The organism is Gemella sp. 27098_8_92, assembly GCF_041433685.1.
Lineage (GTDB): Bacteria > Bacillota > Bacilli > Staphylococcales > Gemellaceae > Gemella.
The window spans coordinates 1-57,671 of record NZ_JAPWBZ010000010.1 but is presented as its reverse complement, the minus strand read 5'-3'; the positions used below and the strand labels follow the sequence as shown (position 1 = coordinate 57,671).

The 57,671-nt window shown below is 31.4% G+C and carries 46 protein-coding genes and 2 other annotated features; of the genes, 36 read left to right on the top strand and 10 right to left on the bottom strand.

All coding sequences use genetic code 11. From position 1 onward, the window contains the following. Positions 1 to 98: 98 nt before the first annotated feature. The 4 genes from O3802_RS07205 to O3802_RS07190 all read left to right on the top strand — a co-directional run bounded on the left by O3802_RS07205 (position 99) and on the right by O3802_RS07190 (position 3,332). Complete coding sequence (locus O3802_RS07205) at positions 99 to 1,082, top strand: mannose/fructose/sorbose PTS transporter subunit IIA (RefSeq protein ID WP_004632815.1); 984 nt, start codon at positions 99 to 101, stop codon at positions 1,080 to 1,082. 29 nt (positions 1,083 to 1,111) lie between these two features. Further along, positions 1,112 to 1,921: a mannose/fructose/sorbose family PTS transporter subunit IIC gene (locus O3802_RS07200; protein WP_371458925.1), complete on the top strand. Its 810-nt coding sequence runs from the start codon at positions 1,112 to 1,114 to the stop codon at positions 1,919 to 1,921. Between the two features lie 16 nt (positions 1,922 to 1,937). Further along, positions 1,938 to 2,861, top strand: coding sequence for a PTS system mannose/fructose/sorbose family transporter subunit IID (locus O3802_RS07195; RefSeq protein ID WP_004632811.1), 924 nt, complete (start codon positions 1,938 to 1,940; stop codon positions 2,859 to 2,861). Between the two features lie 102 nt (positions 2,862 to 2,963). After that, positions 2,964 to 3,332 carry a DUF956 family protein gene (locus tag O3802_RS07190; protein WP_371458924.1) on the top strand — a complete coding sequence of 123 codons (369 nt, stop codon included), beginning with the start codon at positions 2,964 to 2,966 and terminating at the stop codon, positions 3,330 to 3,332. Between the two features lie 46 nt (positions 3,333 to 3,378). On the opposite strand, the gene O3802_RS07185 is transcribed toward O3802_RS07190, so the two are convergent. The 3 genes from O3802_RS07185 to recU all read right to left on the bottom strand — a co-directional run bounded on the left by O3802_RS07185 (position 3,379) and on the right by recU (position 8,403). Next, positions 3,379 to 5,517 carry a cation:proton antiporter gene (locus O3802_RS07185; RefSeq protein ID WP_371458923.1) on the bottom strand — a complete coding sequence of 713 codons (2,139 nt, stop codon included), beginning with the start codon at positions 5,515 to 5,517 and terminating at the stop codon, positions 3,379 to 3,381. A 145-nt stretch (positions 5,518 to 5,662) separates the two neighbouring features. Next, a complete protein-coding gene (locus O3802_RS07180) occupies positions 5,663 to 7,825 on the bottom strand; it encodes a transglycosylase domain-containing protein (protein WP_371458922.1) in 2,163 nt (720 codons plus the stop codon). Further along, a complete protein-coding gene (recU, locus tag O3802_RS07175; protein ID WP_371458921.1) occupies positions 7,822 to 8,403 on the bottom strand; it encodes a Holliday junction resolvase RecU in 582 nt (193 codons plus the stop codon). The genes O3802_RS07180 and recU overlap by 4 nt, the downstream gene beginning before the upstream one ends. A gap of 231 nt (positions 8,404 to 8,634) precedes the next feature. On the opposite strand from recU, the gene O3802_RS07170 reads away from it, so the two are divergent. From O3802_RS07170 to O3802_RS07085, 18 genes are all read left to right on the top strand, one after another. After that, positions 8,635 to 10,335 carry a proline--tRNA ligase gene (locus O3802_RS07170; RefSeq protein ID WP_371458920.1) on the top strand — a complete coding sequence of 567 codons (1,701 nt, stop codon included), beginning with the start codon at positions 8,635 to 8,637 and terminating at the stop codon, positions 10,333 to 10,335. 124 nt (positions 10,336 to 10,459) lie between these two features. Continuing rightward, positions 10,460 to 14,797 (top strand): PolC-type DNA polymerase III, encoded by a 4,338-nt coding sequence (locus O3802_RS07165; RefSeq protein WP_371458919.1) that lies wholly within the window; start codon positions 10,460 to 10,462, stop codon positions 14,795 to 14,797. Between the two features lie 208 nt (positions 14,798 to 15,005). Then, positions 15,006 to 16,277: a UDP-N-acetylglucosamine 1-carboxyvinyltransferase gene (gene murA, locus O3802_RS07160; RefSeq protein WP_371458918.1), complete on the top strand. Its 1,272-nt coding sequence runs from the start codon at positions 15,006 to 15,008 to the stop codon at positions 16,275 to 16,277. 8 nt (positions 16,278 to 16,285) lie between these two features. Next, the gene (locus O3802_RS07155; RefSeq protein ID WP_276766848.1) at positions 16,286 to 16,453 is read left to right on the top strand and encodes a DNA-directed RNA polymerase subunit beta; all 168 of its coding nucleotides are present in this window, start codon (positions 16,286 to 16,288) and stop codon (positions 16,451 to 16,453) included. Between the two features lie 12 nt (positions 16,454 to 16,465). After that, entirely contained in the window at positions 16,466 to 17,446 is a 981-nt protein-coding gene (pta, locus tag O3802_RS07150; RefSeq protein ID WP_371458917.1) for a phosphate acetyltransferase, read from the top strand. A 185-nt stretch (positions 17,447 to 17,631) separates the two neighbouring features. Beyond that, positions 17,632 to 18,279 carry an O-methyltransferase gene (locus O3802_RS07145; protein ID WP_281666101.1) on the top strand — a complete coding sequence of 216 codons (648 nt, stop codon included), beginning with the start codon at positions 17,632 to 17,634 and terminating at the stop codon, positions 18,277 to 18,279. Positions 18,280 to 18,301: 22 nt separating this feature from the next. After that, on the top strand, positions 18,302 to 19,228 hold the full coding sequence (locus O3802_RS07140) for a peptidase U32 family protein (protein WP_371458916.1): 927 nt from the start codon (positions 18,302 to 18,304) through the stop codon (positions 19,226 to 19,228). An 80-nt stretch (positions 19,229 to 19,308) separates the two neighbouring features. After that, the gene (locus O3802_RS07135; protein ID WP_281666098.1) at positions 19,309 to 20,580 is read left to right on the top strand and encodes a peptidase U32 family protein; all 1,272 of its coding nucleotides are present in this window, start codon (positions 19,309 to 19,311) and stop codon (positions 20,578 to 20,580) included. Continuing rightward, positions 20,580 to 21,206, top strand: a complete 627-nt coding sequence (udk, locus tag O3802_RS07130) for a uridine kinase (protein WP_276766855.1) — start codon at positions 20,580 to 20,582, stop codon at positions 21,204 to 21,206. The genes O3802_RS07135 and udk overlap by 1 nt, the downstream gene beginning before the upstream one ends. Positions 21,207 to 21,254: 48 nt before the next feature. Continuing rightward, positions 21,255 to 21,743, top strand: a complete 489-nt coding sequence (gene greA, locus O3802_RS07125; protein ID WP_004632785.1) for a transcription elongation factor GreA — start codon at positions 21,255 to 21,257, stop codon at positions 21,741 to 21,743. 4 nt (positions 21,744 to 21,747) lie between these two features. After that, positions 21,748 to 22,431 carry a 5'-methylthioadenosine/S-adenosylhomocysteine nucleosidase gene (gene mtnN / locus O3802_RS07120; RefSeq protein WP_371458915.1) on the top strand — a complete coding sequence of 228 codons (684 nt, stop codon included), beginning with the start codon at positions 21,748 to 21,750 and terminating at the stop codon, positions 22,429 to 22,431. A gap of 71 nt (positions 22,432 to 22,502) precedes the next feature. Further along, positions 22,503 to 22,907 carry a hypothetical protein gene (locus tag O3802_RS07115; protein WP_281666097.1) on the top strand — a complete coding sequence of 135 codons (405 nt, stop codon included), beginning with the start codon at positions 22,503 to 22,505 and terminating at the stop codon, positions 22,905 to 22,907. Positions 22,908 to 23,009: 102 nt separating this feature from the next. Beyond that, on the top strand, positions 23,010 to 23,975 hold the full coding sequence (locus O3802_RS07110; RefSeq protein ID WP_371458914.1) for a lysylphosphatidylglycerol synthase domain-containing protein: 966 nt from the start codon (positions 23,010 to 23,012) through the stop codon (positions 23,973 to 23,975). Next, complete coding sequence (locus O3802_RS07105; RefSeq protein ID WP_371458913.1) at positions 23,972 to 24,571, top strand: glycerol-3-phosphate acyltransferase; 600 nt, start codon at positions 23,972 to 23,974, stop codon at positions 24,569 to 24,571. The genes O3802_RS07110 and O3802_RS07105 overlap by 4 nt, the downstream gene beginning before the upstream one ends. A gap of 672 nt (positions 24,572 to 25,243) precedes the next feature. Further along, positions 25,244 to 26,677: a PTS mannitol transporter subunit IIBC gene (locus tag O3802_RS07100; protein ID WP_371458912.1), complete on the top strand. Its 1,434-nt coding sequence runs from the start codon at positions 25,244 to 25,246 to the stop codon at positions 26,675 to 26,677. Between the two features lie 152 nt (positions 26,678 to 26,829). Beyond that, entirely contained in the window at positions 26,830 to 28,812 is a 1,983-nt protein-coding gene (locus O3802_RS07095; RefSeq protein ID WP_371458911.1) for a BglG family transcription antiterminator, read from the top strand. A 163-nt stretch (positions 28,813 to 28,975) separates the two neighbouring features. Beyond that, positions 28,976 to 29,419, top strand: a complete 444-nt coding sequence (locus O3802_RS07090) for a PTS mannitol transporter subunit IIA (protein WP_371458910.1) — start codon at positions 28,976 to 28,978, stop codon at positions 29,417 to 29,419. A gap of 33 nt (positions 29,420 to 29,452) precedes the next feature. After that, positions 29,453 to 30,601 (top strand): mannitol-1-phosphate 5-dehydrogenase, encoded by a 1,149-nt coding sequence (locus O3802_RS07085; protein ID WP_371458909.1) that lies wholly within the window; start codon positions 29,453 to 29,455, stop codon positions 30,599 to 30,601. Between the two features lie 388 nt (positions 30,602 to 30,989). On the opposite strand, the gene O3802_RS07080 is transcribed toward O3802_RS07085, so the two are convergent. Further along, complete coding sequence (locus tag O3802_RS07080) at positions 30,990 to 32,636, bottom strand: L-lactate permease (RefSeq protein WP_371458908.1); 1,647 nt, start codon at positions 32,634 to 32,636, stop codon at positions 30,990 to 30,992. A 541-nt stretch (positions 32,637 to 33,177) separates the two neighbouring features. Between O3802_RS07080 and O3802_RS07075 the strand changes: the two genes are divergently transcribed. The 4 genes from O3802_RS07075 to lpdA are packed head-to-tail and all read left to right on the top strand — an operon-like array spanning position 33,178 to position 38,421. Beyond that, a complete protein-coding gene (locus tag O3802_RS07075; RefSeq protein ID WP_371458907.1) occupies positions 33,178 to 34,158 on the top strand; it encodes a thiamine pyrophosphate-dependent dehydrogenase E1 component subunit alpha in 981 nt (326 codons plus the stop codon). A 47-nt stretch (positions 34,159 to 34,205) separates the two neighbouring features. Beyond that, positions 34,206 to 35,198 carry an alpha-ketoacid dehydrogenase subunit beta gene (locus tag O3802_RS07070; protein ID WP_371458906.1) on the top strand — a complete coding sequence of 331 codons (993 nt, stop codon included), beginning with the start codon at positions 34,206 to 34,208 and terminating at the stop codon, positions 35,196 to 35,198. Positions 35,199 to 35,227: 29 nt separating this feature from the next. Beyond that, positions 35,228 to 36,616, top strand: coding sequence for a dihydrolipoamide acetyltransferase (locus O3802_RS07065; RefSeq protein WP_371458905.1), 1,389 nt, complete (start codon positions 35,228 to 35,230; stop codon positions 36,614 to 36,616). 56 nt (positions 36,617 to 36,672) lie between these two features. Then, positions 36,673 to 38,421 carry a dihydrolipoyl dehydrogenase gene (gene lpdA, locus O3802_RS07060; RefSeq protein WP_371458904.1) on the top strand — a complete coding sequence of 583 codons (1,749 nt, stop codon included), beginning with the start codon at positions 36,673 to 36,675 and terminating at the stop codon, positions 38,419 to 38,421. A 67-nt stretch (positions 38,422 to 38,488) separates the two neighbouring features. Here lpdA and O3802_RS07055 read toward each other — a convergent pair whose 3' ends face one another. Next, positions 38,489 to 39,046: a GNAT family N-acetyltransferase gene (locus O3802_RS07055; protein WP_371458903.1), complete on the bottom strand. Its 558-nt coding sequence runs from the start codon at positions 39,044 to 39,046 to the stop codon at positions 38,489 to 38,491. 143 nt (positions 39,047 to 39,189) lie between these two features. Between O3802_RS07055 and psiE the strand changes: the two genes are divergently transcribed. Further along, positions 39,190 to 39,591, top strand: a complete 402-nt coding sequence (gene psiE / locus O3802_RS07050) for a phosphate-starvation-inducible protein PsiE (protein WP_371458902.1) — start codon at positions 39,190 to 39,192, stop codon at positions 39,589 to 39,591. A gap of 48 nt (positions 39,592 to 39,639) precedes the next feature. Here psiE and O3802_RS07045 read toward each other — a convergent pair whose 3' ends face one another. Both O3802_RS07045 and trpS read right to left on the bottom strand, forming a co-directional pair. After that, positions 39,640 to 40,374, bottom strand: a complete 735-nt coding sequence (locus tag O3802_RS07045) for a DNA/RNA non-specific endonuclease (RefSeq protein WP_371458901.1) — start codon at positions 40,372 to 40,374, stop codon at positions 39,640 to 39,642. 74 nt (positions 40,375 to 40,448) lie between these two features. Continuing rightward, positions 40,449 to 41,465, bottom strand: a complete 1,017-nt coding sequence (trpS, locus tag O3802_RS07040; protein WP_371458900.1) for a tryptophan--tRNA ligase — start codon at positions 41,463 to 41,465, stop codon at positions 40,449 to 40,451. A gap of 183 nt (positions 41,466 to 41,648) precedes the next feature. Here trpS and lplA point away from each other — a divergent pair, with 183 nt between their 5' ends. The 3 genes from lplA (at position 41,649) to srtB (ending at position 43,891) form a co-directional block, all read left to right on the top strand. Then, positions 41,649 to 42,638 (top strand): lipoate--protein ligase, encoded by a 990-nt coding sequence (lplA, locus tag O3802_RS07035; RefSeq protein ID WP_371458899.1) that lies wholly within the window; start codon positions 41,649 to 41,651, stop codon positions 42,636 to 42,638. A gap of 38 nt (positions 42,639 to 42,676) precedes the next feature. Continuing rightward, a complete protein-coding gene (locus tag O3802_RS07030) occupies positions 42,677 to 43,000 on the top strand; it encodes a heavy metal-binding domain-containing protein (protein WP_371458898.1) in 324 nt (107 codons plus the stop codon). 93 nt (positions 43,001 to 43,093) lie between these two features. Beyond that, a complete protein-coding gene (gene srtB, locus O3802_RS07025; protein WP_371458897.1) occupies positions 43,094 to 43,891 on the top strand; it encodes a class B sortase, LPKTxAVK-specific in 798 nt (265 codons plus the stop codon). 43 nt (positions 43,892 to 43,934) lie between these two features. Here srtB and O3802_RS07020 read toward each other — a convergent pair whose 3' ends face one another. Next, positions 43,935 to 45,296, bottom strand: coding sequence for an MATE family efflux transporter (locus O3802_RS07020; RefSeq protein WP_371458896.1), 1,362 nt, complete (start codon positions 45,294 to 45,296; stop codon positions 43,935 to 43,937). A 177-nt stretch (positions 45,297 to 45,473) separates the two neighbouring features. Here O3802_RS07020 and nrdG point away from each other — a divergent pair, with 177 nt between their 5' ends. From nrdG to O3802_RS06995, 5 genes are all read left to right on the top strand, one after another. Next, a complete protein-coding gene (gene nrdG / locus O3802_RS07015) occupies positions 45,474 to 46,124 on the top strand; it encodes an anaerobic ribonucleoside-triphosphate reductase activating protein (RefSeq protein ID WP_371458895.1) in 651 nt (216 codons plus the stop codon). Between the two features lie 119 nt (positions 46,125 to 46,243). After that, complete coding sequence (locus tag O3802_RS07010) at positions 46,244 to 48,394, top strand: YhgE/Pip family protein (RefSeq protein ID WP_371458894.1); 2,151 nt, start codon at positions 46,244 to 46,246, stop codon at positions 48,392 to 48,394. A gap of 181 nt (positions 48,395 to 48,575) precedes the next feature. Then, entirely contained in the window at positions 48,576 to 49,577 is a 1,002-nt protein-coding gene (locus tag O3802_RS07005) for a glycosyltransferase family A protein (protein ID WP_371458893.1), read from the top strand. Position 49,578: 1 nt separating this feature from the next. Next, positions 49,579 to 51,603 (top strand): glycosyltransferase family 39 protein, encoded by a 2,025-nt coding sequence (locus O3802_RS07000; protein ID WP_371458892.1) that lies wholly within the window; start codon positions 49,579 to 49,581, stop codon positions 51,601 to 51,603. A gap of 100 nt (positions 51,604 to 51,703) precedes the next feature. Beyond that, positions 51,704 to 52,057 (top strand): YlbF family regulator, encoded by a 354-nt coding sequence (locus O3802_RS06995; RefSeq protein ID WP_371458891.1) that lies wholly within the window; start codon positions 51,704 to 51,706, stop codon positions 52,055 to 52,057. A gap of 61 nt (positions 52,058 to 52,118) precedes the next feature. Here O3802_RS06995 and O3802_RS06990 read toward each other — a convergent pair whose 3' ends face one another. Then, on the bottom strand, positions 52,119 to 53,960 hold the full coding sequence (locus O3802_RS06990) for a bifunctional homocysteine S-methyltransferase/methylenetetrahydrofolate reductase (protein WP_371458890.1): 1,842 nt from the start codon (positions 53,958 to 53,960) through the stop codon (positions 52,119 to 52,121). Between the two features lie 10 nt (positions 53,961 to 53,970). After that, the gene (gene metE, locus O3802_RS06985) at positions 53,971 to 56,211 is read right to left on the bottom strand and encodes a 5-methyltetrahydropteroyltriglutamate--homocysteine S-methyltransferase (protein ID WP_371458889.1); all 2,241 of its coding nucleotides are present in this window, start codon (positions 56,209 to 56,211) and stop codon (positions 53,971 to 53,973) included. Between the two features lie 86 nt (positions 56,212 to 56,297). Next, positions 56,298 to 56,531, bottom strand: a binding site (T-box leader). A 57-nt stretch (positions 56,532 to 56,588) separates the two neighbouring features. Continuing rightward, positions 56,589 to 56,806: a binding site (T-box leader), on the bottom strand. A 284-nt stretch (positions 56,807 to 57,090) separates the two neighbouring features. On the opposite strand from metE, the gene O3802_RS06980 reads away from it, so the two are divergent. Then, positions 57,091 to 57,671: SSURE domain-containing protein (locus O3802_RS06980; RefSeq protein ID WP_371458888.1), on the top strand; the 581-nt coding region annotated here is incomplete at its 3' end.

Below are 57,671 nucleotides of genomic sequence, written 5' to 3'. Positions count from 1 at the left end.
CATTTACAAACGTAGTATTAAATGATATAATCGAGTAGTATGCAAAAGGTATACACGTCATATTAAATATTTTTTATTATTATAAAGGAGGTACTAAGATGGTAGGAATTATCATCGCAAGTCACGGTGAATTTGCAGCTGGTATTAAACAGTCTGGAACTATGATTTTTGGAGAACAAGAAAAAGTAGAATCAGTTGTATTTATGCCGAGTGAGGGACCAGAAGACTTGCAAAGAAAACTTCAAGAAGCTATTGCTAAAGTAGAATCTGAAGAAATTCTTTTCCTTGTAGATCTTTGGGGTGGAAGTCCGTTCAACCAAGCGAATAAATTATTCGAAGAAGCTCCAGAGAAAAGAGCTATTGTAGCAGGACTTAACTTACCAATGTTAATTGAAGCGTACGCAAGTCGTTTCACTATGACAACTGCACATGAAATAGCTAAGGCAATTACTGCAACAGCTATCGATGGGGTGAAAGTTCGTCCAGAAGAACTTCAGCCAGAAGCAGCTGCTCCAGTAGTAGCGCAAGCTGCACCTCAAGGAACTATCCCTGAAGGAACAGTTTTAGGAGACGGGAAAATTAAATTTGTATTAGCACGTATTGATACACGTCTACTACATGGGCAAGTTGCTACTAACTGGACAAAAGCAACACAGCCAAACAGAATTATTGTAGTTTCTGATACAGTATCAAAAGATGAATTACGTAAAAAACTTATTGAGCAAGCAGCTCCTCCAGGAGTACGTGCTCACGTAATTCCATTAAATAAACTTGTAGAAGTTTATAATGATCCACGTTTTGGTGATACAAAAGCATTATTATTATTTGAAACACCACAAGATGCTCTTGCAGTTATTGAAAAAGGAGTGGAAATTCCAGAACTTAATGTTGGTTCTATGGCACACTCTGTTGGAAAAGTTCAAATCAACAATGTATTATCAGTAGATCAAGATGACGTTGAAACATATAAAAAACTTCGTGATTTAGGTGTTAAATTTGATGTAAGAAAAGTGTCTAATGATTCACCATCAGATTTATTTAAACTTATTGAAGCTAAAGCTAGCGAAGGTTTAAAATTATAATTAAATAGTATTTAAATTAGGAGGACACAATGGATTTTAGTATTCTATCAGTCGTTTTAGTCCTTGTTGTTGCTTTCTTAGCAGGGATGGAAGGTATCTTAGACCAATTCCAATTCCACCAACCAATTATTGCTTGTTCTTTAGTTGGATTAGCAACAGGACGCTTAACAGAATGTATTATTTTAGGTGGAGCTCTACAATTATTAGCACTTGGATGGGCTAATATTGGGGCAGCCGTTGCTCCTGACGCAGCACTTGCATCAGTTGCATCAGCTATTATTTTCGTAAAAGCAGGAGACTTCTCTTTAGAAGGACGTAATATCGCTATTGCAGCGGCTATTACACTTGCAACAGTAGGATTAGTACTTACTATGGTGGTTCGTACTTTATCAGTAGTTATCGTTCACCAAGCTGACCGTGCGGCAGAAAAAGGGAATTTCCGTGGAGTAGAATTCTGGCACTATGTGGCACTTGCTGCCCAAGGATTACGTATTGCTATTCCAGCAGGATTATTAATGTATATTCCTTCAGAAGCAGTTCAAAAAGGATTAGGATTATTACCAGCATGGTTTACTGGCGGTATGACAGTTGGTGGTGGAATGGTAGTTGCGGTAGGTTTCGCAATGGTAATTAATTTAATGGCAACTAAAGAAGTATGGCCTTTCTTCTTCTTAGGATTTGCATTAGCACCATTAAAAGAACTTACACTAATTGCAACTGGTATCATTGGATTAGTAATCGCAATCGTATACTTAAACCTTTCAGACAATAACAAAGGTGGAGGAAGCGGAAATTCTTCATCAGGTGACCCACTAGGGGACATCTTAAACAACTATTAATAAGGAGGAACTAGAAATGTCAGAGAAAAAAATTACATTAAGTAAAAAAGATCGTCGTAGTGTTATGTTGCGTTCTCAGTTCCTTCAAGGTTCATGGAACTATGAACGTATGCAAAATGGTGGTTGGGCTTATTCTTTAATCCCAGCATTGAAAAAATTATATCCAAATAAAGAAGATGCAACAGCAGCTCTAAAACGTCACTTAGAGTTCTTTAACACACACCCATATATTGCGGCACCAATCTTAGGAGTAACACTTGCTCTTGAGGAAGATAAAGCAAACGGAGCTGATATTGATGATTCAGCAATCCAAGGGGTTAAAGTTGGTATGATGGGACCTTTAGCAGGTATTGGTGACCCAGTATTCTGGTTTACAGTACGTCCAATCTTAGGAGCTATCGCAGCATCTCTTGCAACAGGTGGTTCTATTATTGCTCCATTATTCTTCTTTATCGCATGGAATGCAATCCGTATTGGATTCTTATGGTATACACAAGAACTTGGATACAAAAAAGGAGCAGAAATTACAAGCGACCTTTCAGGTGGTATCTTACAAAAAATTACTAAAGGGGCATCAATTCTTGGTATGTTCGTAATGGGTATTTTAGTTCAACGTTGGACTAATATTAGCTTCCCAATGGTAATCTCTAAAGTTCAATTAGCTGATGAAGCGTATATTCACTTCCCAGGCGAAAAAGAACACGTTACAGGTGGAGTATTACAAGATATTGTAACAAAAGCAGCAAGTGGTAAATTCTCATTGTCACCGGAAAAAGTTACAACATTACAAGATAACTTAAATCAACTTATTCCTGGTTTTGCAGCGTTACTATTAACATTCGTATGTATGTGGTTATTAAAACGTAAAGTAAGCCCAGTACTTATTATCTTTGGATTATTTGCACTAGGTATTTTAGCTCGTGTAGCAGGAATAATGTAATAATCTTTGTAAGCTGGAGCAAAAGTTCCAGCTTACTTTTTTAATTAAAAAATATATAGTATAATAAACTATGAGAAGCAATTAGCATAAGGAGGTGTTATAGTGGTAAAATCAATGAATACTAAAGTAATTTATACAACAAAGGCAAATAGTATGACAGGTTCTATTGGGAATAAACATGGAGATATTATGGTCGGAGATAAGGCTTTTGAATTTTATAATCATAGAAATCCAGAAGACTATATCCAAATTCCATGGAAGGAAATTGGGCGTGTTCGTGCGCAAATGTTTTTTAGGGATAGGTATATAAGAGGATTTTTTATTGATACAAAAAATTCGGGAAGTTTTAATTTTATTGTCAAAAATGCAGGTAAATGCCTTAAAGAGATGAGAACTTTTGTCGGGAATGACAATATAGTACGTAACAAACCTCTGTTCTCATTAAAAAAATTATTCAAAAGAAATAAATAAAAATTGGTTAAGCTTCATGATAAAAATCATAGCTTAACCAATTTTTTTATTCTTCTATATTTGCATACAGCAGTGCTTCATTGTGGTTCAAATCACGAAGTAGAGTATCAGCTTCATGATGTGAGATTTTTTTCTGTATTTTTAGGTTATTAATTTTTTCTTTTTGCATAGCTATTGCCTCAGTTTCAAATTTTCTACTTTCTTCTACATATGAATTAGACGGGGCATTATATAGTGTATAATCAAAGTTATCATAAATATTTTTTAAAAAATCTATAACAAGGCTATTTTCTTTTGTTTTTTGATTTTCAATAATATCAATAGCGTTATAGGTTAGGGAATCAATTATATCAGGGATACTATGTCTAAACTCCTTAATTTGTTGTCTTAGCTCTACATTAGTTTTTAATCTATTTCTTAGGTGTTTTTCAATCCTATGTTGATTAGCAGTAGAGCTTGACATATCATCGGTTGCTAAGTTCAAAAGAACAAGAAGACGTCTGAATTTTCCTTCTAATATACTTAGTTTTAGTGTAATGAATAATTGTTTAAAGACAGAGTAAGTAAGAAGTTTTTTTAACCTCCATTTTCTTACCTCTAGAATATGCCGCAAATGGCGATTATTTTCATATTCAATTAATATTTCATTAATTTTCTTCTGTTCTTCCTTCTCAATAAGAGCAACAAGTTTTTTACTATAATGAACTAATCTTTTTTCATCATTACAAAAATAAATTTGTTGTTCTTGTAGTTTTTTTATTGCAATAGCATAGCCCATACGATTAGGTGTAGTATTTAGATTATTGTAGTATTTGGTTTGTAATTCGTCAATAACTTCACCAAGGATTTTGCTGCGAGCATTATTTAGGAAAATTTCTTCATTTTCTTCTTTTTTTATGGTGATAGGAAGGAAAATAGTCCCAATAATCATGCTTAAAAGAACAACTCCGCTTGCAATAAATAAAATAGCGTCACGCAGTGGAAAGGGTTGGCCTGTGCTTTCCAGTGTTAATGGTATCATAAGGGCTGTGGCTAGTGTAACAGTACCATGAATACCACATAAAGAGCTTATAAGAGCATATTCAAATCTACTATAGTTTCCAATATCTAATTTTTTCGTTTTTAAAAATTCTATTATTTTATTAGAAGTGTTGAATGTATGTGGTTGAAAACTTAAGTAAAATAGATAAACAAAGATAAATCTTGATATAATCAGTGCAATAGTTATAAGTGCTACATAAAGTAAACCAGTTTTAATGTCCAAGTCAGGGAATTTCATCATATTAGAGAAGATATCGGGTAATAAATATCCTAAAAATACAAATACAAAACCATTGAGAATATAACTTACAGTGTCTTGGTTGTAATTTATTGATACTACTCCTTGATTATTAAGTGATTCTCCTTGGAATAAATATTTTTCAAAGTTAAGAAGAATACCAGTAAATACAACAGCTATAATCCCAGATAAGTGGAATTTTTCAGCAGCGAAATAAACTAATATAGGCAATATTACTTGAGTAATAACTAGAATTGTGGGTTCAGAATTCAAAAATTTTCTATTTAGTGATTTTAAAGAAATAGTAACTAGACCTAAAATAATACCAAGAAACATTCCACCAATAGCTGCTATAAAAAATTCTTTTGAAGCATTAGCGAAAGAAAATGTCCCGGTAATAATTGCGGCAAGAGCGATTTTAAATGAAACAATTCCAGCAGCATCATTAAGAAGCGATTCACCTTCTAAGATTGCCATAAGACCTTTTGGTAGCTTCATACCTTTTGTAATAGATTTAACCGCAACAGCATCGGTAGGTGAAAGAATTGCAGCAAGAGCAAATGATGCTCCAAGTGAAATAGATGGAATTATAAAGTTAATAAACGATCCAACAACTAAAACAGTTGCAATAACAAGACCAACAGACATATATACAATAGGACGTTTATAGACCCAAAGTTCACTACGTGATGCTTTATATGCATCGGTAAACAATAATGGAGCAATAACAAGAGCCATAAATGCTTCGGATTCAAATTCAAAATGAAGAGGTATAGGTAAATAAGTTATAAAAAAACCAAGCATGACTTGAAAAAGAGCTGCTGGAATGCGCGGAATATACCTATTAATAAATGATCCAGCAATAACTAGAACGATAAATATAGCTATAGTAAATAAAATTCCCATAAAAATCTCCTTTAGTAGTTTAACTATTTAGACCTGTATAATTTTACCAATAAAAAAAATAACTTTCAAGTAAAATAATTATTTTTTAGATTAGGTGCTTAATAAAAAAATCGTAGAACAAAAACGTTCTACGATTTTTAGTTATTTATCGTCGTCGACTATTTTTATTAGGAGTAGCTATACTAGAATTTCTATTTTGAGAGGTGCTATTACCGTTATTGTCATTATTATTTCTTGTAGAGTTTATTAACGAGTCAAACATTGTAGTTAATGCAGAACGATTATCACGTTGGCGGGTTGCTAATGTTGCTTGATAAACAGCATCTTTTTCTGTTCCGGCATACATATAATCTGTTTCTGTATTTCTATCTTTAGCATATTCTACCCCATCTTTTGTTGCTATTCCAGATGGTTTTTCAAAAGCAGCTGGAGCTTTGTTATCAGATGCTTTTTTCATAACATCTGCCATTATAACCTGTGTCGTTTGTGCCTGATTAGAAGAAAGTGCTTTTGCTGCAGAATCAACTACGTCAGCTCCTTGCCATACGGAGACGGTATATTCAGTTGTATAACCTACCATCCAACTATCTTTTGTTGAATTTATCACGTCTATTCCATACATTCTTTGCGCACTATCATCGAAAGTAGTTGAACCTGATTTACCAGCCATATCAAAGTTTGCTACTTTACCATTAGGAGAAATACCATTGTTAGTAAGTACACCTTTTAGAATATTAGTCATAAGATAAGCTGTTTCTTCTGACATAGCTTTTACAGCATTGTCACGCATACTAGGAAGTTCTTTTCTATTAGCATTAAATACTTTAACAATAGTAGAAGGCTTATTGTAATAACCTTTATTTCCAAAACTTGCAAAAGCTGCAGCCATTTGCAGTGGAGAAACTCCATCAACATTACCTCCGATTGCAGTAGTTGGTTCATCTTTAGTAACTGGAATTCCTATTTTTTTGGCAAAGTGTTTAGCACGTTCATATCCTACTGTTTCAAAAGCACGGACAGCCGGAACGTTATATGACCAAGCTAAGGCTCTACTCATAGGTACGTTACCATGGTATAATCTATCCCAGTTTTGAATAAAGAAGTTAGTTCCGGAAATTTGATATGGGCTATCAGAAAATGTTGTTTGAGAATCCCAACCATAATACTCTATTCCAGGTGCATAGTCAATCAAAGGCTTGATTGCAGATCCAGGTTGTACTTTTGCATCAACAGCGTAATTGTATCCTCCAGCTTTGTAATTTTTTCCTCCACCAATGGCTTCAATAAGGCCAGTTTTAGTATTAAGAACTGTTATTGCTGCTTGAGAGGCATGAGGCTTCATAGGAGAGCGTTGGTTATCAAGCATATCTTGAACATAAATTTGTAATTCAGAATTCAAGTTTGTATAAATTTTTAATCCAAGTGATAAAGGATCGCTCACATTTTCAAAGTTTTTATTTTGTTTTAGTTCTTTTGTTATTTCATCAATATAAGCTGCATATTTAGGATTATATGTATGTTGATTTGCTCTGTCCTCTTTTGATTTTTTTATTAAACCATCAGTAATAGGAGTCTTGACATATTCATTGTACTCTTCTTCTGTGATTTTATCGTTGTTTAACATAGCGTATAAAACGGTATCACGACGGTCTTTAGCTTGTTCAGGATAATCGTAAGGATTGTACTGAATTGGTTGTTGAGGTATGCCTGCAAGAAGGGCTAATTGAGGAACAGTAAGTTCATTAAGCTCCTTATTATAAAAGTATTTAGAAGCAGTTTTTATACCGTATTGACCATCTGAGTAGTAAATCTTATTTAGATACATTTCCAAAATATCATCTTTAGAATATTTATTTTCTAATTTTAATGATAAATATGCTTCTTGAATTTTTCTTTCCATTGTTTTTTCTGAAGTAAGAAGAGAGTGTTTGATAACTTGTTGAGTTATTGTACTAGCCCCCTCACGTGCAGAGTTAGAACGCAAGTTTACAAGAACAGCCTTAGCTAAACGTTTTGGATCAATACCTATATGAGAATAAAATCGTGAATCCTCAACTGACAAAACAGCATCTTTAATACCATCTGGCACATCAGATATAGATACATAATCGCGCTTTTCCGCCCCAACGGTTGCGATTAAGTTTAAGTTTTTATCATATATTTCTGACGATAATGGATCTTGAAGAGTTGCTTTTGTAATATCAGGAATACCTTTAAGCTGAATCGCTAAGAAACCAAGTACCACAAAAAACAAAATGAAACATATCGTAAAAAATATTGAACTTATATATTTAAACAAAGTTTTCATATCAGAAACTCACTTTCATTATTTTTTATAACATCTAAATAATCTAATCTTACTTTGTAATTAAATGATAATTCGAACGCAGTATCTTCAAATTCTGTAATTTTGATTGATTTTCTACCACCATTTTCTGCTCTATTTTTATAGTGTAAAAACTTCTTAAATGGCAAAATAAATGTTCTATTACTCTTTTTAAATCGAACAATAATAAATGTAATACCACCTTGATTTAAAATCTTATCCATATGTTCAATTTGATGCTTATGGATGTTGCTAAGTGAAAATGAAGTAGTAGAATTGGTTTCTTTTGCTTCGAAATCAATATATTTTCCAAACCATAAACCATTATAGTCAGTTGTGGAAGGAACTTTATAAAATGCTTTTGTTATCATAGCACTTTCTCTATTGGGATAGCTGACTTCCACTATTTGAATTGGAATAGGTTTTTTGTGAATAACTGCAATATCATTATTTAAGTAATATTTGTTCGCAAAATTTATATCATCCTCAAGTTCCATCCCTCGATTAGCATAGTTAGTTTTTTGAACAAATTTATTTTTTTTATTAGGATAATTAAACATATATCCCTCCAATTGAGAAGTTATCTATAACATTATACTATATTATGAACTAAATTTAAAATAGTTATTATTAAAATTAATAATTTTATCTTGATTATATATAAATATTTTCTAATGAACGGTAGGAAAATAGGGAGTAGTAAGGTATATCTATTAAAAATAAATATTTTTTAAAAAGAATGATTTTATGTTATAATAAGAGTAATTTTAAAAATGAGAGGTGGTATTGTTATGAGACAATCAAGAACGTTTATTCCAACAACAAGAGAAGTACCATCCTCTGCAGAGGCAATTAGTCATAAGTTGCTTATTAAGGCGGGGATGGTGAAGCAGGTATCTGCGGGAGTATATACTTTCCTTCCCTTAGCAACTAAAGTATTAAGAAATATTGAAAAAATAATAAGAGAAGAACATGAAAAAATTGGAGCATCAGAATTACTTATGCCGGTCTTACAATCGGAGGAATATTGGAAAAAATCTGGTCGTTGGTATAAAATGGGTGATGAACTTATGCGAGTTACTGATCGAAAAGGGGCTGCTTATGCATTAAGTCCAACAGCAGAAGAACTTATTTGTCAAGCAGTCAATAATATGATTACATCATATAAGCAACTTCCAGTTAATCTATTTCAATTCCAAACAAAATTTCGAGATGAAATTCGTCCAAGATTGGGCTTATTACGTACAAAAGAATTTATTATGAAAGACGCTTATACTTTTGATGAATCTCCAGAAGGAATGAGAAAATCATATAATGAATATTATCAGGCCTATAGTAATATTTTTGATAGATTTGGATTAAAATATCGAGCTGTAAAAGCTGATTCAGGAAATATTGGTGGTAGTTATACTCATGAATTCCAGGCTTTAGCAGAGGTTGGAGAAGATACAATCGTTTATACTGAAGAGAGTGATTACGCGGCTAACATAGAAACAGCTGCGGTAGTAGAACAAAACTACACAATGCCTTCAGGATTTGAGAAAAAAGAACGTGAACTTCTTGAAACTCCAGATCAACAAACAATTGATGATATTGCAGCATACTGTGGAGTTGAAGTTAATCGTGCGATGAAAGCATTAGCTCTAAAAGCTGATGGAGAATTTTATCTAGTTCTTATGCGTGGTAATGACCAACTTAATGATATTAAATTCATGAAAGCAACTGGAACTTCTGAAGTTGAAATGGCAACTGAACAAGAAATTGAAGAAGTTATGGGAAGTGTTGTAGGTTATATGGGTCCATTTGGTATTAAAAATTGTAAAGTAATCGGAGACAATGCGATTAAATATATGTATAATCACAGTTGTGGAGCTAACAAAAAAGGATATCACTACATTAATGTAAACCCTGGTGACTATGAAATTGATGCTCATTATGATCTTCGCATGATTGAAGAAGGAGATTTAGCAGAAGACTTGTCAGGACCAGTTAAATTTGCTAAAGGAATTGAAGTAGGACAAGTATTCGAACTTGGGAAAGGATATTCAGAAGCCATGGATATCACATTCTTAGATGCAAACGGCCGTGCTAATCATTTTTATATGGGCTGCTATGGAATCGGAGTAACTCGTTGTATTTCGGCAATTATTGAGCAACATAGTGATGATAAAGGTATTATTTGGCCAAAAGAAGTAGCTCCATACCAAGTTCATTTAGTATGTGTTGATGTTAAGAAAGAAGAACAAGTTAAACAAAGTGAAGAATTATACAAGCAATTAACAGATGCAGGATATGAGGTTCTTTATGATGATCGTGCAGAACGTGCAGGAGTTAAATTTAATGATGCTGATTTAATTGGTATTCCTCTTCAAGTTGTTGTAGGTAAGAAAGCTGCTGATGGAATTGTCGAAGTTAAGGAGAGAAAAACTTTAGAAAAAGTTGATGCACCAATCACAGAAGTATTATCTAAGGTAGAACAATTTTATAAATAGAAAATAACAATATAAATAAAATACCGACTAAAATAAGTTTTAATTAAACCTATTTTTAGTCGGTATTTTATAGTATAATAGAATATGTATTTTGTAATAGTATTAAAATAAATTAGGAGGAATTATGAGTAATAAACATTTTTCTCTATTAGTAGCAACTCTTGAATTAGAAGAACAATTGGTAAGAGAGAATTTTACTAATTTTTCTTTAGATAATATAGAAAAAGATAATAAAAATAAAACGTGGACTTTTAATTTTAGTGGGAAAAGCCTACCTTCTTCAGAGGTATTTGCACTATTTATTCAAAAACTAAGAGAAAGTTTTCAAGGTGAGTACCTTATCAAATATTGTTTAAATATTGAGAAAGAAGTATCTATTGAGGAAATAAAAGAGTATTGGAAATTTGTAATATTAGAGAATTTTTCTGAGCTAGCTCCAGTATTGTTGGAGAGTATTTTATTTAGCAAGATTGATATTAAGGATAATATCTTATCTCTTGATATTATGGCGCCATCTATTTGGAATAATTTTATAAATGAAAAAAAATTACAAATTTTAAATAGTTATATTAATTTGGGGATTAATTTAAAAGATATCAACCCAATTTTCACAAAGACAGATTTAAATGCTGTTCTCGAAAATCAAGAAGAGAAAATAAGCAAAGAGATAACAAAATTGGAAGAATCTAAAAAAGAAATTAAAAAGAATATCAAAGAATCAGAAAGTAATGTATTTAAAAATGGTGGAAATCGTTATGGAAAAGAAATACGAGATGAAGATATAGTTGAAATAAAAGATATAGTAGGATATGCTGGTGATGTTGTAATAATGGCTCAGATATTTGGAACAGAAGAAATAGTTCATAGAAATGGGTCTACTCAATATCGATTAAAACTTACAGATTATAGTGATTCTATCCTTCTTAGATTATTTGGAAATAATCCAAACCCTAAATTTCAAAACAAACGTCGTAATGAATTAATAGAACTTGTTAAAGCTCTTAAAAAAGGCCAATGGATAAAAGTTCATGGAACAGTTAGTAATGATCCTTATCTTCGAGATACAATTATTGAACCTAAAGCTATCGAGGTCGTAGCTAAAGAGGAGAAAAAGGATAATTATTCTGGAAAGAAAAGAATAGAGCTAAATACTCATACGAAAATGAGTCAATTGGAAGGGATATCTACAGCAAAAGATTATTTGGCTCGTGCTCTAGCTTGGGGGCATGAGGCAATTGCTTTTACAGATACTTATGGTGTTCAAGCATATCCAGAGATTTGTTTAGGTTCGAAAGGAAAAGATATAAAACCTATTTATGGGCTTAATGCATTCATAATGGATGATAGTATTACAGCAACAACTAATCCTAAAAAATTAAAACTAAGAGAGGCTACTTATGTAGTATTTGACGTTGAGACAACAGGATTATCAGCTGAACGCGATAGACTAATAGAGATTGCCGCTATAAAAGTAAAAAATGGAGCAGAAATTGATAGTTTTGAAAGTTATATTAATCCCGAACGACCAATTTCAGAATTAATTACACGACTTACGAGCATCACGGATGATGATGTACGAGATGCTCCTGTTGAAAAAGAAGTAATGACCGATTTTTATAATTGGTTGGACGAAGATGATATTCTTGTTGCCCACAATGCAAAATTTGACTTAGGATTTATAGACAAGAGTTTTGAACGCTTAGGTTTAGAAAATAAAAATAATGCTAGTATTGATACGCTATTTATTTCAAGAGCGGAAAATAAAGAAGCTAAACGACATGGACTTAGTAATTTGGCAAAAATGTATAAAGTACGCTTAGTTCAACACCACAGAGCGATTTATGATACTAAAGCAACAGCCGAAATTTTCATAAAAATGCTGAATCAACTTTATGCATTAGGTATTGAATATCATAACGAGATTGATAACAAAATAGATTTGAAATTTGCACATAAAAGATCACGAACATTCCCTTGTTCTATTTTGGTGAAAAATGCCAAAGGGTTAAAAGATTTATTTAGGTTAGTTTCGTATAGTTGTACAGAATATTTATCATCAGGAAAGCCGACAATTCCGCGCAGTCTTCTTGAACAGTATCGTCAAGATTTACTAATCGGGAGTGGTAATAGCGAAAATGAAGTTTTCGAAGAATTATTAAATTCAAAAGAAGACAAGGTGGAAAGTATTATAGACTTCTACGATTATATAGAAATCCAGCCTATGAATCACTATGAAGGTTTTATTACGAATGAAAGAATAGCTGATAAGACTGAATTAGAAATTATTTTGAAAAAACTAATAAGTCTTTCAAAGAAAAAAGGTAAAATAGTAGTGGCAACAGGTGATTGTTATTATTTAGATGAATATCAACATGTTTATCGTCAAATTTTACGCCTTTCTGTTAAGAATAATCCAGGTGCGCGTGATATTAAACCGATGGCAACATTTTTAACAACAGAAGAAATGCTAGAAGAATTTTCATTTTTAGATAAAGAACTTCGTGAAGAGATTGTAATAGAAAATACTCATAAAATATCTGATAAAATAGAATTAGTTGTGCCACTTAAAGATAAACTTTATACTCCAAATATAGAAGGAGCTGCTGATGAAGTTAGAAATCTAAGTTATAGTATGGCACACAAAATATACGGAGAAGAGTTACCCGAAATCGTTGAAAAACGTCTAGAAAAAGAGTTAACCTCAATAATAGGTAATGGATTTTCGGTTGTTTATCTTATTTCACATAAACTTGTAAAAAAATCTCTTGATGATGGATATTTAGTAGGATCAAGGGGATCTGTTGGTTCTTCATTAGTAGCAACAATGATGGAAATTACGGAAGTGAATCCATTAGCCCCACACTACGTTTGTCCTAAGTGTAAACATAGCGAATTTTTCTTAAATGCAGAATACGCTTCGGGATTTGACCTACCTAATAAAAATTGTCCGCATTGTGATGTCAAAATGACAAAAGATGGACAAGATATTCCATTTGAAACTTTCTTAGGATTTAATGGGGACAAAGTTCCAGATATTGATCTTAACTTCTCTGGAGAATATCAAGCAACAGCACATAATTTTACAAAAGAGATTTTTGGTGAAGATTATGTATATCGTGCGGGAACAATTGCTACTGTTGCTGAAAAAACTGCATATTCATTTACGCGTGACTATTATGAAAAGAATGAGATAGAAAAAAGGAATATTGACTTGGAGCGTATTGCAGCAGGATGTGAGGGAGCTAAGAGAACTACTGGTCAGCACCCAGGGGGAATCTTAGTTGTGCCTAATGATATGGATATTTTTGATTTCACACCTTATCAATATCCTGCAGATGATGAAACAAGTTCGTGGAGAACTACTCACTTTGACTTCCATTCGATTCATGATAACATTTTGAAGTTTGATATACTTGGTCACGATGATCCGACGATGATTAGAAAGCTTCAAGATTTATCAGGTATAAACCCAAAAACAATCGATGTATCAGATCCAGAAGTTATGGGAATATTTTCTGGAGTAGAGGCGTTGGGTGTTACAAGAGAACAAGTTAACTCAGCGAGTGGAACTTTCGGTATTCCAGAATTTGGAACAAACTTTGTAATTCAAATGTTAGATGATACAAAGCCAACAACGTACTCAGAGCTAGTCCAAATTTCAGGATTATCTCATGGTACAGATGTTTGGTTAGGAAATGCACAAGAATTAATTCGTAATGGAACATGTGAATTAAAAGATGTTATTGGATGTCGTGATGATATTATGGTTTATTTGATTCATGCAGGCTTGGAAGAAGGGCTAGCTTTTACGATAATGGAAAGTGTTCGTAAAGGTAAGGGTCTTACAGAAGATTTTGAAGCGGCAATGAAAGAAAATGATGTGCCAGCTTGGTATATAGATTCTTGTAAAAAGATTAAATACATGTTCCCTAAAGCTCATGCCTGTGCTTATGTACTTATGGCATTACGTATTGCATGGTTTAAAGTTCATCAACCACTAACTTATTATTGTTCGTACTATAGCGTTAGGGCAAGTGATTTTGATATTATCACGGTTGTAAAAGGTGAAAAGAGCTTAAAAGCTAAAATAGAAGAAATAAAAACAACAGATAAAAATGAATTAACAGCCAAAGATAAGGATGCTTTAGTCAGCTATGAGATAGCAAATGAAATGATGGAGAGAGGATTCACATTTTCTAAAGTTGATTTAGAAAAATCAGCAAGTCATGATTATATAATGGAAGGTAATATGTTGATTCCTCCATTCTCAATAGTACCAGGACTTGGTGACAACGTCGCGAAAAAAATAGTTCAAGCTCGTTTGGAAAAACCATTTTTATCTATTGAAGACTTTTCTAAACGAGGTAGTGTATCTTCAACAGTTGTTGAGTATTTAAGAGAAATGGGGACGCTAAAAGGATTACCAGAAAGAGCGCAATTATCATTTTTTGATGAATTATAATAAAAATATAGTTTTATAAATTTATAATTGCATAAGAGAGTTACCGAAAGCAAAGATTTATTTAGTAGAATTATAAATAATGTTAATAAAGTATAAATATATTTTCTCTGTAACTCCACTATAAATATAAAGTAAAACTTTATTTATTTATTAATTTGTGGTACTATAATAAATGTAGAAATGTGAATAAAGATACGGAGGAAACAACTTGGAAAAGATTGTAGTTAAAGGTGGGAAACCTTTAATAGGAGAAGTACAAGTGTCTGGAGCAAAAAATGCCGCGTTGCCAATACTGGCAGCAGGATTATTAGCAACAGAAGGTACTAGTAAATTTTATAATGTTCCAAAGCTTTCTGATATAAAAACTATCAGTATGCTATTTGAGTCATTAGGAGTAAAAGTAGATTATAAACCAGAAGAAAATACATTAGAGATGGATGCAACAAAACCGTTGTTAACAGAGGCATCATTCGAATTTGTTAGCAAAATGAGAGCTTCATTTTTAGTGTTAGGACCAATGTTAGCACGCGAAGGAAGCGCTAAAGTTGCTATGCCAGGTGGTTGTTCAATAGGAAGCAGACCAATAGATCAACACTTGAAAGGTTTTGAAGCTTTAGGAGCAACAATTATTCAAGATGCTGGATTCGTTGAAGCGCGTGCTGAAAAAGAATTAGAAGGTTCAACAATATTCTTTGACTTCCCTAGTGTTGGGGGGACACAGAATGTTATAATGGCAAGCTGTTTAGCAAAAGGAAAAACAACTATAGTGAATGCAGCACAAGAACCTGAAATAGAGGATATGATTAATTTCCTAATAAAAATGGGAGCTAAAATTTCTGGGAAAGGAACATCTATTTTAAAAATAGAAGGTGTTGAAAAATTAGTAGGTGCTGAATACACAATTATGTCAGATAGAGTAGAAGCGGCTACTTACATGATTGCAGCAGCAGCAACTAAAGGAGACGTTTTGATAAAAGGAGCACCTTACAAAGATAATGTTGCTTTAGTGAGCAAAATGCGTGAAATGGGTGTAAATATCGAAATAGTAGATGAAGACACTATGCGTGTAAGCAATAAATTGGATGTTTTAAAACCGGTAGATGTAAAAACTTTACCACATCCAGGATTTTTAACAGATATGCAATCTATTATGAGCGTACTTACTTTACTTGCAAAGGGGACAAGTACTATTACAGAAACAGTTTTTGAAAATAGATTTATGCATGTAGAAGAATTAAGAAGAATGAATGCGAAGATAAGAATAGAAGGACGAAGTGCTTTATTAGAAGGGCCAGCTCACCTTGAAGGAGCGCCTGTAAGAGCAACAGATCTTCGCTCTGGAGCAGCTTTAATTATCGCAGGTTTGATGGCTACAGGAACTACAAAAGTTATTGATATTTATCATATTGATAGAGGTTATGTAGACATTGAAGAAAAAATGAGAAACTTAGGTGCAGATATTCAAAGAATAGATGAGTAGGTATTCGTATGAGAATAGAAAATAAGTTTTTACGATATTTGCGTAACATAGCAATAATTCTATTTGTTTTTTACATAGGAACAATATTGGGTTATGTTATTTTGGGAAAAGGAAGTTTAATTGATGCTATTAGTTTAAAATCAATAAAACATATTAAAGATATTATATACAATTAGGAGGATATGAAGATGACAAACAATTTATTTGTGGAACTTCAAGAAAAATTAGAAGGGAAAAAGGTTCGTATAGTATTTCCAGAAGCATACGATGAGCGTGTTTTAGAAGCGGCGGTGAAACTTAGTGCTACTAGCTATGTAAAACCGGTACTTATTGGGAAAAAAGGAGAAGTTGAAAAAATAGCTCAACCATTGTCCTTAGATGTTTCAGGTATTGAATTTATCGACCATGAGAACTATGAGAAATATGATGAAATGCTAGCTAAATTTATTGAACGTCGTGCAGGAAAAGTAACAGAAGAAAAGGCTCGTGCTTTACTAAAGGATGTTAACTATTTTGGAACAATGTTAGTATATATGGGAGAAGTTGCCGGATTAGTATCAGGTGCAATCCACTCAACAGGAGACACTGTTCGTCCAGCTCTTCAAATTATTAAAACAAAACCAGGAACAAAACGTACTAGTGGCGCATTTATTATGAGTAAAGATGACAAACGTTATATCTTCGCCGACTGTGCTATTAATCCAACATTAGATTCTGAAGGATTAGCTGAAATCGCAATTGAAAGTGCTAAAACAGCAAAAAGCTTCAATGTAGATCCTAAAGTAGCGATGTTAAGCTTTTCTACATTAGGTTCAGCGGTAACTGAAGATACAACAAAAGTTGCAGAAGCTACTAAATTAGTTAAAGAAAATGCACCTGAATTAGCTGTGGAAGGAGAATTACAATTTGACGCAGCTGTAGTACCATCTGTTGCTAAACTAAAAGCGCCTAATTCAAAAGTTCAAGGTGATGCAAATGTATTTGTATTCCCTAGCCTAGAAGCAGGAAATATTGGTTATAAAATTGCTCAACGTCTTGGTGGATTTGAAGCAGTTGGACCAATCTTACAGGGCTTAAATGCACCAGTTAACGATTTATCTCGTGGATGTAACGCAGAAGATGTTTATAAACTTGCATTAATTACAGCTACTCAATCATTATCTGAATAAAACATAAGATATTTAGTAAAAAGTCATCAAGGCTTAGTAATGAAGTCTTGATGATTTTTTACTATTTTAGATACTAGTATAAAATAATGTTATTCTTATATGTAAACATTGTTTTTAGTCTTTATAATTGCATTTACAAGTTGTTATATGTTATTATATAATGATGTATAAATATGGAGGTAAACATGGTTGCGATAGAATCAAAAGACGATTTATATGTAATAGATTTATTAGAAGACTTTGATGAATTTTATTTAGAACTAGAACATTTTGCTGAAGAAAATAGAGTGCCAATAATTGACAAAATTGGAATTAGATTTTTAATTCAAATGTTGAAAATCAAAAAAGCAAAAAATTTATTAGAAATAGGGACTGCTATTGGCTATACATCAATAAAACTTGCAGAAAAAATTGGATGTAATGTTACAACTATAGAACGTGACGATAAGATGTATAATGAAGCGAAAAAAAATATAGAAAAAAGAAATCTAAATGATAAAATAACATTACTTCACGCAGATGCACTAGAACTCCAAGATGAAGTAATAAAAAATGCACCGTATGATATAGTCTTTATTGATGGCGCAAAGAGTCAAAGTAGGAAGTTTTTTGAATTATATGAACCATATTTTGCTGATGATGTTGTAGTAATTACTGATAATGTTCTTTTTAAAGGAATGGTGGCTGATCCTAGTATTATTAGGCATAGCAGAGATTTAAAACAACTTTCAAGAAAAATAAATAATTACAATACATGGTTATTAAGTCATGAAAATTATGAAAGTGTAATTTTACCTTTTGGTGATGGAATAGCGATAACAACGAGGAAATAAAATCTTAGAAAGAGGATTTAAAATGACAGTAGAGTTAGTAGTAACTCCAAAAAGTATAGAGCATATTTATGAACTTATTAATGTTGGAGCAGATAGCTTTGTAATAGGTGAAGAAAAATATGGTTTACGACTTGCTGGAGAATTTAAAAGAGAAGAATTAAAAAAAGCAATAGAAGTTATTCATCAAGCGGGGAAAAAAGCATATGTTAGTGTAAATGCAATTTTTCACAATGAGCATCTTGATGATTTAGTAGATTATCTTTATTACTTAGCGACACTTGATGTTGATGCTTTAATTTTTGGAGAGCCAACTATTATTACTATATTAAGAGAAGAAGGATTAGACTTCAAACTTCAATGGGATCCACACACATTAGCGACAAACTCATTTTCATGTAACTATTGGGGAGAACGTGGCGCTTACAGAACATGTCTTTCAAAAGAACTTACAATCGATGAAATTTTAGAAATTACTGGTAAAAGTAATTACGAGATTGAGGTTCAAGTACAAGGAATGTTGTGCATGTTCCAATCTGTGAGAAAATTAGTTGATAATTACTTCATGTATAGTAACAAAGAAAATTATATAGAAGAATATAGTAATTCGAAAAAATTATTCTTATATAGCCAAGATAGAAACGAACGCTATCCAATTTTTGAAGATTCGAATGGCACACATATTATGAGCGCAAATGATATTTGTGCGATAGAAGAGTTAGATCGCCTTATAGAAGCAGGAGTAACGGCATTTAAAATCGAAGGTGTTTTAAAAGATGAAGAGTATATTACGGAAGTAACAACAATTTATCGTGATGCGATTGACCTTTATTATGAAGATAAAGAAGCATATGAAGATGAAAAACAAGATTTCTATAACGATATAGAAAGAATTAAACCTAAATATCGTGAGGTAGACTTAGGATTCTTTTACAAAAAAACTATGTATTAAAAAAGGTTAGGTTTACCTATAAATAAACCTAAATTTATATGACAAGGAGGATAGGTCATACTTGAATGTGACTTAAACTTATGGCAATACCAAATATATCAGAAATTATAGATGGGAAGAGAGTAATTACAAAAAAACCAGAGTTACTTCTTCCAGCAGGAAACTTAGAAAAATTAAAAGTAGCAGTTCACTATGGAGCAGATGCGGTATTTTTAGGTGGACAGGAGTTTGGGCTTCGTAGTAATGCAGATAACTTTACAATAGAAGAAATAAAAGAAGGCTGTGAATTTGCAGCAAAATATGGAGCAGATATTTATGTAACAGCAAATATTATAGCTCATGATGAAAATTTTGAAGGTTTAGATGAATTTTTAATAGCGTTACAAGATGCGGGTGTTCGAGGGATTATCGTTGCTGATCCATTTATTATCGAAAGATGTAAAACGGTTGCTCCAAATGTTGAGGTACATATTAGTACTCAACAATCAATATCAAACTACAAAGAGGTTCGTTATTGGGAAAGTGAAGGAGTTCATCGTGTTGTTCTTGCACGTGAAACTGGATATGAAGAGATTAAAGAAATCCGTGAAAAAACTAATGTTGAAATTGAAATGTTTGTTCATGGTGCGATGTGTATAGCATATTCTGGACGTTGTACATTAAGTAACTATATGACAGCAAGAGATAGTAACCGTGGAGGTTGTTGCCAGTCATGTCGTTGGAATTATGACCTTTATGAAGAAGGTACTGAAGAAGATACAAAACTATTTGATGAGGGGGCTAATCCTTACGCGATGAGTCCTAAAGATCTGACTCTTATTGAAGCTGTTCCAGAAATTATTGAACTTGGAATAGATTCATTAAAGGTAGAAGGTCGTATGAAATCAATTCATTATGTAGCAACTGTTGCAAGTGTTTATAGAAAATTAATTGATGACTATTGTGCTGATCCAGATAACTTTGAGATGACGCCAGAATATAAATTAGAACTTTATAAATGCGCTAATCGTGATACAGCAATGTCATTTTTCTACGAAATACCAAAATATTCTGAACAAATGTTTGGCAATGAAGGTGGTAAGAAAACGAATTACGACTTTGTTGGTCAAGTATTGCACTATGATGAAGAAACGCAAATTGCAACTATCCAACAACGTAACTTCTTTAAAACAGGACAAGAGGTAGAATTCTTTGGGCCCGAGATTGATACATTTAGACAAGTCATTGGAGAGATTTATGATGAAGATGGAGAGTTACTTGATGCGGCAAGACATCCACTTCAAATTATTAGAACGAAAATAGATTCTAGGGTATTTAAGAGTAACATGATGAGAAAGGAAATGGGACGCTAATGACAACAAAAAGACCTAAAATTATTGGTATTGTCGGTGGTAGTGGTAGCGGAAAAACTACTGTTACAAAAAGAATTATCGATGAATTAACTATTGATAAAGTAGCGTTAATCGAACAAGATTATTATTATAAAGATCAAAGTCATATGACTATGGATGAAAGAGTTAAAACAAACTATGATCATCCGAATGCATTTGATAATGAATTGTTATATAATCATTTGTTAGAACTTATCGACGGTAAAGCGGTAGAACTACCAGTTTATGACTATGTCAACCATACGCGTAGTGATGAAAAAAAACATCAAGAGCCACGTGATGTAATTATTATAGAAGGTATGTTCGGTCTATACTCTGAAAAACTTAGAGAACTTATGGATATTAAAATTTTTGTTGATACACCAAGTGATTTGCGTATTTTACGAAGATTATTGCGTGATATTAATGAACGTGGAAGAACTGTTGAATCGGTTATTAATCAATATCTGATTTCTGTTAGACCGATGCATGAAAAGTATATAAAACCAACAAAGCAATACGCAGATATTATTATTCCTGATGGAGGATATAACGATATTGCGGTAGATATTTTGATAACAAAAATTAAATCCCTACTAGCAAAATAATTAAAAAAACGATATAATAAAGAGTAGACTAAAAAAAGGAGTACAGTTATGGCTTTAGAAGAAAAATTAGAATATCAAATGACCCAAGAAGGTTATGATAAACTTGTAGAAGAATTAGAACACTATAAAAAAGTAAAACGTCCAGAAGTAATTGAAAAAATTAAAGTAGCACGTAGTTTTGGGGACTTATCTGAGAACTCAGAGTACGATGCAGCAAAAGATGAGCAAGGATTTATAGAACAAAGAATTCTTGAAATGGAACAAATGATTCGTTATGCGGTAATCATTGAATTAGATGAAAAATCTAGCGCAATTCGTCTAGGAAATACAGTTACTTATCAAGAATTGCCAAATGGAGCGACAGAAACTTATAAAATTGTTGGTAGTGCAGAAGCTAATCCATTTGAATTCAAAATCTCTAATGACTCACCAGTAGCTCAAGCGCTATTAGGTAAAGAGGTAGGAGATGTTGTGAAAGTATCTCTTCCAACTGGTCCAGAGGATTCAATGGATATTAAAGTCTTAGAGGTTGAATAGTTTTATGATAGCTTTGATAGGTGCAATGCCAGAAGAAGTGGCAATCATAAAAGAAAAGATAGAAAACTTACAAGAGAAGAAGATTGCTCATGTAAGCTTTTATGAAGGTAGATATGAAGGCCGTGATATTGTTCTTATGCTAAGTCTACCTGGAAAGGTTAATGCTGCAATTGCAACTACATTATTATTAGATCATTATAAGCCTGAATATGTAATTAATATAGGAACTTGTGGAGCATTGCAAGGAGATATGGAAATTGGAGATATGATTGTTGCAACAGAAGTTCGTCATTTCGATGTAGATGCAACAGAATTTGGTTATGAATTAGGCCAAGTACCTCAAATGCCTGCGGTATACAAAAGTGATGAATATTTGCAAAAGTTAGCAGCTGAAATCAATTTACCAAATCATAAAATTCATTTTGGTTTAGTTGGAACATCAGATTCTTTTATTTCTAATAAAGAATTAAAAGAGAATATTTTATCTAACTTTCCGACTATGCAAGTAGTGGAGATGGAAGCAGCAGCAATTGCTCAAACTTGTTATCAGTTCGGAACGAAATTTATTGTTTGCCGTAGTGTAAGTGATAAAGCAGAAGAAGGAACATGTGTTACCTTTGATGAGTTTTTACAGATTGCCGCAATAAATTCGTCTATATTAACAACAGAATTGATAAAAAAAATTTAATATAAATAATCAGCAAAGGAAAGTAGGTGCTTTTCTTTGCTGAAATATTTATTAACTGTAGGAGGATAAGTATGTCATCGCATTTGTTTTTAGTTTTGAGTTCTTATACACTTCCTAGAGGTACTTTAAAAACTATCAGTAAAGGTCTATATAGTATAGAAGAATTAGACGAAATTTTTGAATTTGTCAAAAGTGAATATAGAAGATATAGAAAAAATTTAAGAGTTACTATGGGAATAGTATTATTGTGTATGGCTTTTGTTTTAAGCCTTGGAGTGTTTACTGGTCATCATATGAAGATGGAGGTCTTTTTGGGAATAGTTTTAATGTATGTAATAATATTGATATTAATATTTCTTGTTATATATGTTCAAAAAGTCAATAAAATTAGGAAAACATTTTTGGTAGCGGTAGAAAAAGGTTATCCAGAACTATATAATACCTACCAAAGGGAATTATATGAATATGTTGATTAGTATAAATAGTAATTACTATATGGCTAAATAACTAATTGTATTGAAAAAAATATTATAAAATGTTATGATTAGTAAGAAAAATATTATTTAAGGAAAAGTAAAATGCAAAATATGAAAGATAAAAAATCTTTTAATTATTTAAAAAATATAGTTCAAATAGTTTTAGGATTGTTAATATTTTATTTGATTTTTTCTTATTTTAAAAAAGAAATTATAAGTCTTGATTTCAAAAAAATACATTATTTAACTTTGCAGATAGGTAATGTAAGATTCTTGTTTATCCTGTTATTAGGTCTCTTAGGTATAAGTATTTTATGTTTATACGACTACTTTGTTTTAAAAGCGATTAATCTTACGAAGAATATGTCTTCATTGCGAATTTTTAAAATAAGTTTCATGACTAATACACTGAACATGGTATTAGGTTTTGGAGGATTTATTGGAGCAGGCTTAAGGTATTATATGTATAAGCCGTATACAAAAAATGGAAAAACACTTGTAACTGCAATTGGAATGATTTTAGTTTCAATGCTATCTGGAATAAGTTTATTATCAATCTTTGTAGTACTAAATGTTTTTCCTGGGCAGGCGTTATATGAAGGTAATAAAATCTTCTATTATTCATTACTTTTAATGTCATTGTTTTTACCGTTATATTTATTTTTTAATTTAAGAAAACCTAGAATACGTACAGATAGATATTTAAGCGTAAAACTTACAATTATTTCTTTTTTAGAGTGGGTTTTTGCCGCAATAATTATTTTAGTTATTCTTTACTTTTATACAGGAGATGTAGTAGCAGATAAAGAACTTCAAGTTATGGGTGTAATTATAGTCGCCTCAATAGTAGGGTTACTCACGATGATACCTGGAGGACTTGGAACTTTTGATACATTAGTATTAATCGGTTTAAAAAATCTAGGCATTAATCCTGAAATTATCGGTGCAACAATTATTATATATCGCTTAGCATATTATGTAGTACCATTTTCAATAGGATGTTTAATGTTCCTAAGTGAAGGACTTAAAATATTAAAAGATAAACTAAAGAGAGGAGAAAAATTATGATTACAAATATTATTTATATTATTGTTGCTTATTTTCTTGGGAATATAATGGGTGGCAAGTTATTAGAAAAAATTTATAAAGAAGAATTTACAAATAAAGGCTCAGGAAATGTTGGTGCAAGAAATGCTGGACGAGTATTAGGAGCAAGATCATTTGTTTTTGTATTAGTAGTAGATTTTTTCAAAGGTTTTCTAGTAGTTATTATGCTTAAAATATTGAATGCTAATGATTGGGTTATTTATAGTGCGATAATTTTAGTAATACTAGGTCATATAAAACCAGTAATATTCCGCTTCAAAGGTGGAAAAGGAGTAGCAACATTTTTTGGGTGCATGACTGCATTGTCACTTAACTTAGTTTTAGTGTTAATTTTATGCACATTAGTAATAGGAATTATTGTTAAAAGTTTAACTATAGGTTTTTATTCAAGTTTACCACTTATTACGTATTTAAATTATGTAGAAAATCCTAAATTTTTAATACTAGGATTATTTATAATAACAGTTGTATTATTAAGTGTAGTAGCGATAAAAGATATAGAAGAATCATTTGATAAGTACTTTAGTGTAAAGAAAATAAAAAAATCAGTTCGTTAATGAACTGATTTTTTTGTTTTGATTTCTTGACGTACTAAACTTGAGCGTTTATAGCGTATTGTAATATAGAGTATCAATAAGATAGCCGCAATAAGATAAAGGAGTGGGTAATATGAAATTCCAATTGATAGCTGAGAATTATAAACAAATAACAATAAAATGAAAGTTAAAATAAAAAGCCAATAGGTAGTACATTCAAACTTAAGTAGTGTTAAAATGCTAGTTGTTTTTATTTCCAATTTCTCCTTTTCTCGAAAATAAAACCAAAAACTAACTCCAATATAAGGTGGAAGGGATAAATAGTAAACTAAAGATACTGTGGTATAAATATAAATAATATTGTAATAAATATAATATGAAGGTCGAATAAATATTTACTTTTTTCATGGGGAAGAGTCTCACCTATAAAATAAAAAATTGAGAAAATAGATATAGTTAATATTATATTTATTTTTATCGATAATTAATAAATAGAATTAAACTTATTTATGTCTTCTTGATTTTATTGTATTAATAGAAGTTTTTTCTTTAAATTTTTTTGCCGTATTAAGTAATTTTGACAAAATTTCAATTTGGCAAAATTTACTTTGCCTACTTTGATATTGTACGTACATAAGTCAAAATGTATAATGAATCTATAAGTTAAAGAAAAAACAAAGGAGATTTATATTTATGAACGAAAATAAAAATGGACTAAAAGTCTTAGTTCAAAAAGTTGGTACTGCACTTTCTGGTATGGTAATGCCAAATATTGGTGCATTTATCGCTTGGGGTCTTATTACAGCTTTATTCATTCCAACAGGATGGGCACCAAATGCTCAACTTGCAGCTTTAGTTAATCCAATGATTTTCTTCTTATTACCACTATTAATTTCTTATTCAGCTGGTAAAAATGTTCATGATGAACGTGGAGGAGTGGTTGCAGCAATTGCTACTATGGGTGTAATAGTAGGGACAGTAACTATTACGGAAAAAGGTTTAGGCGGTACACCGATGTTCCTTGGAGCGATGGTTATGGGGCCTATAGCAGCTTACTTAATGAAAAAATTTGATAAAGCTGTTCAGCCAAAAATCAAAACAGGATTAGAAATGTTAGTTAATAACTTTTCAGCAGGTATCTTAGGTTTTATTTTAGCAATTTTAGGTTATTTTGGAATCGGACCAATTGTTAAAGTTATTACAAATGCACTAAGTGCTGGGGTTGATGTTATTATTAATGCCCACTTATTACCACTTGCTAATATCTTTATTGAACCAGCAAAAATCTTGTTCTTAAATAATGCAATTAACCACGGAATTTTAACTCCAATAGCAACAGAACAAGCATTAAATACAGGTAAATCTGTATTATACTTATTAGAAGCTAACCCAGGTGTTGGATTTGGTATTTTACTTGCATATATGTTCTTTGGAAAAGGTTCAGCAAAAGCATCAGCACCAGGAGCTGCAGTTATTCATTTTATTGGTGGAATTCACGAAATCTACTTCCCATATATTTTAATGAAACCTTCATTAATCATTGCAGCAATGGCAGGGGGAGTTAGTGGTACAGCAACATTCCAATTACTAGATGCAGGACTTCGTGCCCCGGCGTCACCAGGTAGTATTTTAGCAGTATTTGCTCAAACAGCACAAGGAAGTTATTTTGCAGTTGCAACAGGTGTGATTGTTTCTACTCTAGTAACATTCATTATCGCAAGTATTATTTTAAAACGTGATAAAGGTGAAGGAGATTTAGAAGCTGCGCAAAGTCAAGTTAGCAACATGAAAGCTGAAGCAAAAGGACAAGAAGTTTCAGTAGAAATTACTGGAGAAACATCTTATGCAGATGTTAAAAAAATCATCTTTGCATGTGATGCAGGAATGGGAAGCTCGGCAATGGGAGCATCTATTTTACGCAATAAAGTGAAAAAAGCAGGACTTGATTATGAAGTAACAAATGTAGCAATCAGAAACTTAACTGAAGAAAGTGGATTATTAATTGTAACTCAAAATGAATTAACTCCACGAGCAAAACAAATGAATGGAAAAGCTCTACATATTTCAGTAGATAATTTCCTAAATAGTCCAAAATATGATGAAATCGTTGAGAATTTGCAAAAATAGGTAAAAAACTATATAATATTTTGTGAATAGAAACGGTAGTGTTTATGACTTCTTCTTAGGCAAAGCAATCTGCATTACTAAGAGGGAGTCATAAATTTTATAATTATCAAAGAAGATAATTTTTGGTATTTTTTAACGAACTTGGAGGCTGTATGTTTAACGAACGTGAAAAACTTATACTACAAATTTTATTGAAAAATATTGGTGAAGCATTAAGTATAAAAGAAATAGCCAAAGCAACAAAAATAAAAGAGAGAACACTATATAGAGAAATAAAAAATTTAGAAGATTCACTTCAACGATTAGGAATAGAGCTGGTTAAGGAAAAGTCTAGGTATATACTAAAGGGAAATGTATCTTCATTAGATTCATCATTATTTGAGACGAATTTTGAAGATTATGCATATTCAACAGAAACAAGATTAACTTTAATATTGTGCTTTTTAATCTTAAATGAAGACACTTCAATAAAAGATATTTCTGAAAAATTAATGCTTAGCTACAATACAGTAGCATCAACAATAACTACAATAGAAAAAATATTATTTGACTATAAATTAACTTTAATTAGAAAAAAAGGTCAAGGGATAGAAATAGAAGGTAAGGAAGTAGACCGTAGAGTATTGCTGATTTCACTATTATGCAATGAAATAAGTGATGAAGAGTTCTTCACTAGATTAAATAATCGTGATATTTTATCAAGTAATCCTTTTATAAAATTCTTGAATTTTGATCTTATAAAAAAAGTATTTTATGGAAATAAACATCTTGATGTCTTTAATCTATACACAGATTCAAGTATAAAGAAAATACTTATAAGTTTGAATGTAGTATTTCTTAGAATTTCTTATACAACTGAGATTAAAGAAAACTTTACAGCTCAAGAATATAATAGTATTATATCGTTATTAAATGCCTCTAAAGAGATTGTTGATTTTGATATTACAGAAGATATTATTCAATTTCTTATTAAAATATTGAAAACTTGTCGTTTAATAGAACAACTTTCATATTTTAACGATAAGTACTCATATACATTAGTGTATAAAATAAATTTATTGATAAAATATGTATCAGAAAAAATGAATGTTGATTTTACACAAGATACCAATCTTTCAAGTGGTCTTATTGCTCATGTTGAATCAGCTATCAAAAGACACCAAATGAATTTAACGGAAGAAAATGATGAATTGCTTGAGTTCGTATTGAAAAACTACAATGAACTATATTTGATAATAAAATCAGAACTACTTGTTGTTTTTGATGAAATAAATTTTAATTCAACAGAATTAAGTTACATAGTTATTCATTTTGCTTCTAGTTTTGAACAAATATATCGAAAAAACTTCATTAGAGCACTCGTAATATGTGCTAGTGGAATAGGAAGTTCCAAAATATTAGGAAGTCAAATACGAAAAAATATTCCAGAAATAAAAAACTTAGAATATACGATTCCAAGCAAAGTAACGAAGTCATTGGTGAACAATTATGATGTAGTTATTTCGACGATTGAGTTAGAACAAGATATTGATTACCTACTAATTCCAACTATACTTAAAGAAAAAGACATAAGTTTGATACAGGAGAGAATACTAGCTAGTCGAAGTTTTAAAAGAAATGATTTTGTTAAGAGTGAGGATTCATTTAATATAGATAAGTTAGGTAGTGCATGCCAAATAATTTTGAAAAATACAGAGTATATTGTAGCTGATAATACAAAAAATAATGAAGAGATATTAGATAATATATTTGAAAACTCTACATTAGTAATAAATAATAAAGAGGAAATAGTTGATAGTTTATTAGATAGACATAACAAAAGTTCGGTTGTAATTCCTAATACCGATATAGCTCTTTTCCATACATTAGATAAAGAGCTAGCAGAGCCGTTTATAATAATATGTTCACTTAATAATGTTCTGGCTATGAAAGATGCAATGGGAGAGGAACAAAGGGTTGAGTATTTTATAATTATGGTAAGTCCAAATGAACAAGAGTATACAGAACTACTTAGTCAAATAAGTATAGCTATATTGGACGATAAGATTTTTGGAGAAGCTCTAACTAGTAAGAACAAGAATTTTATATTAACAAAAGTAGAGTTAATTTTAAAAAATTATATACTACAATTATAAGAATAGTGGTTATCGGTAAAAAATTACTGATAACCATCATTTTTATATAACTCTATTTTGGCAAAGATTATTTTGCCGACTTTGATATTGTTTAGATAATTATGACAAAGTATAATAAATTTATAAAGATTAAGAAAATATAAAACTAGAAGGAGAATTTAAGATGAATTTAAAAAAACAAGATATTAGATTAGGGCAAGAAATTAGTAATAAAGAAGAAGCAATAAGAAAAGCTGGGGAAATCTTAGTAGAGAATGGATATGTTGATGTTGACTATATTCCAGCAATGCTAGAAAGGGAGGAAATAGTATCGACATATATGGGGAATTTTATCGCTATTCCGCACGGGACAGATGAGGCAAAAAAATCAATAAAAAGTACAGGAATTTCTATTATTCAAATACCAGGTGGAGTCTCATTTTCTAAGCCCGAAGATACTGAAGATAAAATGGTATTTATTGTATTTGGTATTGCTGGAAAAGATGGAGAGCACTTGGAACTTTTATCAAAAATTGCAATTTTCTGTTCTGAACAAGAAAATGTTATTAAACTAGTGAATGCAGCTACGGAAGAAGAAGTAATAACTTTATTGTCAGAAGTAGAATAATAAAATCTAAATATAAGTTAAGAAGGTATTATAATGAAAAATTTACATTTTGGAGCAGGGAATATAGGACGTGGTTTTATAGGGGAACTACTTAACAAATCGGGATATCATATAACATTTGTAGATATTAATAAAGATGTAGTCAATGGTTTAAAATGCCGCGACACATATACTATAAAAATCTTAGATGAAAATATAGAAGAAATAGAGCTAAATAATTTTGATGCTCTAAATATAGCAGAGGAAAAAGAAGAACTTTACAAAGCTATAGGAGAGGTCGAACTAATTACTACATCTATAGGGCCGAATGTGCTACCAATAATAGCAAAAGATATTGCAGAAGGTTTGAAATTAAAAGTTGCAAATAATAACACAAAATTACTAGATATTATCGCTTGCGAAAATATGATAGAAGGATCAGATTTTCTAAAACAAGAAATTTATAAGCAACTTACAGCAGAAGAACAAAAATTTGTAGAGGCATATGTAGGTTTTCCGAATTCAGCGGTTGATAGAATAGTGCCAGCTCAAAAGCATGACGATGTACTATTAGTAGAAGTAGAGAAGTTTTGTGAATGGGTTATAGAGGAAGATAAGATAAAAGTAGAAAAAAATAAAAATATAGAAAATGTACACTACGTAAAAGATTTAAATCCGTTTATTGAAAGAAAATTATTCACAGTAAATACGGGGCATGCTGCTCTTAGTTACATAGCTAACTATTTAGGTATAGAGTTGGTATCTGATGGGGCCAAGCATACAGAAGTTAGAAAAGACTTTATTGCTGTCTTAGAAGAAACTAGTGCATTGCTTGAGAAAAAATGGGGATTTTCTAAAGAGGAGATGACAGCGTATAGAAATAAAACTATTAAACGTTTTGAGAATCCTCGTATAGTAGACAATGTTTCTAGAATTTGTCGCACACCTATTAGAAAATTAGGTTATAATGAAAGATTTATTAAACCTATTAGGGAAACTGAGGAGTTAGGATTGTCTAATTCAGCTTTATTAAAAGCATGTTCATATATACTGACATTTAAATCAATTGAAGATGAACAATCTCTAAAACTTGAGAAGTTAATCGTAGAAAAAGGTGTAGTTGAAACACTACGTGAAGTAACAGAATTAACTGATGAAGTATTGTTAAATAAAATAAAAGATAGTTACGAGAAGTTAATATAAAAATGGGAATCTTGAAGAAATAATTTTCTTTAAGATTCTTTATTTTACTAGTGTTTTTTGTTTATAAATCGAAATGTTTCCTTTAGGCGAAAATCTATTGACTTTACTGTTATAACCAGTATAAAATTAAAATATATGAAACCGAAGGGGGATATTAAAATGAATAAATGTGAATGTGAACATCACTGCCATTGTCATGATGCTGTAGAAAATTGCGAATGCGGCAATTGCAAAGAAGGTACTTGTAAATGTCAAGACGGCTGCGCGTGCGGTTGTCATAATGCAAAAGAAGACTGTGAGTGCGGTAACTGCAAAACAGGAGATTGCCATTGTAATGAGCATGTAGCATAAAGAAAGAAGAGTTGACAATAAAGTCAACTCTTCTTTCTTAATGTGTAAGTATTAAATTCAGTATACCTGCAAAAATAAGTAAGATAATACTCCATTTAATGGTTTCTTTGAAAATCTCACTATCCTTATTTACTAAACCTACAGCAGCAGCAGCAACAGCAATTGACTGAGGTGAAATCATTTTTGCGATAGCTCCTCCTGTGATATTCGCAGCTACTAATAATGTAGGGTCTACACCAATCTGAGAAGCGGTAATAGATTGTAAACCTGCAAATAGTGAACCACTGTTAACAACAGACCCAGTAAGGAATACTCCAATCCAACCTAGAATAGGAGAAAGTAATGGGAATATTTTTCCAGTATTTGCTAATGCTAATCCTAAAGTAGAAGACATTCCTGAATATGTAGAAATATAAGCAAATGCTAAAACTGAACATATAGTAAGAATAGGTGACCAAAGTTCAAGGAAAGTTTCTTTTAAAACTAGTTTAATTATACGACCACGCACTCTAAAAATTATTATAGTAAGAATAGCCGCAAGAATTATAGCTGTAGTGGTTGACGTAAAAGGTGCAAAATTAAATACAGCTTTTATAGGTGTAGGAGCCTTAGTAATAGGAGCAACTTTAGCTACGGTACCATCTATATAATAAGGAAAATTAAAGATTAAAGAATTTAAAATTCCAGGTTTTTGGCCAGTTTTTGGGTTACCATTTTGAATTAATTGTTTGAAGAAACTAGTATTCAAAATAGTAACAAATATAGTTAATAAAATAAATGGTAACCAAGCTGTTGTCACTTTTTTTAGAGTAAGTTCTTGTTTTTCTTCCAGTATATTTTGTTCTATTGATAAAATATTTTTTGGACTCCAGAATCTTAAGAATAGAACTAATGAAAGTAAACTAATAATTGCAGAAACTACATCAACTAATTCCGGACCGACAAAGTTTAAGAAAATAAACTGTGTGATAGCGAAAGAACCACCTGAAACTAAGATTGCAGGAAGAGTTTCTTTTATTCCTTTAAATCCATCTACCATAAATACCAATAAGAAAGTTACAATAAGTGTTACTAAGCATAAGATAATTGAAGTAGCTTTTCCTAGTGATACTGCATCTAGTTCAGTAAGACTTGCTGGAATTGTAACTGGAATACCCATTGCACCATAAGCACCACCAGCAATATTTGCAACTAGACAGATAGCAGCAGCTTTCAAAGGGTTAAAGCCTAAACCAACTAAAATAGCAGCGGTAATAGCAACGGGTGCTCCAAAACCGGCCGCACCTTCTAAAAATGCATTAAAAGAAAATGCAATAAGAAGAACTTGAATTCTTTTATCAGATGATATTGATGAAATACTTTGTTTTATAATGTCGAAACATCCGATTTTGACTGTTAGTTTATATAAAAATATTGCAGATAAAACAATGCTAGCAACAGGCCATAGACCTGAAACTACACCTTGCTCAGCGGCACCAGCGATTTTATCAACTGGCATTTTGTAAAATATATTAGCTATAATTGCCGAACTTAAAATACTTAAAGCTCCTGCAGTGTAACCTTTCAATTTAAAGACAACTAATGAGATAAGAAAAATAATAATAGGAAGTGCAGCGATAGCGGCAGATATCCAAATATTGCCACTTGGATTATATTGCTGATTCCAAACAGTATTTAAAAACATTTTAATACTCCTCCTGATTTTTTTTGTACATAGGATTATACACCAAAAAAATATATTTGTGCAATAGCTTTGCTTAAGAGAGATTGTGTAGTTTTAAGAAAATTATTAATTAAATACAATTTTTATAAGATAATAAAAAATAAAAATTAAGACATAAAAAGCTATAAAATAAAAAAATATTCCCTAAATATAATAAAAATTAAAAAATAATATATATTATGAAAAAAAATTCTTTAAAACTTAGTAAATTTTATAATCACTATACTGTACTCATAAAAAAATAGTAAGTATATATTATGGGCGAACTATTTAAAATAATACCATACAATAGTTAAACGAAGATTTACAATTCTGTATTAGGATATAAAATGTTTGTATTGATACAATCCCCTGAAATTTTTCTAGACAAATATTATTATTTTATTTTGGGATTGGAAATTTGACTTTTAAAAAAAATGGGTGTATATTATAAACGTAATATATGATTAAAACATAATTTATATACATTTAATAAATATATACACAAACTTTGGAGGTTATTATGGTAAAAACATCAAAAGACTTAACTAAACAAGAGCATTTAGAAATGTATGAACTAATGCAACTTATTAGAGATTTTGATATGGAGTTAAGTAAACTATACTCACGTGGTTTAGTTCACGGTATGACTCACTATTCAGTAGGAGAAGAAGCTGCAAACGTTGGGGCGATTTATCCATTAAGAAAAGAAGACTTAATGTATTCTAATCACCGTGGTCATGGACAAACAATTGCTAAAGGAATTGAAATTGACCGTATGATGGCTGAAATCCTTGGTAAAGAAACAGGTCAATGTAAAGGACGTGGAGGAAGTATGCACGTTTATGACCTTGGACAAGGTAATATGGGATGTAATGGTATCGTTGGTGGTGGACATGGTCTAAGTACTGGTGCTGCACTCGCTCAAAAAATGAAAAAAACTGGTAATGTTGTAATTTGTTGTATGGGAGACGGTGCTACTAACGAAGGAAGTTTCCACGAATGCTTAAATATGGCATCTAACTGGGATTTACCACTTATTTTCTATGTAATTAACAATAAATATGGTATTTCAATGGCTCAAGAAAGATGTATGCGTGTTAAAGACATTACTGAACGTGCTGCTTCTTATAGAATAAAAGGAATTCATGTAGAAGATGGAAATGATGTATTAGCGGTTTATGATGCAATGCAAGAAGCTATCGAGCACGCTAGAAGCGGAAAGGGTCCTGTATTGGTAGAAGCTGTATCTTACAGATGGTTTGGACACTCAGCTTCTGATGCTGGTAAATATCGTAGTCGTGAAGAAGTTGCTGAATGGAAATTAAAAGATCCTAATGTAAAATATAGAAATTACTTATTAGAAAATGGAATTGCTACAGAAGCAGAATTAAAAGAAATTGAAGACAGATCAAAAGCTACTATCGATGATGCTGTAGAATTTGCTAAAGAATCAAAAGTTGCTGATGGTTCAATCGCATTCCAAGATAACTACGCTGACTAATATTTAAAGTTTAAATAATATTTTATAAAAATAGGAGATTAATAGTTATGACTAAAGAAACAAAAATTATGACAGTTCGTGAAGCTATAAAAGAAGCTATGACTCACGAAATGCGTGAAGATGAAAATGTATTTTTAATGGGTGAAGATGTTGGTATCTTCGGTGGTGACTTCGGTACAACAGTAGGTATGTTGGAAGAATTTGGGCCTGAACGTGTTATCGATACGCCTATCAGTGAAGCTGCAATCTGTGGTTCTGCTGCTGGTGCAGCATCGGTAGGTATGCGTCCAATAGTTGACGTAACTTTTATGGACTTCGTAACAATTGGTATGGATGCCATTGTTAACCAAGCAGCTCCAATGCGTTATATGTTAGGTGGAGAAGTTCAAGTACCGGTTACTTATCGTTGTGCATCTGGTGCTGGGACAGGAGCCGCAGCTCAACATACAAAAGCATTAGAAGCATGGTTCTGCCACATTCCTGGACTTAAAGTTGTTGCTCCAGGTACTGCAGGAGATGTTTATTCAATCCTACGTGCTTCTATCAGAGACAATAACCCAGTTATTTTTATCGAACCAAAAGCGTTATTTGGACGTAAAGGTGAAGTAGAAGTAGGTAAAATTGGAGTTATAGGAAAAGGTGACATTAAAGTAGAAGGTAATGATATAACATTAGTATCTTGGGGAAGAATGTTAGAACGTAGTTTACAAGCTGCTGAAGAATTAAAAGAAGAAGGTATTTCAGTAGAAGTGGTTGACCCAATCACATTATCACCATTAGATACAGAATTAATTGTAAAATCAGTTCAAAAAACTGGAAAATTAGTAGTTTGCCATGATTCATTCAAAACTGGTGGATTTGGTGGAGAAATCGTTGCTAGAATCGCAGAAAGTGAAGCATTTGATTTCTTGGATAGTCCAATTTACCGTGTGGCTGGAGCAGATACTAACATTCCATCTGCTAAAGACTTAGAAAAATTAGTTGTTCCAGATGTAGAGGACATCAAAGAAACAATTAGAAAAGCCGTAAATAAAAAATAAAATCTAATTAGCGAAGGATGTGAAAAATAATGGCAGTAGAGGTAATAATGCCAAAAGCCGGAAGTGAGATGGAAGAAGGCGAAATCGTACAATGGTTTAAAAGTGAAGGAGACCATGTCGAAGAAGGAGAAGTCTTACTTGAAATTGTAACAGATAAAGTAAATATGGAAGTTGAAGCTGAAGCTACAGGGACTTTATTAAAAATTCTTGCTCAAGCAGGAGATGTCGTACCAGTTGTTAAAACAATTGCTTGGATAGGTGAACCAGGTGAAGCTGTTCCAGGTGCTAGTGAAACAGGAGAAGTAGCTCCGGCCGAAACAATAGTTGAGAAAAAAGTTGATTACACACCTGTTAAAGAGGTAGAAGTAATAGATTATTCTGGTATTCGAGCAACACCAGCAGCAAGAGCATATGCTCGAAAAAAAGGAATAGACTTATCTAAAGTTCAAGGAACAGGATCTAAAGGTCGTATTCATAAAGATGATGTGTTGGAATACAAACTTAATTCTAAAGTTAAAATTTCACCACTCGCAGCCCGTATAGCGCAAATGGAAGGTATTAACACTGAAAGTATAGCAGGAACAGGACCTAATGGTAAGATTGTAAAAGCTGATGTACTATCAGTTCTACATGGTGCACAAAAAGCTGAAGCAGCTCCAAAAGCAGAAGTTGCTCCAAAAGCAGCGAAAGCACCGAAAGCTCCAAATGAAAATCAATGGGGTGTTGTTGAAACAGTACCTATGTCACCAATGCGTAAAGTTATTTCTAAACGTATGAGTGAATCTTACTTTAGTGCGCCAACATTTGTTGTTAATGTAGAAGTTGATATGACTGAGCTGTTAGCATTACGTAAGAAAGTTGTTGACGCAATTATCGAAGAAACAGGCAAAAAAGCAACTGTTACAGATTTTATTTCATTAGCAGTAATTAAATCATTAATGAAACACCCATATGTAAATGCTTCATTATCTAGTGATGAAAAAGAAATGTATTTACACCACTATGTAAACTTATCAATTGCCGTTGGTATGGATAGCGGATTAGTAGTGCCAGTAATCAAAGGTGCTGATAAGATGAGTCTAAAAGAGCTTGTAGTAGCTTCTAAAGAGATCACAACTAAAGCTCTTGCTGGTAAATTAAAACCGGATGAAATGGCAGATTCAACATTTACAATCAGTAACTTAGGTATGTATGGAGTTAAAAGCTTCGTGCCGATTATCAACCAACCTAACACAGCAATTTTAGGAGTAAGTGCTACAGTTCAAAAACCTGTAGTATTAAATGGTGAAATCACTGTAAGACCTATTATGACATTAACATTAACAGCAGATCACCGTGTAGTTGACGGATTAGAAGGAGCTAAATTCATGAAGACTCTGAAAGAAGCTATCGAAAATCCACTATCATTACTAATCTAATAATGATATAATAATAGAAGAAAACAAGATAAAGTGTATTAAGGAGTGATTATAACATGGCAGTAGAAGTTATTATGCCAAAAGCCGGAAGTGAAATGGAAGAAGGCGAAATCGTACAATGGTTTAAGCAAGAAGGTGACGAAGTAAAAGAAGGTGAAGTCCTACTTGAAATCGTAACTGACAAAGTTAATATGGAAGTTGAGGCTGAAGCTAGCGGAACTTTATTAAAAATTCTTTATCCAGCTGGGTCAACTGTACCTGTAGTTCAAACTATAGCATGGATTGGACAACCAGGAGAAAAAGTTCCTGAAGCAGGTGGCGCAACTGCAGCAGCTCAAGAAGTAGTAAAAGAAGTGGCAGCAGACGTTAAAGTTCCTGAAACTAAAAAAGAAGATGTATTGCCAAAACGTGAACGTCGTGGGGAATATGACGTAGCTGTAATTGGTGGTGGACCTGCAGGATATGTAGCGGCGATTAAAGCAGCTCAATTAGGTGGAAAAGTAGCATTAGTAGAAAATCGCGAATTAGGTGGAACATGCTTAAATCGTGGATGTATTCCAACAAAAACATTCTTACACAATGCAGAAATTATTAACCACATTCGTTCTGCAAAAGATCGTGGTATTAAACTTGTAAATGATGCATTTACAGTTGACATGGAGAAAACTGTAGCAGTTAAAGATAAAGTATCTAAAACATTATCTGGTGGAATCGCGGGATTACTTAAATCATACGGGGTTAAAGTATTTAACGGTGTTGGACAGCTTACAGCGGATAAAAAAGTTGTTGTTGATGAACACACTACAATTGATGCTGATAGTGTAATTTTGGCTGGTGGATCTAAAGTAAGTAGAATTAACATTCCAGGTATGGAAAGTGACAAAGTTCTTACAAGTGATGAATTCTTAGACATTAAAGAAGTTCCTTCAAGATTAGCTGTAATCGGTGGTGGAGTAATCGGTTCTGAATTAGGGCAAGCATTTGCTACATTCGGTTCAAAAGTTACTATCGTAGAAATGGCAGATAGATTAATTGCTAATATGGACAAAGATGCTTCTGTAGCATTAGAAAAACAATTTAGAAAACAAGGTATTAATGTACTTACTTCAACTAAATTATTAGAAATTGTTGATAAAGGTCACGAAGTAGTAGTTAAAGTTGAAGGTAAAGAAGATATTGTTGCAGATAAAGTATTATTATCTATTGGACGTGTTCCGGATAATACATGTTTAGGAGAACTAGCAGATAAATTTGAAATGGAACGTGGACGTGTTAAAGTTGACGAGTATATGGAAACATCTGTTAAAGGAGTCTATGCACCAGGAGATATCAATGGTACTAAGATGTTAGCGCACGCAGCATTCAAGATGGGAGAAGTTGCAGCTGAGAATGCAATGGGTCACTCTAAAAAAGTTGATCTTAAATCTACACCAGCAGCAATTTATACACACCCAGAGATTGCTATGGTTGGTTTAACTGAAGATCAAGCACGTGAAAAATATGATGTTAAAGTTGGAAGATTTAACTTTGCTGCTAACGGACGTTCATTAGCATCTAACCAAGGCGAAGGTTTTGTAAAAGTAATTATGGATACTAAATACAGAGAAATCTTAGGTATTCATATCGTAGGCCCAGTTGCTGCAGAAATTATCAATGAAGGTTCTACATTAATCCAAACTGAAATGACTATTGATGATGTAATGGATATAATTCATGGACACCCAACATACTCAGAAGCATTATATGAAGCTATGGCTGACTGTATTGATATGTGTATCCATGCCCCTAAGAAAAAAACAAAATAGTATAAGTTTAAATATAAGAGAAAAGCGACTAACACAATGTTAGTCGCTTTTTTTAAGGTTAAAGTTATTATAATTTATTAGAATGTTTATTTTCAATTTGGCTATTAAAAAACTCTTCACGCAGTATTCCGTATTTTACTGAATCATAATAACTACCGTTATAGTACCTAACTTTGCGAAGTCTTCCCTCAAGGATTAATCCTAATTTTTCAGCAAGACGCATCATTCCGTGATTTCCACTCCATGTAGTTAGTCCTACTCTCTCAATTTCTGGATATTTTATAAAACAATCTTTTATCCATATTTTTAGAACAGTTTCCCCAATACCACGAGACCAGTAGGATTTATCATAAATAATAATACCAATTTCCAACCAGCGTGTAACAAAGCATTCCCAATGACGTGTTACAATGCCAATTAATTTATTATCAACAAAAATTCCATAACATCTATCACTAAGGTAAAATTCATGATGATTAGTTAAAAGAAATATATCTAAATCCAGAAACTTATATTCATTAAAATAAGGTGCATTATACTTACTCCATTCAGGATTTTTCGAGGTGTAAATAACATTATATAACTCTATTAAATTTTCTTTTTTTATACGTGTAAGTTTTATCATAAAAATCTCCAATCTTTTATTATTTTATCACTTAAATTAAGAAAAGATAAAGAATATGCACAAAATACAAAAATGAGCTAATAAAATGACACATGTTGCAGTTTATGTTAAATTTATTAAAGCAAAAGAAAAAGGAGAGAGTAATGGATAAATTTAGTGAAAAAATATCGAGTATATTTTTATGGGTAATAAATCTTAGTTTATTAATAATAGGGATTTTACTATCATTTGGTCTGCTTATAGAAGCAAAAGAAATTTTTGAAGAAGGAAGGAAGTTTTTAACTTCAGCAGGAAGTCATCAAAATTTTATTGAAGAAATTTTAGTCTTCTTTTTATATTTTGAGTTTGTGGCACTTATAGTGAAATATTTTAAAAATAATTATCATTTTCCACTAAGATATTTTATCTATATAGGAATAACGGCGATAGTTAGACTTATAATAGTTCAACATGATAATCCATATAGTGTATTAATTTGGTCGGGAGCAATTTTATTACTAGTAATAAGTTTAGCTATAGCTGAAAAATTTATAAAGAAAAATTAATAAAAATGGACCTTGAAATCATTTTTGACTTCGAAGTCCATTTTATTATTATTTTGTGGTATATTTTCCTGTTTTATAATCAATAACTATGCCTTTTTGGAAGTTATAGACAAAAACATTGTATTTCACGCTTGCCCCGTTATCTTCCACAGACATAGCTTCCATAATAACTCCTTGCGCAACAAGATCGTTATCTTTAAATACAGGAGTTACTCTATAGCGCACATGTTTTTTTGTTTTTTTTACATAGTCTGCTACTTCATTTTCAAAAGGAATCATGTTGAGATTCATAAATCTTGTTCCAGTCATTAGATTTTTATTATTATCATTCTCACCAGCAAGTTGAAATGCGATAAGGTGGCAACGATCATATACATGTTTTCCTCTGTTACTTTGCCAGCCACTAGGACGAATATGTGATATTTCCCCTCTACGTTCAGTAGGCATAAGATCTACACCAATAAGACCATTAGCTTGGCCGACGCGCCCTAGATTATCTAGTGGACTGTAATTTTCAAAAGAGGTTGTTGATAAATCCTCTTTACTAAAATATGGATTGTTATTGTTTAAAATCTTATATTTAGTACTATCACTCGCTTCATTTTCACTTGGAGCAGTTAGCGACTCGATAACATTTTGTGGGATAGTTGATGTTTCTTGGAATGGTGTAGCCGAATTTCCTTTATTAAAGGTATATCGACTAATAATAAGTGCGAGAAGAATAATTATTAGAATTGAAATTATAGAAAATAGAGAAAACTGTTTTTTTCTTCTTTTAGCCATAGCTTCTCCTTATCGAAAATGTTAATAATTTATAACCTTTACTAAAGGTTAATTACCTTATAGTGTAATAAAATTTATTTTTTAAAATAATTAATTCCCATTGCCTCTTTTACTTCATCAAGAGTAGCGGCAGCAACTCTTTCAGCTTTTTCACTACCAGCTTTTAGCATATTGTATACTTCAGCTTTGTCTTTAGCAAACTCTTCACGACGCTCTCTAATTGGGCGTAAATACTCTTGCATAACTTCGTTAAGACGTCGTTTAAGTTTCATATCGCCAAGACCGCCACGTCTGTAGTGTTCTTTTAGTTCAGCTACCTCGTCAGTACGTGGATCAAAAATATCTAAGTATGTGAAGACAACATTTCCTTCAACTTGTCCAGGATCTTCAACACGAATGTGATTAGGATCAGTGTACATTTTCATGATTTTAGCTTTGATATTTTCTTCACTATCTCCTAGATAGATACCATTGTTAAGACTTTTACTCATCTTACCTTGTCCGTCGATTCCGACAAGACGTGCATGATTTTTTGGAGGAAGTACTATTTCTGGAAGAACAAGAACTTCTTTATTATAAGTTCTATTGAAGTCTCTAACAATTTCACGTGTTTGTTCAAGCATAGGTTTTTGATCTTCACCTACTGGCACGTGAGTAGCTTTAAATGCAGTTATGTCAGCTGCTTGACTAACTGGATAAGTGAAGAATCCAGCAGGTATGCTTTCTCCGAATTTTTTATCATTTATTTCTTGTTTAACAGTAGGGTTACGTTGAAGTCTTGATACTGTTACCAAGTTCATATAATACATATATAATTCTGCAAGTTGCGGAATTTGCGATTGAATAAAGACAGTAGATTTAGCCGGATCAATACCTACGGCTAAATAGTCTAAAGCAACTTCTGTAATGTTTTGAATAACTTTTTCAGGATTATCAGCGTTATCGGTAAGCGCTTGTTGATCAGCAATCATAATAAAAATATTAGTATCTTTCTCATTTTGTAAAGCAACTCTATTTTTTAGAGAGCCAACATAGTGACCTAAATGAAGTTTTCCAGTTGGTCTATCACCAGTTAAAATAATTTTTGTCATAAATAGACGAACTCCTTTAAAGTATTTTTCTAATTATCTTTTTATTATATCATAATATAAGCCAACTTTGTTTGAAAAGTTTAATTCTTTTATGAAAAATAAAAGTATTTTTGTTTATGAAAAGAGCTTTTTGTATTATAATAAATTATAAAGAAATAAGTTTTATAAACTAAGGAGAATAAAATGATATATATAGAATCAAAAAGTAATGATCCACGCTACAATACAGCGTTGGAGCTTTATGCATTTAATGAGCTTGCTAAGAAAGATGATGTTTTTATGCTATGGATAAATTCACCATGTATAGTAGTAGGTAAAAACCAAAATACAACAGAAGAAGTTAATCAAAGATTCTGTGATGACAATGATATAAAAATAGTTCGTCGTGTAAGTGGTGGAGGAGCTGTCTATCATGATTTAAACAATTTGAATTATACTATTATTTCTAATGGACGCAGCGGAGAAGAGTTTGATTTTAAATCATTTTCACAACCAGTTATAGATGCATTGGCTTCATTAGGCGTAAAAGCTGAGTTTACAGGACGTAATGACCTTGAAATAGACGGACAAAAATTCTGTGGAAATGCACAATATGTTCGTTCAGGACGTATTATGCATCATGGATGTTTAATGTTTGATGTTGATACTTCAGTATTAGCAAATGCTTTAAAAGTATCAAAAGATAAAATTGAATCAAAAGGTATCAAATCAGTTCGTTCAAGAGTTACAAACATTAAAGATCACTTACCTAATCAAGAAATGACAGTAGTAGATTTCGTAGTAGCACTTAAAAAATATATGAGTGAAAAATATGAAATGACTGATTTTGTTGCTACTAAAGAAGATGAAAAAGCTATTTTAGCAATACAAGAAGAAAAAAACAACTCTTGGGATTGGGTATATGGAAAAAATCCAGACTTCAATATCAAACGTAATAGAAGACTTAAAACAGGTAAAATTGAAGCTAATATCATGGTAGAACATGGTGTAATTACTAGTATTAAATTCTATGGGGATTTCTTTGGAGTTATGGACGTGGAAGATATAGCTAAGAAATTAGTTGGAGTAAAATATCAAAAAGAAGATATTCAGAAAGTACTAGAGCAAATAGATATCAATTCATACTTCTTAGGAGCAACACTAGAAGAGGTAATAGATATTCTAGTTGACTAATTATAAATATAAAAAATTATAAGATGGGAGGAATTGACATGATAATTACAACAACACAAGATGTTCCAGGTATGGAAATAGTGGAGTATAAAGGACTTGCTACTGGGGAAGTAGTAGCTGGAATTAACTTTATAAAAGATATTGGGGCAGGAATTCGAAACCTTTTTGGTGGAAGAGTCAAAGGGTACGAAGATGAAATTATTCAAGCAAGAGCTGAAGCTTTAAAAGAATTAGAAGCTCGTGCAGAAGCAATGGGAGCTAATGCGGTTATCGGAGTTAGAATTGATTTTGATGCTCTAGGAGGCGATGGTAACAATATGCTTTTAGTTACAGCTACAGGAACAGCAGTAGTTGTTAGATAAGAATTTAAAACTATATACATAAAATTAATAGAAAAAATAAAAAATATAGTGTATAATACAAAGAAGTAAACTAAAATATGAGGGGAAAATACAATGAAAAAAGTATTTAATTTTAAAAAGATTTTTTCTACCTTACTATTAGCAATTGCTTTGGTGGTTTCTGCTGTATCTGTATCAGGATGTAGTAAAGACGATAATTCTAATTCAAATTCATCACAAGCAACGTATAAAGTAAGTGCAGAAGAAAAAGAGTATTTATCAAAACGTTTTGCGGATTTATCTAAAATTAATAATGAAGTAGTAGCTTATGTTTATGCGCCAGGAACAAAATTAGATGAGCCTGTTGTTCAAACTAATGATAATGAAACATATTTAGACAAAACTTTTGAAGGGAAAATAGTTCCTTATCTAGGTACAGTATTTATGGATACCGATAATAATAAAAACTTTGGTGATAGATTAACTTGGTTATTCGGTCACGCACGTGGAAGTAAGGTTGCAGATAATCGCATGTTTAATGACGTGAATTTCTACGATAAACAAGAATTTATGGATCAACACAAATATGTCGTGATTGAGACTCCAGAGAGAAAATATTATTATGAAGTAGCATTCTTGACAATTGTTCCAGAAACAACATCATTTTATCGTTTAGATTTTAAAGACGATGAAGATTTCCTAAATCAATTAACAAATGTTAAAAAAGATGCAAAAACTAAAAATGATAATGTTCAATTAAAAGGAAATGATAAGTATCTTGTATTATCTACTTGCCGTGAAGAAGATGAAACAATTCGTTCTAATCTATACCTTCGTCTAATCCCAGATAATGAGATGAATGATTTCTTGGCAAAACACAAAGATGATCTTAAATATGTAGCAACAAGATAATAAAAAATAGTCTATAGTTTAAAACTATAGACTATTTTTGTATTTATTTTGGCATGCGTTGAAATTCTCTAGTTAGAAAGAATAATGACACACTAAATGCACAAATATCAGTTATAGGAGTGGCATATATTATACCATCAATTCCCAAAAAATGAGATAAGACTAATAATGTAGGTAGTAAAATAATCATTTGTTTAGTAAGTGCTACTGTAACACCAATTTTGGGTTTACCAATAGCAGAAAAAAATGTTGAACTAGAAATATGAATACCGTTGATAAAAGTAAATAATAAGAAAAATCTCATATATCTAACTGCGAATTCAAAGTATAGTTCATTACCATTACCGAAAGTAGCTACAATTTGTTTAGGAAATATCTCGAATACTGCAAAGAATACTACAGAGATAATTATCGCATATTTCATCATATAGCGCATAGTTTCACGTACACGATTGTAATCTTTTGCACCGTAGTTGAAACCAAAAATAGGCTGAGCTCCTTGAACGAGACCGATAATTATAGAAACGAATATTATATTAACTTTGGCTACAATTCCAGCTACCGCAATAGGTATATCATTACCATAGATGGATTGTGAACCATAGGTATTAAGTAGGTTGTTAGTTACAACTTGAATAATCATATTAGACCCTTGAAAAACAAATGATGTCATTCCTAAAGCTATAGATATTTTTAATAATGAAAACTTAGGTATAAAATCTTTCTTATAAAATTTAACACTCTTAAATCTAGGAAAATAAAATAATAGTATTGCTGCTGATATAAATTGGCTAATAACAGTAGCCCAAGCAGAACCAGCAATTCCCCATCCAAATCCAAAAATAAAAATGGGATTTAGAATAATATTCAAAACGGCTCCAAATACTATGGCGTACATAGAATACTTCGGACTATTATCAGAACGAACCATCGGGTTGGTACTAATTGACAGAAGTAAGAAAGGGATACCTAAAGAAGAGATGCCAGCAAATGTTTTTGCATAAGGTAATATTTCATCAGTAGAACCAAAAGCGTACATAAGTGGTTCTAAAAACAGATGAATTAAAATTGTTAAAATAACACCTATAATAAAAAGTGATGATACAGATGTTCCAACTACAGTTTTGGCTTTTTCTGGATTTCCTCGGCCAAGTTCTAGGTTGAAATTAGCGGCTGCTCCAATACCAATCATAAGACCAAGAGCAAGACATATAGTAGTTATAGGGAAAGCTATATTAGTTGCTGCATTCCCTAAATAACCAACTCCTTGTCCAATAAAGATTTGGTCAACAATACTATATAATGCGTTTATTATATTAGCTGTTATTGCTGGCCAAGCAAAGGATATAAGTAGTTTTTTTATAGGTTTAATACCGAGTGGATTTTCTATTGTAGAATCTTTCACATAAGCCTCCTAGTTAGTTTTTAATAAAATAATTATTAAAAATTTTTAAACATTATATCTTATTATAAAGTAATTTTCTACATTTTAAAATAGGGATTTAAAAAATTTTTAGCTCTTTATGAAAAAATTGGTAATTAATTTTTAAAAATGATATTATAATTAAACAGGGGTGATAGAATGTCGAGAGAAGAAAAATTAAGAACAATAATTAATACAATAGATATATCTGAATACAGTAAGACTCATAAAAATGTAAATAAGCAAGGTTGTCTTAGTAAGACGTACAAAGATCCTCAAGATTTTTGGCTTGCCTCTAATTATTCAAAGAAAAAGTATGCAGATTACAAACCATTTCAGTTTGTAGATGGAGAAGGAATAAGATGCTCTATATATTTAAGTGGATGTTTATTTGCATGTAAGGAATGTTTTAATGAGAGTATTCAAAATTTTAATGTAGGGCAAGAGTACACAAAAGAAGTAGAAGATAAAATAATAGATGATTTAAGACATACATATGTTCAAGGACTAACTATTCTTGGGGGAGAACCATTTTTAAATACACAGGTTGCAATTTCTTTAGTTAAAAGAGTACGAGAGGAATTCGGGGATGGTAAAGATATCTGGGTTTACAGTGGTTATACCTATGAGCAACTTTTAAATAGTAGCGAGGATAAAAAAGAATTGTTATCGCTTTGTGATGTTTTGGTAGATGGCCCATTTATGATTGTTCTAAAAGATTTAAGCTTACGTTTTAGAGGTAGTAGTAATCAACGAATAATAGATATAAAGAAATCTACTAAAGATAATGTTGTTTTATATTTAGAGTAGCAGTTATAGTTAGTAAAAGTATTTTGACAATAGATATCTTTTTTGATAGAATAGATTATCACTAATAAGAGACTTTCAATATCTCTAATATTTTTTAAAAAGGAAAGGAGACTTGTAATTTGAAAAATATTATAGAAATTTTTAAAAATGATATAAGGGAGATTTTTCGAAAAACAAGGACGTGGATAGTAATAATTGGCCTAATTCTATTACCTTCAATGTATGCATGGCCAAATATACTTTCAGCATGGGATCCATATGGTCATACTAATAATATAAAAGTTGCAGTAGTTACAGAAGATAGTGGTGCTGAGGTGAGCGGACAAAAAGTCAATCTAGGAGAAAATTTGGTAGAAGGATTAAAAAACAATAAAAACCTTGATTGGCAGTTCGTAAGAAATAAGCAAGAGGCAGAAGATGGAGTGAAGATAGGGGATTATTATGCGAGTATAGTAATTCCCGAAAATTTTAGTGATGATATAACATCTGTGAGTAGGGGGGGGCCTAAAAAGGCGACTATTGAATATACTGTTAATGAGAAAATAAATGCGATAAGTCCAAAAATAACAAATAGTGGAGCTTCAGCGATTGCGAATAATATCAGCAAATCTTTCGTAAAAATAGCCAATGGTGTTATTTTTGAGAAGTTACATGAGGCTGGAATTAAATTTGAACAAAATTTACCTTCAATAGAGAAGACGAAGGAAGAGATTTTTAAATTAAATGATAATTTCTCAAATTACGAAAATGTTCTATCTGAACTAATAGGTAAGACTGAACAGGGACAAAAGATTCTTAATACTATTCAGCAGACTTTGCCAGATATTGATAGGTTTGCTACCAATAGTATTATGTTAGCAGATAAGGCTGATATAACAATTAATAATATACAAAATTTTAATGAGAAATTACTGCCTCTAATTAGCAATCATTTAAAAGTTGTAGAAGATGTTTCAGGAGAGGCAAATAGTCTTTCTCAAAAAATTCAAAGTAAACCAGATAATGTAGAAGAAACAAAAGAAAAACTGAAGTTGTTAAATACTCGACTAGAAGTGGGAGAAGAAAGACTACGTGTTGTAAAAAACATTTTTGAGTATTTAAATGAATTATCAGGAGAGAACATACTTCAAAATCAATTAAATAAGATTAGCACATTAGAAAACGACTTAACTAAAGTAAAAGAAATAAATAATAAAATATATAATAATATAGATAACTATGATGAAATAGCAGATGATATTAAGAAAGATTTTGTTGAACGAACAAAACGTATTAACGAAATATCAACAAATATAGATAACAGGTTGAATGACGATATTGCTCCGTTAGTTGCTAAAGTGTTAACTAAAGCAGATATAAATATTAATGAAATCTCTAAGCTAATTATAGGAGCTCAAAATGAACTTCCGGAAGTAGAAGCAAAGATATTAAGTACAGAGGTGAAAATTCAAAGAGCTCATGCTAAGTTAATAACTATACAAAAAGAATTACCAGAAGCAAAAGAAAAAATTAAAAAGCTAACCGAAGAGATTAAAAAGGCGGAAGCAGGAACAAATACAAATATGTTGTTTAATTTATTGAAAGTAGATTATAAACAGCAAGCAGAATTTTTTGCAAATCCTGTTCAGCTTAGTGAGAATAAATTGTACCATATTAAAAATTATGGTTCTGCAATGACTCCATTTTATACAGTGTTATCAATATGGGTTGGAGCACTACTTATGTCATCGTTATTAACTACAAAAGTGGAAGATGAAGAAGGTAAATATAAACCATATGAGAAGTATTTTGGACGTTGGATACTATTTTTAGTAATATCATTGTTTCAAACATTGGTAATTACACTAGGAGATATGTATATCCTTGGAACACAAGTAGTGTCGCCATATAGATTTGTTTTTTATGGTTTATTAATATCTGCCTTATTTTCGTCTATTATATATACTATAGTACACCTTTTAGGAAATGTAGGAAAAGCTATTTGTATTATATTGTTGGTGCTTCAATTAGGAAGTTCAGGAGGAACCTTCCCAATTCAAATGACTTCGAGCTTTTTCCAAGCATTATACCCTAAAGTACCATTTACTTATTCAATAGGATTGCTAAGAGAAGCGGTAGGTGGAGTATATATACCGGCAGCCCAACGAGATATGAAAATATTATTAATTGGAATAGTAATAACATTAGTAAGTGGTACTATTTTAGTTCATTTGAAATCTCGTTCTAAAAAATTGAGTACTGAGCAGGAAAAATCGAAATTATTCTTGTAAAACAAGAGAACTTTTAAAGTATTATAACTATGTACTTTAAAAGTTTTTTTATATTATTAAAAATGGATTGTATCTTATAACTAATTAGATTAGTATGGGAATAACCAGCTAACAAATGAAAAAATACATTTTTTATGATATAATTATTAGAATATAAATCCTAATGTATAGAGGAAAAATTATGACAAAAACACTAGATAGAACTAAAGACATTTTTTTAGATACAATGCTTTTAGGAAAAGAAATATTAGTAAAAAAAATAAAAACAACCAATAAAACAAAAGTAACAGTGGTGTTAGCTGCCTTTAGAAATATAGATAGATTAAAATCTATTTTGGAGAATATTCTTAAACAAAGTTTTCAAGAGTTTGAAATTATCGTTGTGGATGATTCATCAAGTACACAGGTAGAAGAGTTTATCTCGAGTTATGATAGTAGCAGACTAAATTATATAAAGAAACAACTTGGATCAAATTCATCAGCTAAAAATTGTGCTTTAGAATTTGCCAAAGGTGAATACGTTGTTTTTTTAGAAGAAAATATTAGACTAAAACCTGATTATATTGAATATTTATATGGTCTTGTAACTGATAAAAGTTTAGATATAGCTATTTTGACGAGAGACAATTATAGTAATATTTTAGGTGAAGCAGTTGTAACAGGTAAAAAGTATTTAGAAGAAGAGATTAAACAATTTAAGAGTGATTTAGATTATAATTTGACATCATGTATGTTTAAGAAAAAGTTTCTTGATGTCTATAATTTAAGATTTCAAGAAGACATGTTATCTCTTGAGAATCTATATTTTAAATTAAAAACTTTTGATATAGCTGGGAAAGTATGTCAAAGTTCACGTGTAGGATATATAGAATTAAAAGAAGAAAAAACTGTTCGTAACCAAGCGATGATTGATGCTTCAACACGAAGAATAATGTTGGCAACAGAAAAAATAGAAGAATTTAAAACAGGTAAGAGCTATGAGAATAGTTTAAACCTTTTATGTGGATATTTATTTTTTGATGTATTGCGAATGCACGATGATATGGCAGGAGAGGAAAAATTGCTTGAGCTTATAAAATCTAAAAAGAATTATTTTGAAAGCGATACTTTTATTAGTAAAGCTATGATAAATATGTCGCCAATATTATTTGCAAATTATTTAAATAGAAAGGATAGAGGATAATATGAGAAGAATATTACATAATGTATTTTCATATGCTTTTATCTCACTATTTGCGGTAGCATTAATTTGGGCATATGTAGCACCTTTTGTGTATGAACGCATATTAAATCCTTTAGCACTATTATTAGGTGTACCAGTATTTTTTATAATTTTTATTTATATTGTAAAAAAGATATTAGCAACAGATGAACAAGGATTAAAAAAATATAATAGGATTATAGTTTTAGTTTACTTGGTTTTTCAGGCAATTATATTATCGATGGATACATTGAATTTTTCTGATGGAGCAGAGATTGAAAATGAAGCACACTATATGCTGAATTATGGTAAATTTTCTGGAGAGAGATATTTTTTAGTTTATCCTAATAATATTAATCCTACTATAATTCTATATTGGCTTTATAGAATTGCCGGATACCTTCATATATCAGAAATATGGACATTACATATTTTTTGCTTTGCAATTACTTCTGCAACGATGTATTTAACATTTAAAACAGCAGGGAAACTATTGTCAAAACAAAAACAAACTATAATTTTAGGTTTAATGCTAGTATATATTCCATTCCAAATGTATAGTTTATTTTACTATTCTGATAGTTTGATGGTTATATTAGTAGCTCTTATTATTTATGTTTTGATTCCATCTGATGGAAGTTTTATTTTTAGAAGTAAACATATTATAGCTGTTGCGGTAATTGTAGCTTTTGGTTGGAACTTAAGATCAAACATAATAATTATTATCCCAGCACTAATAGTTTACTTATTATTTTTCAAATGGTATAAAAATTTGCTATTACTTATAGTTACATTTGGAATATCTTTTGTAGTTTTTGGCAAAGGTTTTGATATGTTATGGAATCATTATGGTTTCTTCCAAGATGCTGGATATAGATTCCCAATGCTTCACTGGGTTATGATGGGAATGAGTATTCAGGGAGGAAGTTATAACTGGCAAGATTTCCAATTTACGTATTTAAGTCAGAATAAGGCTGCGGATGACTTTGGTCTATTATTCAATCGACTGACGCATCGCCCTTTCTTCTTAAATTTATTAATGTTTGTTTTAAAAATCCGTGGTAATTGGAGTGATGGTACGATAAATTATACAAATGGTACGCGTGCATTACGAGATGGAGATGGATTTTTATGGCAGTTATTCTATGGTAGTAATAATAGCTTCTTCATTTATATCTCACAGATGATATATGTAGTTATTTTATTTGGGATGGTATATTATATTTATAAGAGAAGAAAAGAATATATAACATCGTGTTTCTTATTCCAAATTATTATTTTTGGAGTATTTATGTTCCATTTAATTTGGGAAGCTAAACCGCGTTATGTTTATGCATGGATGCCAATTATTTTTATCTTAGGAGCAAAAGGTCTAATATTGTTTGCTGAAAGATATGAAACAACGATTTTTGATAAATATAAGAAAAAATTATATATAGCATTTGCTATAGTATTCTCACTACAAATAGGAAGTGATAGCTTCTTACGACCATCATATTCAATGAATTTAGACTATGATTCTCGTGTTATCAATGGAATAAGTATTTATGCAACAGATAACTATCTTCGAGATGGAATTGTTCGTGTGAATAGGGATACAGAAGTAGAGCAAACATTTAAAGCTACACGTAGTTTCAACTATGTTAGAGGATATATATCATCTTATGATGAAAAAAATAATTCAAAATATAAAGTTGAAATTATAGATAAGAAAGATAATAAAGTAGTGCGTAAGCATGAGTTTATATATAGAGAATTATATTGGGAAATTCCGCTTCAGACTTATACACTTCGTTGGTATTTTGATGACCTTCCAGCAGGGGATTATAGTGTAAGATTCTCACAAATAGAAAGTGATAACAACGGAAGTATCGTAATATCAAGTGTTCCTAACGAAATGATAGATATGTATACCGCAGGAAAGCTTTATATCAATGGGGCAGATCAAAATAGAAAAGATTTATCACTGCAAATAGGACATCGTTATCAAAAATTATGGTGGTATTAATATAAAGACGATAGGGGAAATGATAAAATAAAAATTTTAATTGTTAAAGGGGATAAAACTGTGATATAATAAACTTATACAGATAAGGAGGTATATAGTTATGGTAAATATTTATGACAAAGCAAATGAATTTGAAAGAGCATTAAGGGAAAGTGACGAATATAAAGCTTCAGTAGCAGCCTCAGAAGGACTTTATTCAGATGAAGAAGCTAATTCATTGTATACAGAGTTTGTAGGTAAACAAAAAGAATTAATGGAAAGTTCACAAACAGGAGCCCAACCAACAGAAGAAGAATTAAAAGTATTTGAAGAAATTCAACAAAAATTGATGGAAAATGCTAAATTTTTAGAATTTGTACAAACTCAACAAAAATTACAATTTTTAATTGAAGATTTGAATAAAATAATGTACAAACCATTAGATGAGCTTTTCGAAAAATATGGAAATAAATAATAATAATAAAGTCTAGATAGTGTAAAGTCTATCTAGGCTTTATTTATATACATTTAATATTTTATTTAGTCTTATTTTTTTCTATATAATCTATTAATTCAATAGTAAGATCATATTTTGTAAATGGAGTTATTAAATAAATTCCTTTGAAGTATTTTAATGAGACATCAAGTAGTTTTTTACTTTCTTCTAAAGCTACTTTTTGACAAAGTGCTTTATCATCCTTTACCTTTTCTAGTTTGGTTAAAAAATCTTCTGACAATTTGATTCCTGGGACTTCATTATGTAGGAAGATAGCATTATTATAACTAGTAATAGGCATAATTCCTAAGAAGAACGGTGTATCAGGATAATCAGCGACAAACTCTGCTAATTGTACAATTTTATCTGATTCAAAAACAGGTTGAGTAATAAAGTAATCAGCACCGGACTTAATTTTTTTCTCAACTAATCGTTTTGTTTTTGATAAATCTCGAACATTTGGATTATATGCCGCAGCAACTGTAAAGTTGGTAGCTTTCTTAAGTGATGCACCATTGTATCCAAGGCCGTCGTTAAGTTGTTTAATAAAGGGTATTAATTTAAGGCTAGTTACATCATATACGCTAGTAGCCCCAGGGAAATCTCCCAGCTTACTTGGATCACCTGTAATGGCAAGTATATTATTGATACCAAGAAGATCAAATCCCATAAGTCGAGACTGTAAGCCGATAAGGTTATGATCCCGACATGTCAAATGTAGTAAGGTAGGTGTAGTAATATGCTCTTTTAATAAAGCAGCTGTAGCTAAATTACAAATTCTAGTACTTGCTAAAGAATTATCTGCCAAAGTTATAGCTTCAATATTTTTCTTATCTATAGCTTTTGCCCCTTCAATAAACTTATCTATATTTAGATGTTTTGGTGGATCTAATTCGGCAATTATAGTGACCTGTTTTTTTGCTTTATCTACAATTGTAGGATTATTACTTGCTACTCGAATAAGCTCTTCTTCTGCAGGAAGAGGAGTGATTATTTTTCTTCTTATCGGTTTTAGATTTTTAATACCTCGTTTTATCGCACGGATATGCTCAGGGGTAGTACCACAACAACCACCAATTAATCTGATACCTTCTTCAACTAATAGCTTAGCACTTTGTTCAAAGTATGCAGAATTTTTTCTAAAACGATATTCGTTACCATGTGTGGTTTGAGTTAATTGTAATAAACTGGCGTTAGGATAAGCTGATAAATAACTTTGAGCGAACAAAGGAACTTGTTTTAGACTCTTTATCATATGATATGGACCCAAATGGCAATTTAGTCCAACAACATCAGCACCTAAATTAACAAGAGTACTTAAGGCATCTGTTACTTTTTCACCATTTTGAGTAATACCTGCTTCTAATAATGAAATATTAGTGATAATTGGTAGGTTAGTTAGCTTTCTTGCTTCAGTTAATACTGCACGAATTTCTTCTTGATCATAATATGTTTCAAACAATAATGCATCGATTTTATCGGTTGATAAAAGTACTTTTACTTGATTAAGTGTTTCCTTGACAATAGTTTCTAGCGTTAGCTCGCATTCGCGAAGACCACGAATTGCACCGATAGTACCGAAAACAATAGTGTCTTGCCCAGCAGCCTTACGTGCTATTTCAGCCGCTCTAATATTAATTTCTTCAAATTTATCTTCATAACCATAAGTTTTTAATTGACATTTTTTGGCAGCATAGGTATTTGTTTGAATAATATCAGCCCCTGCTTCAATATAAGCTCTATGGATTTTCTCTACAGAATCTGGATTAGAAATATTATTATATTCATGACAACTTTCTAAGCCGTTACCATAGAGAGCTGTACCCATAGCTCCGTCAGCTACGAGTACATCTTTTTCTAATCTCTCTAATAAATTTCTCATATAAACCCTCCTATTTAGCGGAAAGTTCATTTCTTATTTCTTTAGTTACCTCAACTAAAACTTCTAATGCTTCAATTGTTTCTTTTTCTGCACGAGTTTTTAATCCACAATCAGGGTTAATCCAGAATTGTTCTTTAGATAATTTTTGAAGAGGGCGTAGAATATTAGTACGGATTTCTTCTTTAGTTGGCACGCGAGGTGAGTGGATATCATAAACTCCAAGACCGATACCTAAAGGATAAATTGCTGTTTCGAATGCAGAGATTAATTCCCCGTGGCTTCTACTAGTTTCGATAGAAATAACATCAGCATCTAAAGCTCGGATAGAATCAATTATTTCGTCGAAATTAGAATAACACATATGTGTATGAATTTGTGTCTCATCTTTTACTGATGAAGTAGCTAAACGGAATGAGAATACTGCTTCTTCAAGATATTGTTCTTTCTTATTATCTCTTAAAGGTAATCCTTCGCGAATAGCAGGTTCATCAACTTGGATAATTGAAATTCCAGCTTTTTCTAGAAGATCAATTTCATTTTTAAGAGCAATAGCTATTTGATTGAAAATTTCTGCTTTAGAAATATCAGTTCTTTCAAATGACCAGTTTAGTATCGTAACTGGTCCAGTTAACATACCTTTTACAGGACGATTAGTTAGACTTTGAGCATAGGCAGTTTCTTTAACAGTTACAGCTTCAACATGTTTCACATCTCCATAAATGATTGGTGGTTTTACTCCACGAGAACCATACGATTGAACCCAACCAAATTTTGTAGAAGCAAATCCTGCAAAACGTTGTCCAAAGAACTCAACCATATCTGTACGTTCAAATTCACCATGAACCAATACATCGATATCAAGATCTTCTTGAATTTTTATCCAACGTGCAATTTCTTCTTCAATAAATTTTTCATACTCTTCATTAGATAATTCTCCTTTTTTCCATAATGCACGTTGAAGACGTACTTGTTTAGATTGAGGGAATGATCCAATAGTAGTTGTTGGTAATAATGGTAAATTGAATTTTTTATTTTGGACTTCACGACGAACTTTATAATCAGATAGGCGAGTCGAACGAACGTTATCGATTGATTCTAATTCAAGGTTTCTGAAATTAGCTGCTTGTAACTTGTTAAAATCATTAACATGTTTCTCATAGGCTGCATCTTCTTTACCATCTAATTTATTTGCTAGCAAGTTAAGTTCTACTAGTTTTTGATCAGCAAAGGCTAAACCATTTAGTAAAGTTTCTTCTAATTCTGTTTCATTTTTTGTTGTAACTGGAACATGCAGAAGTGAACAAGAAGGTTGGATTACTAATTCAGCAACATTTGATTTAAGCTCTTCTAATAATGCAGAACTATCTACGAAGTCATTACTCCAAACATTACGTCCATCAACAACCCCAGCAAAAACTTCTTTGTCTTTGAATAAACCAGCTTTTATATTAGCTAGATTTTCTTCTCTACCGTGAACAAAATCTAACCCAAAGGCAACAGGTAAATCTACAAGTTCTTTGGCTTCAATTAGAGCTTCAAAATAAGTTTGAAAGATGAATTTAGCATTTACTTCATTATTGAAATGGTTATAAACTTTATGAGCCAGCTCTATGTAGTTTCTTCCTTCATCAGTAACAAAAATAGGCTCATCTACTTGTATGTATGATGCTCCAGCATCAACTAATTCTTTGAATACTTGTGTGTAAAGTGGAACTAATTTATCTACAGCTTTTCTAAGTTCGCCTTCGTCTAATCCACCTGATAAAGCAACATATGTAATAGGTCCAGTAATAACTGGTTTTGCTTTATCTCCTACGATTTCTTTTGCTTCTTTGTATAAATCAAGAAGATGAGTATTATTTAATTTAGGGTTAACGTCTTTCCATTCTGGCACGATATAGTGATAATTTGTATTAAACCATTTTTTCAATGCAGATGCAACATTATCTTTGTTACCACGAGCGATATCAAAGAACAAGTCTACATCGATTTCTCTTCCTTTAAAACGTTTTGGAATAATGTTGAATTGAACTGATAAATCTAAAATATGATCATATAGTGAAAAATCACCAACTGGAATTAAATCTAAACCTGCATCAAATTGTTTTTTGATAAATTCGCGACGTAACTTTCCAACTTCCTCAAATAGTTCATTTTGGCGAACATTACGAGTCCAATATCCTTCTATCAATTTTTTCCATTCTCTTTTTTCTCCTAAACGTGGATAACCTAAACTTGAAATTTTTGTCATTAAACTTTCCTCCTGAAATTTAAAAATTTTGTATATGTTATAGAATTATAAAAATAAAAACGCCCTTAAACAATAATCTAATATTGTCTAAGGACGTGCGTTTTATACGTGGTACCACCTTATTTTATGGAACAGTCTAAAATTATTTAACTCTTTCCACCTCATTAAAATTTTAACGCTGTTTTGTGCGTAATTATCTAACTATCGCTCGATAATTAAAACTCAAAGACCATATTCAAAAAAATTCATTAATCTCTTTTCAGCAACTGAGACTCTCTGGTGTAAATCCTTTTTTCTACTCATCTTTTCATAGTTATTATATTAATTTGTATAAAATATTTTTTATTCAGTCTTAAATACGACAAAAGGGTAGTAACACAAGGGACGAAATGACCGTGTTACCACCCAATTTTATAATCTTAAATAAACTTTAATTTTACCTCTACGATTGTTAACGGTAATCAACCGAAACTAACTCATTACTACTCATTAGTTTAGCTCTGTGACCATTTACAATATACTCAAATCCTTTTTTTCACCAACCAAAAGGTCTCTAACAATTAAGTAATATTGCTCTTCACTTCATCGCTTTTAAAACTGTTAAGGGAATATTAACATAAGATTTTTTTTTTGTCAATATTTCTTAGTAAAAAAATTAAAACTTTTTTCGGAATTGTCAGAAATCTAAGGAAGATCATATATATTAATACATTTTAAAGATAATATTTTAATAATAACTATTTAAGAAATATTTTAATAATAACTATTTAAGAAATATTTTAACTTTTACTAATAGTTAGTTAATATCCATAAGGTATACTGTATTCATCAAACAAAAAGTTTTGATAATAAAGTATCAATAAGAGGAGAAAAATACAAATGAAAAATAACTTTATTAAATCAGAGAATTTTACAAAATGGGCAATCAGAAAAGTTAGTGTTGGTGTGGTGTCAGCTGCAATTGCTAGCGGAATTTTTATAGTTGTTGGCAGTGGAGAAGCTCATGCGAGTGATTTACAAGATAAAGCTCCTGTAGTTCAAAATGTAGAAAATAAACAAGTAGATGATGCAACTGAATCTAAAGTAATTGAAAACAAAGTAAATACTGTAGGAAAAGAAACAAAACAAGTTGAGAAAAGTACAGTTGAAGCAAAAAATGTTGTAAGTGCTGAGAAACAACCTGAAGTAAAATCAGAAAAAGAAGTAAGTATTGAATCAAAAGAAACTGATGTGAATAATTTAATAAAACAGGCAAAGGATGTAGCAGAACCACAAACAACTCCAGTTGAAGTTAAAAAAGCAGTAATGGAGAATACAAAAGATACAGTAGATGTACCAGCTAAATACTTAGATAAAGCAAACTTCCCAGGACCATTCACAGCAGGAGTAAACCAAGTAATTCCTTATGAATTCTTCGGTGGAGATGGAATGTTAACAAGATTAATCTTAAAATCATCAGA

Bases quoted from the DNA above. Each gene is read 5' to 3' on its own strand.
- O3802_RS07170 (WP_371458920.1), top strand. From the start codon at position 8,635: ATGAGACAATCAAGAACGTTTATTCCAACAACAAGAGAAGTACCATCC.
- greA (WP_004632785.1), top strand. From the start codon at position 21,255: ATGGCTTTAGAAGAAAAATTAGAATATCAAATGACCCAAGAAGGTTAT.
- O3802_RS07045 (WP_371458901.1), bottom strand. From the start codon at position 40,374: ATGGCTAAAAGAAGAAAAAAACAGTTTTCTCTATTTTCTATAATTTCA.
- O3802_RS07000 (WP_371458892.1), top strand. From the start codon at position 49,579: ATGAGAAGAATATTACATAATGTATTTTCATATGCTTTTATCTCACTA.
- mtnN (WP_371458915.1), top strand. From the start codon at position 21,748: ATGATAGCTTTGATAGGTGCAATGCCAGAAGAAGTGGCAATCATAAAA.
- O3802_RS07140 (WP_371458916.1), top strand. From the start codon at position 18,302: ATGACAGTAGAGTTAGTAGTAACTCCAAAAAGTATAGAGCATATTTAT.
- O3802_RS07005 (WP_371458893.1), top strand. From the start codon at position 48,576: ATGACAAAAACACTAGATAGAACTAAAGACATTTTTTTAGATACAATG.
- lplA (WP_371458899.1), top strand. From the start codon at position 41,649: ATGATATATATAGAATCAAAAAGTAATGATCCACGCTACAATACAGCG.
- pta (WP_371458917.1), top strand. From the start codon at position 16,466: ATGACAAACAATTTATTTGTGGAACTTCAAGAAAAATTAGAAGGGAAA.
- O3802_RS07080 (WP_371458908.1), bottom strand. From the start codon at position 32,636: ATGTTTTTAAATACTGTTTGGAATCAGCAATATAATCCAAGTGGCAAT.
- psiE (WP_371458902.1), top strand. From the start codon at position 39,190: ATGGATAAATTTAGTGAAAAAATATCGAGTATATTTTTATGGGTAATA.
- O3802_RS07195 (WP_004632811.1), top strand. From the start codon at position 1,938: ATGTCAGAGAAAAAAATTACATTAAGTAAAAAAGATCGTCGTAGTGTT.
- O3802_RS07180 (WP_371458922.1), bottom strand. From the start codon at position 7,825: ATGAAAACTTTGTTTAAATATATAAGTTCAATATTTTTTACGATATGT.
- O3802_RS07065 (WP_371458905.1), top strand. From the start codon at position 35,228: ATGGCAGTAGAGGTAATAATGCCAAAAGCCGGAAGTGAGATGGAAGAA.
- O3802_RS06995 (WP_371458891.1), top strand. From the start codon at position 51,704: ATGGTAAATATTTATGACAAAGCAAATGAATTTGAAAGAGCATTAAGG.
- O3802_RS07070 (WP_371458906.1), top strand. From the start codon at position 34,206: ATGACTAAAGAAACAAAAATTATGACAGTTCGTGAAGCTATAAAAGAA.
- O3802_RS07100 (WP_371458912.1), top strand. From the start codon at position 25,244: ATGAACGAAAATAAAAATGGACTAAAAGTCTTAGTTCAAAAAGTTGGT.
- O3802_RS07205 (WP_004632815.1), top strand. From the start codon at position 99: ATGGTAGGAATTATCATCGCAAGTCACGGTGAATTTGCAGCTGGTATT.
- O3802_RS07185 (WP_371458923.1), bottom strand. From the start codon at position 5,517: ATGGGAATTTTATTTACTATAGCTATATTTATCGTTCTAGTTATTGCT.
- O3802_RS07165 (WP_371458919.1), top strand. From the start codon at position 10,460: ATGAGTAATAAACATTTTTCTCTATTAGTAGCAACTCTTGAATTAGAA.
- O3802_RS07200 (WP_371458925.1), top strand. From the start codon at position 1,112: ATGGATTTTAGTATTCTATCAGTCGTTTTAGTCCTTGTTGTTGCTTTC.
- O3802_RS07145 (WP_281666101.1), top strand. From the start codon at position 17,632: ATGGTTGCGATAGAATCAAAAGACGATTTATATGTAATAGATTTATTA.
- nrdG (WP_371458895.1), top strand. From the start codon at position 45,474: ATGTCGAGAGAAGAAAAATTAAGAACAATAATTAATACAATAGATATA.
- O3802_RS07110 (WP_371458914.1), top strand. From the start codon at position 23,010: ATGCAAAATATGAAAGATAAAAAATCTTTTAATTATTTAAAAAATATA.
- srtB (WP_371458897.1), top strand. From the start codon at position 43,094: ATGAAAAAAGTATTTAATTTTAAAAAGATTTTTTCTACCTTACTATTA.
- O3802_RS07085 (WP_371458909.1), top strand. From the start codon at position 29,453: ATGAAAAATTTACATTTTGGAGCAGGGAATATAGGACGTGGTTTTATA.
- O3802_RS07135 (WP_281666098.1), top strand. From the start codon at position 19,309: ATGGCAATACCAAATATATCAGAAATTATAGATGGGAAGAGAGTAATT.
- O3802_RS07055 (WP_371458903.1), bottom strand. From the start codon at position 39,046: ATGATAAAACTTACACGTATAAAAAAAGAAAATTTAATAGAGTTATAT.
- O3802_RS07155 (WP_276766848.1), top strand. From the start codon at position 16,286: ATGAGAATAGAAAATAAGTTTTTACGATATTTGCGTAACATAGCAATA.
- O3802_RS07095 (WP_371458911.1), top strand. From the start codon at position 26,830: ATGTTTAACGAACGTGAAAAACTTATACTACAAATTTTATTGAAAAAT.
- trpS (WP_371458900.1), bottom strand. From the start codon at position 41,465: ATGACAAAAATTATTTTAACTGGTGATAGACCAACTGGAAAACTTCAT.
- O3802_RS07030 (WP_371458898.1), top strand. From the start codon at position 42,677: ATGATAATTACAACAACACAAGATGTTCCAGGTATGGAAATAGTGGAG.
- udk (WP_276766855.1), top strand. From the start codon at position 20,580: ATGACAACAAAAAGACCTAAAATTATTGGTATTGTCGGTGGTAGTGGT.
- O3802_RS07075 (WP_371458907.1), top strand. From the start codon at position 33,178: ATGGTAAAAACATCAAAAGACTTAACTAAACAAGAGCATTTAGAAATG.
- O3802_RS07105 (WP_371458913.1), top strand. From the start codon at position 23,972: ATGATTACAAATATTATTTATATTATTGTTGCTTATTTTCTTGGGAAT.
- lpdA (WP_371458904.1), top strand. From the start codon at position 36,673: ATGGCAGTAGAAGTTATTATGCCAAAAGCCGGAAGTGAAATGGAAGAA.
- metE (WP_371458889.1), bottom strand. From the start codon at position 56,211: ATGACAAAAATTTCAAGTTTAGGTTATCCACGTTTAGGAGAAAAAAGA.
- O3802_RS07090 (WP_371458910.1), top strand. From the start codon at position 28,976: ATGAATTTAAAAAAACAAGATATTAGATTAGGGCAAGAAATTAGTAAT.
- recU (WP_371458921.1), bottom strand. From the start codon at position 8,403: ATGTTTAATTATCCTAATAAAAAAAATAAATTTGTTCAAAAAACTAAC.
- O3802_RS06990 (WP_371458890.1), bottom strand. From the start codon at position 53,960: ATGAGAAATTTATTAGAGAGATTAGAAAAAGATGTACTCGTAGCTGAC.
- O3802_RS07115 (WP_281666097.1), top strand. From the start codon at position 22,503: ATGTCATCGCATTTGTTTTTAGTTTTGAGTTCTTATACACTTCCTAGA.